This window comes from Citrobacter sp. 506, from assembly GCF_050434985.1.
GTDB lineage: Bacteria > Pseudomonadota > Gammaproteobacteria > Enterobacterales > Enterobacteriaceae > Citrobacter > Citrobacter braakii.
On record NZ_JBNDJN010000003.1, the window covers coordinates 170796 to 228466 of the forward strand.

Annotated in this window: 56 protein-coding genes, 1 tRNA gene and 1 pseudogene (2 of these 58 cut by a window edge); 35 read left to right on the forward strand and 23 right to left on the reverse strand. The window is 50.3% G+C overall.

The features are described 5' to 3' along the window. A protein-coding gene (locus ABIE10_RS13785) for a hypothetical protein (protein WP_047358550.1) crosses the window boundary here: on the forward strand, positions 1–734 show its 3' portion. 97 nt of this gene lie to the left of the window's left edge; only the last 734 of its 831 coding nucleotides appear in the window; its start codon lies beyond the left edge, outside the window; its stop codon occupies positions 732–734. A 26-nt stretch (positions 735–760) separates the two neighbouring features. On the opposite strand, the gene ABIE10_RS13790 is transcribed toward ABIE10_RS13785, so the two are convergent. Then, the gene (locus ABIE10_RS13790; RefSeq protein ID WP_016155577.1) at positions 761–1264 is read right to left on the reverse strand and encodes a GNAT family N-acetyltransferase; all 504 of its coding nucleotides are present in this window, start codon (positions 1262–1264) and stop codon (positions 761–763) included. Positions 1265–1457: 193 nt separating this feature from the next. On the opposite strand from ABIE10_RS13790, the gene ABIE10_RS13795 reads away from it, so the two are divergent. Then, positions 1458–2648 carry a YjgN family protein gene (locus tag ABIE10_RS13795; RefSeq protein ID WP_429156059.1) on the forward strand — a complete coding sequence of 397 codons (1191 nt, stop codon included), beginning with the start codon at positions 1458–1460 and terminating at the stop codon, positions 2646–2648. A 56-nt stretch (positions 2649–2704) separates the two neighbouring features. Here the strand turns inward: ABIE10_RS13795 and ABIE10_RS13800 are convergent, their stop codons facing one another. The 3 genes from ABIE10_RS13800 to pepA all read right to left on the reverse strand — a co-directional run bounded on the left by ABIE10_RS13800 (position 2705) and on the right by pepA (position 7625). Beyond that, a complete protein-coding gene (locus tag ABIE10_RS13800; protein ID WP_075849118.1) occupies positions 2705–5560 on the reverse strand; it encodes a valine--tRNA ligase in 2856 nt (951 codons plus the stop codon). Then, a complete protein-coding gene (gene holC, locus ABIE10_RS13805; RefSeq protein WP_016151505.1) occupies positions 5560–6003 on the reverse strand; it encodes a DNA polymerase III subunit chi in 444 nt (147 codons plus the stop codon). Before holC ends, ABIE10_RS13800 begins: the two co-directional genes overlap by 1 nt. A gap of 110 nt (positions 6004–6113) precedes the next feature. After that, a complete protein-coding gene (pepA, locus tag ABIE10_RS13810; RefSeq protein ID WP_003025870.1) occupies positions 6114–7625 on the reverse strand; it encodes a leucyl aminopeptidase in 1512 nt (503 codons plus the stop codon). 153 nt (positions 7626–7778) lie between these two features. Between pepA and ABIE10_RS13815 the strand changes: the two genes are divergently transcribed. From ABIE10_RS13815 to lptG, 3 genes are all read left to right on the forward strand, one after another. Beyond that, positions 7779–7829 (forward strand): hypothetical protein, encoded by a 51-nt coding sequence (locus tag ABIE10_RS13815; protein WP_212723231.1) that lies wholly within the window; start codon positions 7779–7781, stop codon positions 7827–7829. Positions 7830–7891: 62 nt separating this feature from the next. After that, on the forward strand, positions 7892–8992 hold the full coding sequence (gene lptF / locus ABIE10_RS13820) for an LPS export ABC transporter permease LptF (RefSeq protein ID WP_016151506.1): 1101 nt from the start codon (positions 7892–7894) through the stop codon (positions 8990–8992). Continuing rightward, positions 8992–10074 (forward strand): LPS export ABC transporter permease LptG, encoded by a 1083-nt coding sequence (lptG, locus tag ABIE10_RS13825; RefSeq protein ID WP_008786067.1) that lies wholly within the window; start codon positions 8992–8994, stop codon positions 10072–10074. The genes lptF and lptG overlap by 1 nt, the downstream gene beginning before the upstream one ends. A 39-nt stretch (positions 10075–10113) precedes the next feature. Here lptG and ABIE10_RS13830 read toward each other — a convergent pair whose 3' ends face one another. The 5 genes from ABIE10_RS13830 to idnD form a co-directional block, all read right to left on the reverse strand. Then, positions 10114–11616 carry a helicase HerA-like C-terminal domain-containing protein gene (locus ABIE10_RS13830; protein WP_029139751.1) on the reverse strand — a complete coding sequence of 501 codons (1503 nt, stop codon included), beginning with the start codon at positions 11614–11616 and terminating at the stop codon, positions 10114–10116. 79 nt (positions 11617–11695) lie between these two features. Beyond that, positions 11696–12694, reverse strand: a complete 999-nt coding sequence (idnR, locus tag ABIE10_RS13835; protein WP_049283012.1) for a DNA-binding transcriptional regulator IdnR — start codon at positions 12692–12694, stop codon at positions 11696–11698. A 52-nt stretch (positions 12695–12746) separates the two neighbouring features. After that, entirely contained in the window at positions 12747–14066 is a 1320-nt protein-coding gene (idnT, locus tag ABIE10_RS13840; protein WP_016155581.1) for a gnt-II system L-idonate transporter, read from the reverse strand. 187 nt (positions 14067–14253) lie between these two features. Further along, positions 14254–15018, reverse strand: a complete 765-nt coding sequence (gene idnO, locus ABIE10_RS13845; protein WP_016151510.1) for a gluconate 5-dehydrogenase — start codon at positions 15016–15018, stop codon at positions 14254–14256. Positions 15019–15029: 11 nt separating this feature from the next. Continuing rightward, positions 15030–16073, reverse strand: coding sequence for an L-idonate 5-dehydrogenase (gene idnD / locus ABIE10_RS13850; RefSeq protein ID WP_016155582.1), 1044 nt, complete (start codon positions 16071–16073; stop codon positions 15030–15032). A gap of 217 nt (positions 16074–16290) precedes the next feature. On the opposite strand from idnD, the gene idnK reads away from it, so the two are divergent. Then, positions 16291–16812 carry a gluconokinase gene (idnK, locus tag ABIE10_RS13855; protein WP_047358547.1) on the forward strand — a complete coding sequence of 174 codons (522 nt, stop codon included), beginning with the start codon at positions 16291–16293 and terminating at the stop codon, positions 16810–16812. 30 nt (positions 16813–16842) lie between these two features. Here idnK and ahr read toward each other — a convergent pair whose 3' ends face one another. Then, positions 16843–17862 (reverse strand): NADPH-dependent aldehyde reductase Ahr, encoded by a 1020-nt coding sequence (gene ahr, locus ABIE10_RS13860; RefSeq protein ID WP_429156065.1) that lies wholly within the window; start codon positions 17860–17862, stop codon positions 16843–16845. A gap of 219 nt (positions 17863–18081) precedes the next feature. Here ahr and ABIE10_RS13865 point away from each other — a divergent pair. The 9 genes from ABIE10_RS13865 (at position 18082) to ABIE10_RS13905 (ending at position 29655) form a co-directional block, all read left to right on the forward strand. Further along, a tRNA-Leu gene (locus tag ABIE10_RS13865) sits at positions 18082–18166 on the forward strand. A gap of 198 nt (positions 18167–18364) precedes the next feature. After that, positions 18365–19639 carry a tyrosine-type recombinase/integrase gene (locus ABIE10_RS13870; protein ID WP_185922531.1) on the forward strand — a complete coding sequence of 425 codons (1275 nt, stop codon included), beginning with the start codon at positions 18365–18367 and terminating at the stop codon, positions 19637–19639. 351 nt (positions 19640–19990) lie between these two features. Further along, positions 19991–20230, forward strand: coding sequence for an HTH-like domain-containing protein (locus ABIE10_RS13875; protein ID WP_168404052.1), 240 nt, complete (start codon positions 19991–19993; stop codon positions 20228–20230). 39 nt (positions 20231–20269) lie between these two features. Continuing rightward, on the forward strand, positions 20270–22717 hold the full coding sequence (locus ABIE10_RS13880; RefSeq protein WP_185922532.1) for a type I restriction-modification system subunit M: 2448 nt from the start codon (positions 20270–20272) through the stop codon (positions 22715–22717). Then, positions 22717–24090 (forward strand): restriction endonuclease subunit S, encoded by a 1374-nt coding sequence (locus tag ABIE10_RS13885; protein WP_223283569.1) that lies wholly within the window; start codon positions 22717–22719, stop codon positions 24088–24090. The genes ABIE10_RS13880 and ABIE10_RS13885 overlap by 1 nt, the downstream gene beginning before the upstream one ends. Before the next feature lie 12 nt (positions 24091–24102). After that, positions 24103–24759 (forward strand): type II toxin-antitoxin system toxin DNA ADP-ribosyl transferase DarT, encoded by a 657-nt coding sequence (darT, locus tag ABIE10_RS13890; protein ID WP_185922533.1) that lies wholly within the window; start codon positions 24103–24105, stop codon positions 24757–24759. Beyond that, positions 24756–25823, forward strand: coding sequence for a type II toxin-antitoxin system antitoxin DNA ADP-ribosyl glycohydrolase DarG (darG, locus tag ABIE10_RS13895; protein WP_185922534.1), 1068 nt, complete (start codon positions 24756–24758; stop codon positions 25821–25823). Before darT ends, darG begins: the two co-directional genes overlap by 4 nt. Before the next feature lie 20 nt (positions 25824–25843). Next, the gene (locus ABIE10_RS13900; protein ID WP_185922535.1) at positions 25844–28939 is read left to right on the forward strand and encodes a type I restriction endonuclease subunit R; all 3096 of its coding nucleotides are present in this window, start codon (positions 25844–25846) and stop codon (positions 28937–28939) included. Continuing rightward, positions 28939–29655, forward strand: coding sequence for a M48 family metallopeptidase (locus tag ABIE10_RS13905; RefSeq protein WP_185922536.1), 717 nt, complete (start codon positions 28939–28941; stop codon positions 29653–29655). The genes ABIE10_RS13900 and ABIE10_RS13905 overlap by 1 nt, the downstream gene beginning before the upstream one ends. A 418-nt stretch (positions 29656–30073) precedes the next feature. On the opposite strand, the gene ABIE10_RS13910 is transcribed toward ABIE10_RS13905, so the two are convergent. The 6 genes and pseudogenes from ABIE10_RS13910 to ABIE10_RS13935 form a co-directional block, all read right to left on the reverse strand. After that, positions 30074–30325 (reverse strand): zinc ribbon domain-containing protein, encoded by a 252-nt coding sequence (locus ABIE10_RS13910; RefSeq protein WP_185922537.1) that lies wholly within the window; start codon positions 30323–30325, stop codon positions 30074–30076. 126 nt (positions 30326–30451) lie between these two features. Next, the gene (locus tag ABIE10_RS13915) at positions 30452–31198 is read right to left on the reverse strand and encodes an SAM-dependent methyltransferase (protein ID WP_185922538.1); all 747 of its coding nucleotides are present in this window, start codon (positions 31196–31198) and stop codon (positions 30452–30454) included. A 55-nt stretch (positions 31199–31253) separates the two neighbouring features. Further along, positions 31254–31801, reverse strand: a pseudogene (locus ABIE10_RS13920) (GNAT family N-acetyltransferase). 11 nt (positions 31802–31812) lie between these two features. Further along, positions 31813–32070 (reverse strand): YjhX family toxin, encoded by a 258-nt coding sequence (locus ABIE10_RS13925; RefSeq protein ID WP_185922542.1) that lies wholly within the window; start codon positions 32068–32070, stop codon positions 31813–31815. Between the two features lie 339 nt (positions 32071–32409). Continuing rightward, a complete protein-coding gene (locus ABIE10_RS13930; RefSeq protein ID WP_072413939.1) occupies positions 32410–32886 on the reverse strand; it encodes a GNAT family N-acetyltransferase in 477 nt (158 codons plus the stop codon). Positions 32887–33030: 144 nt separating this feature from the next. Next, a complete protein-coding gene (locus ABIE10_RS13935; protein ID WP_185922543.1) occupies positions 33031–33423 on the reverse strand; it encodes a VOC family protein in 393 nt (130 codons plus the stop codon). A 568-nt stretch (positions 33424–33991) separates the two neighbouring features. Here ABIE10_RS13935 and ABIE10_RS13940 point away from each other — a divergent pair. Continuing rightward, positions 33992–34600 carry a DUF1062 domain-containing protein gene (locus ABIE10_RS13940; protein WP_060175524.1) on the forward strand — a complete coding sequence of 203 codons (609 nt, stop codon included), beginning with the start codon at positions 33992–33994 and terminating at the stop codon, positions 34598–34600. 218 nt (positions 34601–34818) lie between these two features. Here the strand turns inward: ABIE10_RS13940 and ABIE10_RS13945 are convergent, their stop codons facing one another. Next, the gene (locus ABIE10_RS13945) at positions 34819–35028 is read right to left on the reverse strand and encodes a helix-turn-helix transcriptional regulator (RefSeq protein WP_169330505.1); all 210 of its coding nucleotides are present in this window, start codon (positions 35026–35028) and stop codon (positions 34819–34821) included. A gap of 107 nt (positions 35029–35135) precedes the next feature. Next, positions 35136–35714, reverse strand: coding sequence for a YagK/YfjJ domain-containing protein (locus tag ABIE10_RS13950; protein ID WP_185922545.1), 579 nt, complete (start codon positions 35712–35714; stop codon positions 35136–35138). Between the two features lie 415 nt (positions 35715–36129). Here ABIE10_RS13950 and ABIE10_RS13955 point away from each other — a divergent pair, with 415 nt between their 5' ends. Together ABIE10_RS13955 and ABIE10_RS13960 are read left to right on the forward strand one after the other, a co-directional pair. Continuing rightward, positions 36130–37047, forward strand: a complete 918-nt coding sequence (locus ABIE10_RS13955) for a hypothetical protein (RefSeq protein WP_060175526.1) — start codon at positions 36130–36132, stop codon at positions 37045–37047. A gap of 238 nt (positions 37048–37285) precedes the next feature. Then, entirely contained in the window at positions 37286–38446 is a 1161-nt protein-coding gene (locus ABIE10_RS13960; protein ID WP_429156070.1) for an IS30 family transposase, read from the forward strand. Between the two features lie 57 nt (positions 38447–38503). Here the strand turns inward: ABIE10_RS13960 and ABIE10_RS13965 are convergent, their stop codons facing one another. Continuing rightward, positions 38504–39331: an aminoglycoside phosphotransferase family protein gene (locus tag ABIE10_RS13965; RefSeq protein ID WP_059305036.1), complete on the reverse strand. Its 828-nt coding sequence runs from the start codon at positions 39329–39331 to the stop codon at positions 38504–38506. A 331-nt stretch (positions 39332–39662) separates the two neighbouring features. Here ABIE10_RS13965 and ABIE10_RS13970 point away from each other — a divergent pair, with 331 nt between their 5' ends. Continuing rightward, positions 39663–40583 carry an SMEK domain-containing protein gene (locus tag ABIE10_RS13970; protein WP_429156073.1) on the forward strand — a complete coding sequence of 307 codons (921 nt, stop codon included), beginning with the start codon at positions 39663–39665 and terminating at the stop codon, positions 40581–40583. A 292-nt stretch (positions 40584–40875) separates the two neighbouring features. On the opposite strand, the gene ABIE10_RS13975 is transcribed toward ABIE10_RS13970, so the two are convergent. Then, positions 40876–41994 (reverse strand): hypothetical protein, encoded by a 1119-nt coding sequence (locus tag ABIE10_RS13975; RefSeq protein ID WP_429156075.1) that lies wholly within the window; start codon positions 41992–41994, stop codon positions 40876–40878. Positions 41995–42357: 363 nt separating this feature from the next. On the opposite strand from ABIE10_RS13975, the gene ABIE10_RS13980 reads away from it, so the two are divergent. From ABIE10_RS13980 to ABIE10_RS14025, 10 genes are all read left to right on the forward strand, one after another. Then, the gene (locus ABIE10_RS13980; protein ID WP_185922548.1) at positions 42358–43233 is read left to right on the forward strand and encodes a GTPase family protein; all 876 of its coding nucleotides are present in this window, start codon (positions 42358–42360) and stop codon (positions 43231–43233) included. Between the two features lie 243 nt (positions 43234–43476). Continuing rightward, positions 43477–44193 carry a helix-turn-helix transcriptional regulator gene (locus ABIE10_RS13985; protein ID WP_012543038.1) on the forward strand — a complete coding sequence of 239 codons (717 nt, stop codon included), beginning with the start codon at positions 43477–43479 and terminating at the stop codon, positions 44191–44193. A 35-nt stretch (positions 44194–44228) separates the two neighbouring features. Further along, complete coding sequence (locus ABIE10_RS13990; RefSeq protein WP_060175534.1) at positions 44229–44681, forward strand: hypothetical protein; 453 nt, start codon at positions 44229–44231, stop codon at positions 44679–44681. A gap of 71 nt (positions 44682–44752) precedes the next feature. Then, complete coding sequence (locus ABIE10_RS13995) at positions 44753–45226, forward strand: hypothetical protein (RefSeq protein ID WP_060175535.1); 474 nt, start codon at positions 44753–44755, stop codon at positions 45224–45226. Between the two features lie 119 nt (positions 45227–45345). Next, complete coding sequence (locus ABIE10_RS14000; protein WP_197799527.1) at positions 45346–46167, forward strand: DUF932 domain-containing protein; 822 nt, start codon at positions 45346–45348, stop codon at positions 46165–46167. A gap of 30 nt (positions 46168–46197) precedes the next feature. Next, on the forward strand, positions 46198–46638 hold the full coding sequence (locus ABIE10_RS14005) for an antirestriction protein (RefSeq protein ID WP_060175537.1): 441 nt from the start codon (positions 46198–46200) through the stop codon (positions 46636–46638). A gap of 12 nt (positions 46639–46650) precedes the next feature. Next, the gene (gene radC, locus ABIE10_RS14010; RefSeq protein WP_017880113.1) at positions 46651–47193 is read left to right on the forward strand and encodes a RadC family protein; all 543 of its coding nucleotides are present in this window, start codon (positions 46651–46653) and stop codon (positions 47191–47193) included. Positions 47194–47203: 10 nt separating this feature from the next. Next, complete coding sequence (locus ABIE10_RS14015) at positions 47204–47545, forward strand: type IV toxin-antitoxin system YeeU family antitoxin (protein WP_060175538.1); 342 nt, start codon at positions 47204–47206, stop codon at positions 47543–47545. Between the two features lie 20 nt (positions 47546–47565). Continuing rightward, on the forward strand, positions 47566–47907 hold the full coding sequence (locus tag ABIE10_RS14020; RefSeq protein WP_185922550.1) for a TA system toxin CbtA family protein: 342 nt from the start codon (positions 47566–47568) through the stop codon (positions 47905–47907). Between the two features lie 264 nt (positions 47908–48171). Continuing rightward, positions 48172–49179 (forward strand): restriction endonuclease, encoded by a 1008-nt coding sequence (locus tag ABIE10_RS14025; protein WP_001757896.1) that lies wholly within the window; start codon positions 48172–48174, stop codon positions 49177–49179. Between the two features lie 180 nt (positions 49180–49359). Here the strand turns inward: ABIE10_RS14025 and ABIE10_RS14030 are convergent, their stop codons facing one another. Continuing rightward, positions 49360–50232: a phosphorothioated DNA-binding restriction endonuclease gene (locus ABIE10_RS14030; RefSeq protein ID WP_200049735.1), complete on the reverse strand. Its 873-nt coding sequence runs from the start codon at positions 50230–50232 to the stop codon at positions 49360–49362. A 258-nt stretch (positions 50233–50490) separates the two neighbouring features. Here ABIE10_RS14030 and ABIE10_RS14035 point away from each other — a divergent pair, with 258 nt between their 5' ends. From ABIE10_RS14035 to ABIE10_RS14045, 3 genes are read left to right on the forward strand one after another with little or no spacing between them, the layout of a single operon-like run. Beyond that, on the forward strand, positions 50491–50940 hold the full coding sequence (locus ABIE10_RS14035) for an STM2901 family protein (protein WP_003830103.1): 450 nt from the start codon (positions 50491–50493) through the stop codon (positions 50938–50940). Beyond that, positions 50934–51260, forward strand: coding sequence for a DUF1493 family protein (locus ABIE10_RS14040; protein WP_016155588.1), 327 nt, complete (start codon positions 50934–50936; stop codon positions 51258–51260). Before ABIE10_RS14035 ends, ABIE10_RS14040 begins: the two co-directional genes overlap by 7 nt. A gap of 18 nt (positions 51261–51278) precedes the next feature. Beyond that, positions 51279–51764: an Hcp family type VI secretion system effector gene (locus tag ABIE10_RS14045; protein ID WP_003830101.1), complete on the forward strand. Its 486-nt coding sequence runs from the start codon at positions 51279–51281 to the stop codon at positions 51762–51764. A gap of 57 nt (positions 51765–51821) precedes the next feature. On the opposite strand, the gene symE is transcribed toward ABIE10_RS14045, so the two are convergent. Then, positions 51822–52184 carry an endoribonuclease SymE gene (gene symE, locus ABIE10_RS14050; RefSeq protein WP_101700333.1) on the reverse strand — a complete coding sequence of 121 codons (363 nt, stop codon included), beginning with the start codon at positions 52182–52184 and terminating at the stop codon, positions 51822–51824. A gap of 777 nt (positions 52185–52961) precedes the next feature. Here symE and ABIE10_RS14055 point away from each other — a divergent pair. From ABIE10_RS14055 to pdxY, 3 genes are all read left to right on the forward strand, one after another. Next, on the forward strand, positions 52962–54332 hold the full coding sequence (locus tag ABIE10_RS14055; RefSeq protein ID WP_016155590.1) for a tyrosine phenol-lyase: 1371 nt from the start codon (positions 52962–52964) through the stop codon (positions 54330–54332). A gap of 188 nt (positions 54333–54520) precedes the next feature. Further along, positions 54521–55786: an aromatic amino acid transporter gene (locus ABIE10_RS14060; protein WP_016151548.1), complete on the forward strand. Its 1266-nt coding sequence runs from the start codon at positions 54521–54523 to the stop codon at positions 55784–55786. Positions 55787–55797: 11 nt separating this feature from the next. Next, on the forward strand, positions 55798–56655 hold the full coding sequence (gene pdxY, locus ABIE10_RS14065) for a pyridoxal kinase PdxY (protein WP_200049733.1): 858 nt from the start codon (positions 55798–55800) through the stop codon (positions 56653–56655). Between the two features lie 471 nt (positions 56656–57126). Here the strand turns inward: pdxY and ABIE10_RS14070 are convergent, their stop codons facing one another. Beyond that, positions 57127–57671 carry the 3' end of an L-lactate permease gene (locus ABIE10_RS14070; RefSeq protein ID WP_016151550.1) on the reverse strand. 1009 nt of this gene lie beyond the right edge of the window, so 545 of the gene's 1554 nt are visible here — the last part of the coding sequence; the start codon falls outside the window, past its right edge; it ends in the stop codon at positions 57127–57129.

The following is a 57671-nucleotide window of genomic DNA, read 5'->3' on the forward strand; positions in this document are numbered from 1 at the left end:
CCGGCGCGGTGGTTTTTGTGGTGGCGATTGTCGCGTGGAATCTGTTTGATGTGCACTACCTGATCCCGCGCGAAAGCCCTGATTATGGGCTGTCGGACGCGCAGAAATTTGAAAATGCGATGCTGGCAATGCCTGTTTATCAGGTACTTAAAGAGCAGGAACCCGCGTTATGGCAGAACATCCTCAACCAGGCAACGCAACTGAAAGAAGCTGGGAAAAGCGAACAACAGATTATCGACGCTATTCAGCCGCAAATCCTGCAGGTACAGATGGCGCGTTTGCAGCAGGCACCCGATGCCAACGTGATTGAGTATATGAAAATTAACCTAGAGCAGATTGCGGCGGTGGCAAAAGTGGGCGATGACGAGTGTTTTCGCTTTCTGTTCCCGGCGGTGAAAGGCGGGATTAACCCGGTGCGTATTATTCCGCGGGAGCTGATGAATCGTCGTATGGCTAGCGACATGAGTATGATGCACGCGGCTTATGGCCCGAACAAACATACGGTTACGGCGCAAGAGAAACAGCTGGCGCTTCAGGATCTGCAATCCATCGGCCCGGGATTGGTACAGCGCTTTGGACCGGATATCCAGATTATGGCTGATCCGAGTAAAGGTGTGGGCAAAGAGAAAGTCGCTTGTGAAATGGTGCAGGATTTATGGTCACAGGTGCTGACGCTGCCAACCGCTCGCGCGGCTGGCGTCATTCGGCTGATGCTCTCCGCCGAAATGCAGTAACACAACCATTGCCCCTCCGGCTGAAGTCAGAGGGGTTTTAACATCCGCACTTCGCAATCTACGTGCCCGGTGCAGCCCAGCGCTTCGCTGATATGCTCAAACCCTAAATGTTCATACAGGCGGATTGCCTCGGTCAGAAACGCCGTGGTCTCCAGATAGCACTGTTTGAAACCCTGTTCACGGGCATGTTCGAGGGCCATCAGCGCCAGCTTTTTCGCCAGCCCCTGACCGCGTGCGCTCGACAGGAAGTACATCTTTTGCAGTTCGCAAATGTCCGGTTCGCTACATCCTAACGGCGCAACGCCGCCGCCGCCCACGACTTCACCGTTTTGCTCAACCACCCAGTAGGCCGCGCCCGGCTGGCTGTAAACCTGGAATAGTTCATCCAGATTAGGGTCGGCAACGGTATAGCCTTTATCGGCAGTAAGCCCGTATTCAGCGGAAACTTTGCGGATCACCGCAGCGATAGCGGCATTATCTGCTGCGGTGATTCGGCGCAGCGTAAGCGTGGAGGGTAGCACAACATTCATAATATGGCTCAATTCTAAAAATACACTTATATATTTATTTAATACCACTCTCTTCTGTCGGGTGCAAGACGTTCCTGAATCAGAAAAAATTAAAATACATTGGCTAATTAAAAATAGTATTGTAAACGAACCAGTAAATAAACACTGGTTTTTATTTTTTATCTTAATGGAATTTATATTAGGGATATTGTTCATGAATGATTTTGTTGGTGGTCGGGGAAATCAACGGCACACATTTATTTTTATCGGTAAGGGATGGCAGTACTTTATTATATGCCTTGTCAATTTTTTGCTGTGTTGTATTACTCTGGGTATTTATACGCCGTGGGCGATAGTGAAATGTCGGCGTTATATTTACGAGAATATGACTCTCAATGGCCAACCCTTTACCTATAAGGCGACAGGTGGCGCGATATTCGTAAGCTTCTTGTCGATTATGGTGGTTTATGGTGCCAGCATGAGTTCTATTGCTAACGGCAGCCCTCTCGTTGGTTTTACTTTGATTGGTTTACTGGTAGCTGTCCTTCCATTAATGACCATAAAAAGCCTGCAGTATCAGGCGATGATGACGTCGCTTAACGGTGTGCGTTTTGGTTTTGACTGCTCACAATTACAGGCGTGGCTTTTTTTACTGGTTGTGCCAGTGGTGCTTGCTGTGGTGAACTGGGGAGTGATTTATCTTCTGATCCTTGCCACCGACTGGGTTGAGGGCAGTACTGGAATGTTTATCAGAATAGCATTTATCGCGTTGGTGGGAATTGTGGGCATGGGTATCACCTACGGTATTACCTATGCAAAATGGATGCAGTTAGTGGGTAATGGCGGTAATTTTGGTATTCACCGCTTTACTATTAACGTCAATATGAAAGCAAGCATAGTGGGGTGTATTAAAGCCGTGCTGGTACTGCTGCCATTTGTTGTTGTGATTCTCTGGCTAATTGCCCCTATTTTTCTGCAAATGGTGATGTTGGCTGTGTTAGGCGTGGCCGACGACGAATTTATCCTGGAGAATCAGAGCAGAATAATGGCGAGCTATTTTCTCTATTTCGCCGGAATTATTGTGGTTGGAAGCTATTTATACACCACGCTACGTAATCTGTTCATGAATAACCTGGCTCTGGCCGAGGGCAAAATCCGCTTTCATTCTTCCGTCACTGCACATGGCCTGATCTGGCGTTTTGTACTGGTGTTGTTTATTTCAGGCATCACGTTTGGGCTAGCTTATCCGTGGATGAAAATGTGGCTGGTCAGTTGGCTGGCCAGTAACTCCCATGTACAAGGGGATTTGGATGCGCTGGAACTGACTGACCATACAGAGGCGTTGGAAACAGGTCCGGCGATGTGGGTATCACGTGGTGTGATGACTTACTTCCCGTTCATCTGATACAACAAGGCCGGAGCATGCTCCGGCCTTTAATACGTGTATAACGTCAACAGCTATTACAGCGCGGCGATGACCGCCTGCTGTTCTATCAGCTTCGCTTTCGCTTCCGCATAACCATCCAGCTTCTCACGCTCTTTGGCGATAACTGCTTCCGGTGCGCGAGCAACGAAACCTTCGTTAGAAAGTTTGCCTTCGATACGGGCAATCTCACCTTCGATTTTCGCCACTTCTTTCGCCAGACGCGCCAGCTCATCTTCTTTATTGATGAGGCCAGCCATCGGGATCAGCAGCTCGGCGCCGTCGATGATTTTGGTCACGGAGACTGGACCTTTGTCATCGGCTGGCAGTACGGTGATGCTTTCCAGACGCGCCAGGTTCAGCAGGAAGCTGCGGTTATCGTTCACACGGCGCATCGCATCAGCGCTGCAACCGCGCAGCAACAGTTCGAGCGGTTTACCTGGGGCGATGTTCATTTCCGCACGGATGTTACGTACGGCAACGATCGCCTGCTTCAGCCATTCGGTATCAGCCAGTGCGGCTTCATCAACCTGTGCGGCGTTATATTCCGGGAACGGTTGCAGCATGATGGTGTCGGCGGTAATACCGGAAATCACCTTCACGCGCTGCCAGATGGTCTCGGTGATGAACGGGATGATCGGATGCGCCAGGCGCAGCAGACCTTCCAGAACGGTGACCAGCGTATTGCGGGTACCGCGCAGTTCAGACTCGGAACCGCCGTTCATGACCGGCTTGGTCAGCTCCAGATACCAGTCGCAGAACTGGTTCCAGGTGAATTCGTACAGAATGCCCGCGGCGATGTCGAAGCGGAAGTTATCCAGCGCTTCGCGGTACGCTTTGATGGTCTGGTTGAATTCAGCAAGGATCCAGCGATCCGCCAGCGACAGGGTCATTTCGCCGCCGTTGAAGCCGCAATCCTGGTCTTCGGTGTTCATCAGCACGAAGCGGCTGGCGTTCCACAGCTTGTTACAGAAGTTACGATAACCTTCCAGACGCTTCATATCCCAGTTGATGTCGCGACCGGTAGAGGCCAGCGCCGCCAGAGTGAAGCGCAGTGCGTCGGTGCCGTGCGGCTCGATGCCGTCCGGGAACTGCTTCTCGGTACGCTTGGCAATCTTCTCGGCCAGCTGCGGCTGCATCATGTTGCCGGTACGTTTCTCCAGCAGTTCTGCCAGGGAGATACCGTCGACCATATCCAGCGGGTCAATGACGTTGCCCTTGGATTTGGACATCTTCTGGCCTTCGTCGTCGCGGATCAGACCGGTCATGTAGACGGTCTTAAACGGCACCTGCGGCTTGCCGTTTTCATCTTTGATGAAGTGCATGGTCATCATGATCATGCGGGCAATCCAGAAGAAGATGATGTCGAAACCGGAAACCATCACGCTGGTTGGGTGGAACTGACGCAGCGCGTCGGTGTTTTCCGGCCAGCCCAAGGTAGAGAAGGTCCACAGTGCGGAGGAGAACCAGGTATCGAGAACGTCTTCGTCCTGGCGAAGCTGAATGTCGGCACCGAGGTTGTTTTCCTGACGCACTTCGTCTTCGGTACGGCCAACGTAGACGTTGCCGTCGTTGTCATACCATGCCGGGATACGGTGACCCCACCACAGCTGACGGGAAATACACCAGTCCTGAATATCGCGCATCCAGGAGAAGTACATGTTTTCGTACTGCTTCGGTACGAACTGAATGTCGCCGTTCTCAACCGCTTCAACCGCCGGTTTCGCCAGCACGTCGGCACGGACGTACCACTGGTCGGTCAGCATTGGTTCAATAACCACGCCGCCACGGTCGCCGTAAGGTACGGTCAGGTCGTGCGGTTTAATTTCTTCCAGCAGGCCCAGCGCATCAACGGCGGCAACCACCGCTTTACGCGCGGCAAAGCGCTCCAGCTTCTGGAACTCAGCCGGGATTTCATTGGAATAAACGTCGGACTCTTCGCCTTTGGTGTCGTACACTTCCGCGGTTTCACGGATGTCGCCGTCAAAGGTCAGAATATTGATCATCGGCAGGCCGTGACGTTTTCCGACTTCGTAGTCGTTAAAGTCGTGCGCCGGGGTGATCTTCACGCAGCCGGTGCCTTTTTCCATATCAGCGTGTTCATCGCCGACGATGGGAATGCGGCGGTTAACCAGCGGCAGAACAACAAATTTGCCAATCAGATCTTTATAACGCGGATCTTCCGGGTTGACGGCCACGCCGGTATCGCCCAGTACGGTTTCCGGACGGGTGGTGGCGACGACCAGGTAATCTTTACCATCAGCGGTTTTCGCGCCGTCAGCCAGCGGATAGCGGATGTGCCACATTGAGCCTTTCGACTCGCGGTTTTCCACTTCCAGGTCGGAAATCGCGGTGCGCAGTTTCGGGTCCCAGTTCACCAGGCGCTTGCCACGGTAAATCAGGTCTTCTTTGTACAGGCGAACGAAGACTTCTTTCACGGCATTGGAAAGACCTTCGTCCATAGTGAAGCGCTCGCGCTCCCAGTCAACGGAGTTGCCGAGACGGCGCATCTGGCGGGTGATGGTGCCGCCGGATTCCGCTTTCCACTGCCAGATTTTGTCGATAAACGCTTCGCGACCGTAGTCGTGGCGGGTTTTACCTTCTTCAGCGGCAATCTTACGCTCAACCACCATCTGGGTTGCGATACCCGCGTGATCGGTACCGGCCTGCCACAGGGTGTTTTTACCCTGCATGCGCTGGTAGCGGATCATGGTATCCATGATGGTTTGCTGGAAAGCATGACCCATATGCAAACTGCCGGTGACGTTCGGCGGCGGGATCATGATGCAGAAGGACTCTTTGCTTTCATCGCCGTTAGGTTTGAAATAGCCCTGCTTTTCCCAGTGCTCGTAAAGCGGCTGTTCGATATCTTGTGGGTTGTATGTCTTTTCCATTATTTCCAGGTTGCCGTATTCAGGTTAAAACCAGCCACGCGGTAAGCTTTGTAGCGATCGCGTGCCGATTGTTTCAAAGAATCTTCGTAAGGGACGAAGTCTATCACTTCTGTGAAAGCGGTGGCAAAATCTGCAAAGCCAACGCGCAAACTGATAAGCAGGTCGCGCGGGCTGCTGTTGCGTTTCTCCGGCCAGGCAATTTCTACCGGTGCGCCGCCTCTGGGGCCTTCACCTGCCAGATTATGCGGAACAAAGCTTTCTGCCGGTCTTGCCCACAGGGCTTCATCCAGTCGAAGAGCCTGCTTTTCGTTTTCGCAGGCGATCAGCACGCGCTTGCCAGCACGCCAACGTTCTGCGGCAATTTCACACACCAACTGCTCGACGGCGCTTAAGCCATCGTGTTGCGTGTCATTGTCCAGAAGATAGAAAGTTGCGTTTCTCATATATGGGGCTTCTTCTGGTGAATTTAAATGCGTTGCCATGATGCACAACCGTAGGCCGGATGGCGTTGCGCTTATCCGGCCTACGGGTCTTATTGCTTGTGCTTACCGCCTTACTCTTCGCCGTTAAAACCGGCGCGATTGAGCAGGAACTGCGACAGCAGCGCCACCGGACGACCGGTTGCGCCTTTGGCTTTCCCTGAGCGCCATGCGGTACCGGCGATATCGAGGTGCGCCCAGTTGTACTTACGGGTAAAGCGTGACAGGAAGCAGCCCGCGGTAATGGCGCCGCCAGGACGTCCGCCGATGTTCGCCATATCCGCAAAGTTGGACTCTAGCTGCTCCTGGTATTCATCACCCAGCGGTAAACGCCACGCGCGGTCGCCAGCCTGTTCGGACGCACCGATCAGCTCATGCGCCAGCGGGTTGTGGTTCGACATCAGGCCGGTGATGTGATGGCCCAGCGCAATCACGCACGCGCCGGTCAGGGTTGCGACGTCAATCACCGCTTCTGGCTCAAAGCGCTCGACGTAGGTTAATACGTCGCACAGGACCAGACGGCCTTCGGCATCGGTATTGAGTACTTCAACGGTCTGACCAGACATGGTGGTCAGCACGTCGCCTGGACGATACGCACGGCCACCCGGCATGTTTTCGCAGCCTGCCAGCACGCCGACGACGTTGATTGGCAGTTGAAGCTCGGCCACCATGCGCATCACGCCATATACCGCTGCCGCGCCGCACATGTCGTATTTCATCTCATCCATGCCTTCGGCTGGTTTGATGGAGATACCGCCAGAGTCAAAGGTTAACCCTTTACCGACCAGCACGATCGGACGTGCGTCTTCGGACGGATTGCCTTTGTACTCGATGACCGACATCAGCGACTCATTCTGCGAGCCGTGACCGACGGCCAGATAAGAGTGCATGCCCAGCTCTTTCATCTGCTGCTCGCCGATCACGCGGGTTACAACATTTTTGCTGTAGCTGTCTGCCAGCTGGCGCGCCTGAGAGGCGAGGTAGGCGGCGTTACAGATGTTCGGCGGCATGTTGCCGAGATCTTTTGCTGCTTTAATGCCGGCGGCGATCGCCAGACCGTGCTGGATCGCACGCTCACCGCTGGTCAGTTCCCGGCGGGTCGGTACGTTGAAGACCATTTTACGCAGCGGACGACGCGGCTCGCTTTTGTTGGTCTTCAGTTGATCAAAGCTGTACAGCGTTTCCTGTGCCGTCTCAACGGCCTGACGCACTTTCCAGTAGTTATTGCGCCCTTTGACGTGCAGCTCAGTCAGGAAGCAGACGGCTTCCATTGAGCCAGTATCATTCAGCGTATTGATGGTTTTCTGAATGACCTGCTTGTACTGGCGCTCATCAAGCTCGCGCTCTTTGCCACAACCAATGAGGAGAATTCGCTCAGACAGAACGTTAGGAACATGGTGCAGCAACAGGGTTTGACCTGGTTTGCCTTCCAGTTCGCCACGACGCAGCAGTGCGCTGATGTACCCGTCGCTGATCTTGTCGAGCTGCTCTGCAATCGGAGAGAGACGGCGTGGTTCAAAGACACCCACGACGATGCACGCACTCCGCTGTTTCTCCGGGCTACCGCTTTTTACACTGAACTCCATGCACTACGCTCCTGAATCTTAAAGACAACGGCGGTGGCTACGGATAGAATTGCAAGCTTTCGTAACTCATACCCGCTGTTGCGGTGACTTCGTGTTAATCTTAACGTTATTACGGCATTGGCACGTCAGAACAATTTCTGAGAGGTGGATCCGTTGAGTATAATGATCTTAGCGACGATTTCGACGACTCAAGAGAATAAATGACGTTTAAGCCATGAAACAAGCTAAATTCCGGCAAAAGACGGGTTTTTACGGGCGTATTTAAAGTGATAATCATAAGATATCTGGTTCGGGAAACGCTCAAAAGCCAACTTGCGATCCTATTCATCCTGCTTTTGATCTTCTTTTGTCAAAAGTTAGTCAGGATCCTTGGTGCGGCGGTTGACGGTGATATCCCGGCGAATCTGGTGCTCTCGCTGCTGGGGCTGGGCGTGCCAGAAATGGCGCAACTTATCTTGCCATTAAGCCTGTTCCTCGGGCTGCTGATGACGCTGGGCAAACTGTATACCGAAAGTGAAATTACGGTCATGCACGCCTGCGGGCTGAGCAAGGCTGTCTTAGTAAAAGCGGCGATGGTGCTGGCGCTGTTTACCAGTATTATTGCGGCGGTCAACGTGATGTGGGCCGGACCGTGGTCCTCCAGACATCAGGACGAAGTCCTGGCGGAGGCGAAAGCGAACCCCGGTATGGCGGCGCTTGCTCAGGGGCAATTCCAGCAGGCGACTAACGGCGGCTCGGTGCTGTTTATCGAAAGCGTTGACGGCAGTAACTTCAACGATGTGTTCCTCGCGCAAATCCGCCCGAAAGGTAACGCCCGTCCTTCGGTGGTGGTAGCGGACTCCGGTCATCTTACCCAATTGCGCGATGGCTCTCAGGTCGTGACGCTGAACCAGGGTACGCGTTTTGAAGGGACCGCGCTGCTGCGCGATTTCCGCATTACCGACTTCCAGAATTATCAGGCGATTATCGGTCATCAGGCCGTGGCGCTGGATCCAAACGATACCGACCAGATGACCATGCGTACGCTATGGACGACCGACACCGATCGCGCCCGTGCGGAGCTGACCTGGCGTATCACGTTAGTATTCACCGTATTTATGATGGCGCTGATGGTTGTACCGCTGAGCGTGGTTAACCCGCGTCAGGGTCGCGTACTGTCCATGCTGCCAGCAATGCTGCTTTATTTGCTGTTCTTCCTGGTTCAGACATCGCTGAAGTCGAATGGCGGCAAAGGCAAGCTGGATCCGGTGTTCTGGATGTGGACGGTTAACCTGGCGTATCTGGCGCTGGCGATTGTGCTTAACCTCTGGGATACGGTGCCGATGCGCCGCTTACGTGCCCGTTTTATGCGTAAAGGAGCGGTATAATGCAGCCTTTTGGTGTACTTGACCGCTATATCGGTAAAACCATTTTCACCACCATCATGATGACGTTGTTCATGCTGGTGTCGCTCTCCGGGATCATCAAGTTTGTCGACCAGCTGAAAAAAGCCGGGCAGGGGAGCTACGATGCGATGGGCGCCGGGCTGTATACCCTGCTCAGCGCGCCGAAAGATATCCAGATCTTCTTCCCGATGGCGGCGCTGCTGGGTGCTTTGCTCGGGCTGGGCATGCTGGCGCAGCGCAGTGAACTGGTGGTCATGCAGGCTTCTGGCTTTACCCGTATGCAGGTGGCGTTGTCGGTGATGAAAACCGCAATTCCGCTGGTGCTGCTGACGATGGCCATAGGCGAATGGGTGGCGCCGCAGGGCGAACAAATGGCGCGTAACTACCGTGCGCAGCAGATGTACGGCGGCTCGCTGCTCTCTACCCAGCAAGGTTTGTGGGCGAAAGATGGCGACAGCTTTGTCTACATCGAGCGGGTGAAAGGTGACGCCGAGTTAGGCGGAATTAGCATCTACTCCTTTAACGACAAGCGCCGTTTGCAGTCCGTCCGCTATGCCGCAAGCGCGACGTTTGACCCGGAGCAGAAGGTCTGGCGTTTGTCGCAGGTGGATGAATCCAACCTGACCGATCCGAAGCAAATCACCGGCTCGCAGACGGTGAGCGGCACCTGGAAAACCAACCTTACACCCGACAAGCTCGGCGTCGTGGCGTTGGATCCTGATGCGCTCTCGATTAGTGGTCTGCATAACTACGTGAAGTACCTGAAGTCGAGCGGCCAGGACGCCGGACGCTACCAGCTCAACATGTGGAGCAAAGTCTTCCAGCCGCTGTCTGTGGCGGTAATGATGCTGATGGCGCTGTCGTTTATCTTTGGTCCGCTGCGTAGCGTCCCGATGGGCGTGCGTGTGGTGACAGGGATTAGCTTCGGCTTTGTGTTCTATGTGCTGGACCAAATCTTTGGCCCGCTGACGCTGGTGTACGGCATTCCGCCGATTATCGGCGCGTTGCTGCCAAGCGCCAGCTTCTTCCTGATAAGCCTGTGGCTGATGCTGCGTAAGTCCTGATATTCGCCCCTCCCGCTGTGCGGGAGGGGCGCCTTCCTGCTAGCGTTTTCTCCCGCCCATCAAACTCCCCAACATGCCGCGGATTATCTGATTGGTGACCTGCCGCGCTGCGCTTTTCGCCACGCTCTGTACCACGCCATCGCGCTTGCCGCCGCGCGGTCCGGTGCTGCCAAACAGAATATCCTTCAATCCACCGAGAATACCGCCGTCCACATCGATCGCTTTACCGTTGGCGGGAGGTGTATTTTGCTGCTCGGTGCTGGCCTGCACGCCTTGCTGTAAACGCTCATAGGCGGACTCGCGGTCGACCTGTTCTTCATATTTACCGTACAGCGAGGAGTGATTAATCAGCCCGTTACGCTCGTCATCCGTCACCGGTCCCATCCGCGAGCACGGCGCAATCACCATCGCCCGTTCAACCACCGACGGGCTGCCTTTGGCGTCCAGAAACGACACCAGCGCCTCGCCGGTTCCCAGTTCCTGAATGGCTTTTTCGGTATCAAATGCCGGGTTGGCGCGCATGGTTTGTGCCGCGGTTTTCACCGCTTTCTGATCCTTCGGTGTGAACGCGCGCAGGGCGTGCTGCACGCGGTTCCCCAACTGACCGAGCACGTTGTCTGGAATATCTGACGGGTTTTGCGAGACGAACCACACGCCGACCCCTTTCGAGCGGATCAGGCGGATCACCTGTTCGATTTTATCCAGCAGCACCTGCGGAGCGTCGTTGAACAGCAGGTGAGCTTCATCGAAGAAGAACACCAGTTTTGGCTTCTCCAGATCGCCTGCTTCCGGCAGCTGTTCGTACAGTTCGGAGAGCATCCACAGCAGGCTGGCGGCGTACAGTTTGGGCATCTGGTAGAGCTTCTCTGCGCTGAGGATGTTGATCATCCCTTTGCCGCTGGCGTCAGTTCGCATCCAGTCTTTGATGTCCAGCATCGGTTCGCCAAAGAAGTGCGCCGCCCCCTGTTGCTCCAGCGACAGCAGTCCACGCTGAATTGCCCCGACCGAGGCGCTGCTGATATTGCCATATTGATTCTGGAAGGATTTGGCGTTATCGCCGATGTACTGGGTAATGGCTCGCAGGTCTTTGAAATCGAGCAGCAGCAGGCCCTGGTCATCGGCAATGCGGAAGATAATATCCAGCACGCCGGACTGCACGTCGTTGAGGTTCAACAAACGGGCCAGCAGCAACGGGCCGAGGTCAGATACTGTGGCCCGCACGGGGTGACCTTTTTCGCCGAAGATATCCCACACCGTGACCGGATTAGCATGCGGTTGCCAGTCGGTAATGCCGATATTTTTCAGGCGGGCGAGCAGCTTTTCAGAGGCCTGCCCTTCCTCGGCCACGCCGGTTAAGTCGCCTTTCACATCGGCCATAAATACCGGTACGCCAATTTCAGACAGCGATTCGGCCAGCTTCTGTAGCGTGACGGTTTTACCGGTCCCGGTCGCGCCGGTAATCAGTCCGTGACGGTTGGCCATGCCTGGCAGTAAAAACAGTTCGGTGTCCGGCGTGCGGGCAATTAGCAGGGGTGTGCTCATTGAGATTTCCTCCATTTATCTTGCCTGGAGTATAGGCAATGTCCATCAAAGAGAGTATGCGATGGCCGGAGAAAATGACTTAAAGCGTATTGCCGTGATAAATCTGGTACCCCAAATCCACGGTGTTGTGGTTATGGTCGTTGTTCTTGATTTTGCTCAGCAACATCTGCGCTGCCATGCGGCCAATGTCAAAACGCGGGGTGATCACGCTGGCGAGGCTTGGGATCATCTGCCTGCCCATTTCCAGCCCGTGGAAACCGGCAATCGAGATCTGTTCCGGAACGGCCAGATCGCGCTCGCGGCACAGCAGCAGCGCGCCCATCGCAATATCGTCGTTGGTGCAAAAAACGCCGTCTAAATCCGGATGCGCGGCGAGCGCGTCCCGCATCATCTGGGTGCCGAGATGGATGGACGAAATAGAACGCGGATTGACGCGCAGCGGCGCCAGACCCCGGCGCGTCATGGCATCGCAATAGCCGCGATAGCGCTGTTCATCGCGGACGTCGTCTTTCGAACCGAGATAGAGGATTTTGTGCCGCTGGCGTTTATCCAGCATGGTGCTGACCATATCAAACGCCGCCTGACGGTTATCGAAGCCTACTTCCATGTCCAGACGATCGCCCTGAATATCCATCAGCTCCACCACCGGAATGTTGGCTGAACGCAGAAACTTCACCGTGCGCAGGGTGTGATATTTCTCGGACAGGATAATGCCGTCGATATTGTATGACAGCAGATTGATTACCGACTCTTCCTCGGATTCCCGGTCGTAATTGTAGTTGGCGATCAGCGTCTGATAGTTATGGTCCGAGGTGACCGACTCAATGCCGGCCAGAATGTCTGCGAACAGCTGGTTTTGAAACGAGGGGATCAGCACGCCAAGCGTATAGCTTTGCGCATTCAGCAGCATCGCGGGCGCGCGGTTGGGGATGTAATTAATCTCCTCCATAATCTGCGCGATGCGTTCACCGGTTTCCTTTGCGACCTTTTTTGGCGAGCGAATGTAGCGGCTCACCGTCATTTTGGTCACGCCCGCCAGCGTGGCGATGTCTTGCAAAGAAATTCTGTGGTTCCTCATTTTCTCTCCAGTGCCGGGGAGCGCGGATCTGTGCTCCCCGGTGATGACCGTCTTAATGCAGAATGGCGTTCAGCGCCAGAACCCCCAGCAGCCCCATAATGGAAATCAGCGTCTCCATTACCGTCCAGGTACGCAACGTTTCCCCGACGCTGAGATTAAAATAGCCTTTAAACAGCCAAAATCCCGGATCGTTAACGTGGGAGGCAATCACGCTGCCCGCGCCGGTAGCCAGTACCATCAGCGCCGGGTCGGCGTGAGTGACGTTAATAATCGGCAGTACCACGCCTGCGGTGGTGATCGCCGCCACGGTGGCTGAACCGAGCGCAATACGCAGCAAGGCGGCGACCGTCCAGCACATCAGCAACGGAGAAAGCGACGTGCCGGTCATCAGGTGCGAGATATATTGCCCCACGCCGCTGTCGACCAGAACCTGCTTAAACGCGCCGCCCCCGGCGATGATAAACACAATCATCGCAATCGCACCGATAGAGTCGCCAATGATATCCATAATTTGCTCGATCGTACGTCCGTTACGTCGGCCAAGGGTAAAAATGGCGAGCACGATAGCGATAAACAACGCGACCGCAGGGTTACCGATAAATTCAAAGAACACCCGTACGCTGTTGGTTTTCGGCAGCGTGATTTCGCACACTGCGGCGACCGCCATCAGTATGACCGGGATTACCGCGGCAAAGATACTGTTCCAGAACGACGGCATCTCTTCTTCGGTGAACAGATGCGGGTTGAATAACCCTTCCGGCGGCGCTTTCTCAAAGCGGGTCAGCAGCTTAGAAAACAGCGGCCCGGCAACAATCACCGTCGGGATAGTAATAATAAAGCCGTACAGCAGGGTGGTGCCGAGATTAGCCTCGAAAATGGTGGCAATCGCGGTCGGCCCCGGATGCGGCGGCAGAAAACAGTGGGTCACGGACAGCGCAGCTACCATCGGGACGCCAACATACAGCAGCGGCAGGCCGGAAGAGGCCACCACCGTAAACACCAGCGGCAGCAGCAGAACAAAGCCGACTTCGAAAAACATCGCCAGACCCACCACCAGACCGGTGATCACCAGCGCCCACTGCACGCGTTTTTTACCAAACGTGCCAATCAGCGTGGTGGCGATGCGCTGAGCCGCGCCGGTATCGGAAATCAGCTTACCGAGCATTGCACCGAAGCCAAGGATCATCGCCAGACCGCCGAGCGTCCCACCGATCCCATTTTGTATTGAATGCAAAACGGCCTGGGCATCCATCCCTTCGGCAAAACCGACGACCGCCGCCACCAGGACCAGAGCAATAAAGCCGTTAACTTTAAAACCAATCATCAGGACCAGGAGCAGCGCGACGCCTGCCGCAATTATTATTAATGGCATAATCGTTTCTCTTATATCCCCGTCATACTGCAAGTTGCAGGTGTGTTGGCTACGCTCACTCACCCGAATCACTTACTCAAGTAAGCTCATCGGGTTCATTCACTTGCCGCCGTCCTGCAACTCGAATTATTTAGGGGTGGCCAAAAATGCAGCGCCTGGGCGCTGCGTGATGTTGCGTTGTGTTGTATCAGACGGCGACCAGCATGCCGCCATCGACAAACAACAGGTGCCCGTTAACAAAATCGGATGCTTTGGAAGAGAGGAAGACCGCCGCGCCAATCAGCTCCTGCGGATCGCCCCAGCGCGCGGCTGGCGTACGTTTGCACAGCCAGGCGGTGAAGGCTTCATCCTCGACCAGCGCTTTGGTCATCTCGGTTTTGAAGTAGCCCGGTGCGATACCGTTGACCTGGATATTGTGGCGCGCCAGCTCAACGCACATACCGCGGGTGAGCATTTTCACCGCGCCTTTCGAGGCGGCATACGGCGTAATGGTGTCGCGGCCCAGTTCGCTTTGCATGGAGCAGATGTTGATGACTTTCCCGGCCTGACGTTCCACCATCCGACGCGTTACTGCCTGCGAGACCAGGAACACCGCCGTCTGGTTAACGGCAATCACATCGTTCCAGTCCTGCTCCGGGAACTCGGTAAACGGATGGCGGCGCTGAATACCGGCGTTATTCACCAGCACATCGATTGGGCCAATGTCTTTTTCGATATGGTCGATGGCGGCATCAATGTCCTGTTTCTGCGTAACATTGAAGGGCGCGGCAACGGCGCGGATCCCTTCCTGTTGCAGTTTGGCGACGGCAGCCTCCGCGCGCTCCGGCGTAATATCATTGACGATAATCTGCGCGCCATATTTACCCAGCCCGGTCGCCAGTAAATAACCAATACCCTGGGCCGAACCGGTGATCAGAATATTTTTGCCATCCAGCGAAAAAAGATCGTTCATTATGTTCTTCCTTATTTTGTTTCAGCAAAAACGAGCTGGACTTTCGCTGCCTGGGTTTTATCTCCGGCAAAGATCAGCGCCTGTTCAAGCTCGGTAAACGGATATTCGGCGCTGAGTAATGGCAGCGGATCGATAACGTTATTCGCCAGCCACGACACCGCAGTGTTGAACTCGGTGGTAAAGCGGAACGAGCCTTTGAGCGCGATCTCTTTGCCGATCAGCATCATCATCGGGAAGTCCGGCACCGCGCCGCCCATGCCGACCTGCACCATCACGCCTTTCGCGCGGGTGACCTCCAGGCAGGTGGTGATTGAGGACGGATGACCAGAGACTTCGAAGCTGACGTCGAAGTAGCCTTTTTCTTTTTTCCACTCATCGAGCGAGTCCTGCTGCGGGTTAATCAGCGTGTCAGCACCCATCTGCTGGGCCAGCGACAGCGAGCGCGGGCTGATATCAGCACAGACAATTTCTGCTGCGCCGAGCGTTTTCACCGCGCTGACGATCAGGCAGCCGATAGGCCCCACGCCGGAGATAAACACGCGCTTGCCCTGCAGGTCTCCTGCTTCATGCGCGGCGTGGATCGCGACTGCCAGCGGTTCGGCAAAGGCCATGACTTTTTCATCGGCGTGCTGGGGGTAGGGGATGCACTGCGCGGTATCGACGGTTTTAAATCGGGTAAAGCCGCCGTCAACGTGGGGAAAATACATGGCGCTGCCAAAAAAGCGCATTTCCGTGCACTGGTTTTCTTCGTGCTGCAGACAGTATTTACAGTGGCCACAGGGCTTCGACGGATTAATAGCCACCGACTGACCTTCATGTAATTCTTTTGAGTCGCTGTGCACCACTTTACCAATAACTTCATGGCCTAAAATCATCGGTGCTTTAACGGTAAAATTACCGACTTTTCCTTCCTGATAATAATGTAAGTCGGAACCACAAATTCCGCCGCGGGTAATTTGTACCAGCGTTCCTTTATTATTCCATTCAATATTTTGGTCGGTAATGGCAACAGTTTTCTTACCCGCGACAACGCAGGATTGGGTTTTGACTTGCATAAATGCCTCACTGGTCAGGTAGTAACCTCGGCAGCATTTAAACGGTTTTGATTGTTATTATTTGTGATAAAGATCACGCTGGAAAATTGTTACACTACAATGTTACGCATAACGTGATGCGCCTTGTAAATCTGCTCAGCCACGCCAAAAAAAGGTGAATTCTGCAATGTGGAAGGCGTAGTATCGCGCCATGGAATATGAATCTGGAGTTTTTTCAATGGCCGGGGAAAGTTATATTTTGATGGGCGTTTCGGGTAGCGGTAAATCTTTAATTGGCAGCAAAATTGCTGCAGTATTATCGGCCAAATTCATTGATGGTGACGATCTCCATCCGGCCAAAAATATTGATAAAATGTCTGAAGGTATTCCATTAACCGATGAAGACCGATTACCGTGGTTAGCGCGATTAAATGACGCTTCATACAGTTTATATAAAAAGAATGAGACCGGGTTTATTGTCTGCTCGTCATTAAAAAAACAGTATCGCGATATATTGCGGCAGGGCAGTCCGAATGTGCATTTTTTGTGGCTGGACGGCGATTACGAGACCATTCTGGCGCGCATGCAGCGTCGGGCAGGGCATTTTATGCCGGTGGGATTACTAAAAAGCCAGTTCGATGCGCTGGAGTGCCCGCAGGAGGACGAACGTGATATTGCCCGCATCGACGTGAACCATGACATTGAGCATGTGACGGAACAGTGCCGCCAGGCGGTGCTCGCGTTTCGTAACGGGCAATAAGCCCAGCCCCTTGCGGGACTGAGCCTTGCATCAGAAGTCGGCTTTCAGCACCACGCGGTAGCGGGCTTTGCCGTCACGCACGTGCTGGATAGCGTCGTTAATTTGCGACATCGGGTACAGTTCGGTGGTGGGCGACACCTTGCTGCGTCCGGCAAACTTCATCAGCTTGCGCAGTTCGAACGGCGTACCGGTTGCCGAACCGGAGATGCTGCGATCGCCGGAAATTAAGGTGAACGCTGGCACCGGCAGCGGCTTCAGCACCGCGCCGACGGTATGGAAGTTACCGCCGTAGGCCAGTGCTTCAAAATAAGGCTGCCAGTCGAGATCGACGTTAACCGTGTTAATAATGAGATCGAACTGGCCCGCCAGCGCTTTTAGTGCATCCGGATCGCGGCTGTTAACCACCTTATCCGCTCCCATCGCCAGCACTTCCTGCTCTTTCGCCGGATTGGAGCTGAACGCGGTCACTTCGCACCCCATCGCGTGTAACAGCTTAATGGCGATATGCCCCAGGCCGCCGATGCCGATCACCCCAACGTGGCTGGTGGCGGTGATATGGTGCATCAGCAGCGGTTTGAACACCGTGATACCACCGCACAGCAAGGGACCCGCCGCCGCCAGATCGATGCTTTCCGGCAGCGGGATCACCCACTGCCAGTCGGCCCGCAGCTTCTCGGCAAAGCCACCGCGATTGAGAATAGTGGGAACGGAACCTTCCAGACAGTTAATCTGATTGCCGCTGATACAGGCGTCGCAATGCCCGCAGCTGCGCGCCGTCCAGCCAATGCCGACTCGCTGACCAACCTTCAGACCTTTATCTTGCGCCGCGCTACCAAGCGCTGCCACGCGACCAATCACCTCATGCCCGGCCACCAGCGGATACTGAGAGAACCCCCATTCGTTGTCGATCATCGACAAATCGGAATGGCAGATACCGCAGTAATCGACCTGGACTTCGACATCTTCCGGCTTAAGCTCGCCCGCATCATATTCATAGAGTTCGAGTTCGCTGCCCGCCGCTTTTGCGGCGTAGCTTTTTATCATCGACATCGTGTTTCCCTCAGTGTGGTGTTGAACTGGAAGTGTAGAGCATGGGGAAACGGGACGCTTCGCAGAAGGGGGATTAATAAGGGGGCAAACTGTGACGATGGTTGCAGGTGAGAAAGGGAATGCTGAAATTTTCAACACTTAGCGAGTCAGGCACACGCTGGTGCTTGCATGGTGGCGCATGACAGGTATAATCCACAACGTTTTCCGCATCCCTTCCGTGCCGGAGTGGCGAAATCGGTAGACGCAGTTGATTCAAAATCAACCGTAGAAATACGTGCCGGTTCGAGTCCGGCCTTCGGCACCATCGGAACATCAATAGACGTCAACGGACGTCTTTTTTTGTGCCTGAAATCCAGTATCCACAAGGCTTCCCTCGCTTTTTCACTCAACCTAAGTCAACCTGATTCAATCTACATCAACTTACTGATGCGGGTACAACTGCGGGTATATCGCGGTTCGATAATGTTTGTACCCACACAGAACCCTTGAAAGGATACTCATCATGGCTCTGAGTGATGTGAAGGTTCGTTCGGCTAAGCCTGAAGCAAAAGCCTATAAGCTGACTGATGGCGAAGGCATGGTTTTGCTGGTTCACCCGAACGGTTCCAAATATTGGCGTCTACGTTATCGTTTTGGCGGTAAAGAGAAGATGCTAGCGTTGGGGAAATACCCCGAAGTATCGCTGGCGGATGCCAGGGCACGCCGGGATGAAGCCCGTAAGCTATTAGCTCATGGCGTCGATCCCAGTGAGAACAAGAAAGCCGTTAAGGTAGAGCAGGAGCAAGAGGCAATAACGTTTGAAGTGGTTGCCAGAGACTGGCATGCCAGCAATCAGAAGTGGTCTGCATCGCACAGTACCCGTGTTTTGAAAAGCCTTGAAGATAATCTCTTTGCTGCTATTGGTAAGCGGAACATTGCGGAGCTGAAGACACGAGATTTGCTTGTACCCATTAAGGCGGTGGAATCATCCGGACGACTCGAAGTTGCCGCCCGTTTACAACAGCGTACTACCGCGATTATGCGCTTTGCTGTGCAGAGCGGCTTAATCGACTATAACCCCGCGCAAGAGATTGCCGGTGCGGTTGCTACGGCAAAAAGACAGCATCGTGCGGCTCTGGAGCTTAACCGCATACCTGAATTACTTCATCGCATTGATCACTATTCTGGAAGACCATTAACCCGACTTGCTGTCGAACTTACCTTGTTAGTTTTTATCCGCTCAAGCGAGCTGCGTTTTGCCCGCTGGTCAGAAGTCGATTTTGAAACGGCCATGTGGACGATTCCCGGTGAGCGTGAACCATTGGAAGGTGTAAAGCATTCTCAACGTGGTTCAAAGATGCGGACGCCCCATCTTGTTCCCTTATCGCGTCAGGCCTTAGCTATTCTGGAAAAGATCAAAAGTATGAATGGGAATCGAGAGCTGATTTTCGTAGGCGATCACGATCTCCGTAAGCCGATGAGTGAGAATACGGTGAACAAAGCTCTTCGAGTGATGGGCTATGACACAAAAACGGAAGTCTGTGGGCATGGCTTCAGGACCATGGCGTGTAGTTCACTGATAGAATCGGGCTTGTGGTCTAGGGATGCGGTAGAGCGGCAGATGAGCCATCAGGAGCGTAGCTCTGTTCGGGCGGCTTACATCCATAAGGCGGAGCATCTGGGAGAGAGGAGGCTGATGCTGCAGTGGTGGGCTGATTATCTTGATGCGAATCGAGAAAAAATCTTTTCTCCTTTTGATTATGCAAAAATCAATAACCCATTAAGCCAGAATAAGTAACTGTGCAAGAAAGCTGCTAGCAATAGTTGGCGCGAGTAGAACTAATCGGCTTTGAGGCTACAGTCACGCCTTGTGATACCTGACCCAGCTATCTAGTAATGATCGCTGAGTCAGGTATAAAAAATGTAAATGTATGATAGTCACAAATAAGCGATATCTTTAGGAAACTAACCCAGAAATCTAATTTCGTAGACGCTGATGAGAAAATCTAGATGGCTGATTTGCTCAAAGATATTTTCTTTGTTCGAAAACTGTGCAATCAGAACCGCTGAATGTCTTACTCATTGAACCCAACGTCAATTTTAGCTAATTTAGCTAAATTATCTAGCATGTCCACGGATGCCAGCCTTTATGAATGAAAACGAAATATACCATCGTATCCAGCAAGCGCTATCCGAAGCACCGCGTAATCAGTACACCGTTGAGCTGCATCTGCAAATGATCAAATATGCCGACGAACTGGAACACATTACGGCAAAAGCCTTTTGCGAAGGCACCGGTCTGAGCCAGAGTCTCGGCACCGAATTCAGCAAAATGCGTAACTTAACTCGTCGGCTGAAAGCCGCCGGACTGAACACCGATCTGCTGTAACCCGCTTACGGTACGTCATCGCACGAAACGAGATATTTAATGGCTATCAAGAAAACCGAACTCTACTCCTCCCTGTGGGCAAGCTGCGACGAACTGCGCGGCGGGATGGACGCCAGCCAGTACAAGGACTATGTGCTGACCCTACTGTTTATGAAGTATGTGTCCGACAAATATAAGGGCGATCCCGACGGCATTATCCTTATCCCAAAAGGGGCCAGCTTTGACGATATGATCGCGCTGAAGAACGATAAAGAAATCGGCGATAAAATTAACAAAATTATCCAAGCGCTGGCTGAAGAAAACGGTTTGAAAGGTGTAATCGATGCCGATTTTAACGATGAGGATAAACTCGGTAAAGGCAAAGAGATGGTTGATCGTCTGACGAAGCTAGTCGGCATCTTCGAAGGGCTGGATCTGTCCGGCAACCGGGCCGAAGGCGACGATCTGCTGGGCGATGCCTATGAGTACCTGATGCGCCACTTCGCCACCGAATCCGGCAAAAGTAAGGGGCAGTTTTACACACCAGCGGAGGTGTCGCGCGTTCTGGCGAAAGTGATCGGTATTACGCCCGATACGCCGCAGGATGCGACGGTGTACGACCCGACCTGTGGTTCTGGCTCGCTGCTGCTGAAAGTCAGCGATGAAGCCCGGCGCGGGCTGTCGATCTATGGGCAGGAGATGGACAACGCCACCAGCGCGCTGGCGCGGATGAACATGATCCTGCATAACAATGCCACTGCCGCAACCACTATTTGGCAGGGCAATACCCTGAGCGATCCGCAGTGGAAAGAGGCCAACGGCAAACTGAAAACCTTCGATTTCGCCGTGGCGAACCCGCCGTTTTCCAATAAAAACTGGACCAGCGGACTGGATCCGAAGAAAGATCCATTTGAGCGCTTCGTCTGGGGCGTCCCGCCGGAGAAGAATGGCGATTACGCCTTTTTGCTACATATTATCAAGAGCCTGAAAAGCACCGGCAAAGGGGCTGTGATCCTGCCACACGGTGTGCTGTTCCGCGGCAACGCTGAGGCGAATATTCGCGAAAACCTGATAAAACAGGGCTATATCAAGGGCATTATCGGCTTACCGGCCAACCTGTTTTACGGCACCGGCATCCCGGCGTGCATTATCGTGATTGATAAGGAACACGCCCACAGCCGCAAAGGCATTTTTATGATCGACGCCAGCCGGGGCTTTATCAAGGACGGCAACAAGAACCGCCTGCGCAGCCGGGATATTCACCGCATCGTGGACGTGTTTAACCACCAGCGCACGGTGTCCGGCTACAGCCGGATGGTGCCGTTAAGTGAAATTGCCAGCGAACAAAATAATTACAACCTGAATATCCCCCGCTATATCGACGGTGGCGAACCGGAAGATCTACACGATCTGACCGCCCACTTACAGGGCGGTATTCCGGCCCGCGATGTTGATGCCCTACAGGACTACTGGCGAGTCTTCCCTGCCCTGCGCGACGTACTTTTTACCGACGCTCGCCCCGGCTACTGTCGGGCGCAGGTAGAAGCCCAGCAGGTTAAACCGACCATTCTGGCGCATCAGGAATTTAAGGATTTTGCCACCCGCAGTCTGCTGCCGTTTAAGGCGTGGGAGAAAGAGGCGGCACTGAATGAGATCGGTAAGGGCGATAAACCTAAGGCGCTGATCCACGATATCGGCGAGATGCTGCTGGCGCAGTATGCCAACAGCGAGTTACTGAATAAATACAGCGTATACCAGATCCTCATGGACTACTGGGCCGACACCCTGCAGGACGATGTGTACGTGATCATGCAAGAGGGCTGGAAAGCCGCCGCGCAAATTCGCGAACTCCAGCCGGTAAAAGGCAAAGACGGAAAAAACGTCTGGAAAGAAGCGCACGATTTTGAGTTTGACAAGCGGCGCTACAAGGCCGACGTGCTGCCCCGTTCACTAGTGGAAATTCGCTGTTTCCCGCAACTACTGGACGCCCTAAACCGCGCACAGGAACATAGTGAAGAAGCGAGCCGTCAGTTAGCCGAGTATATCGAGGAGCAGGCAGGAGAAGACGATCTGCTGGCCGAGGCGAAGAACGATAAGGACAAGGTGACGCAAAAGCTGGTCAATGCTCGCCTGACTCAATTGAAGAAAACCACCGCCGACCCGGATGAGCTGGCGGCACTGACCCGCTGTCTGGCGCTGATTAAAGCAGAGGCGAATGCGAAAAAAGCGCTGAAATCTGCACAGGAAGCGCTGGATCGCGCGGTGTTTAAACATTATCCCTCATTAGATGAAGCGGCGATCAAAGTGCTGGTGGTGCAGGACAAGTGGCTGGCGACGTTGCAGGCCGGGATTAAAGCTGAGATTGAGCGTATCACCCAGCAACTGGCGGAGCGTGTGAAGGAACTGGAAGAGCGCTATGCCGAGCCGTTACCGGCGCTTGAAGCGTCCGTTGAAGCGTTGAGCGAGAAGGTGGCCGGGCATTTGCGGGCGATGGGGCTGGTGTGGTGATGGTGGATTTAATGGTGAGTGAGCAACAGTCGGATGCGGCGGAGAAAGGCGTGCCTGCGGGGTTTAAATTGACTGAGGTGGGGATTATTCCTGAGGATTGGGAGTGCAAATATCTCGGAGAACTTGGCGATATTGTTCGGGGAGGCTCTCCTCGCCCTGCAGGTGATCCTAAATATTTTGAGGGTGATTTTATCCCTTGGCTGACGGTTGCTTCATTGACGACAATCCCGGATGCCCAACAGATCGTTATGGCAACATCCTCGATGTTAACCGAATTAGGTTCTAAGCATAGCCGGACCTTAGAAAAAGGCACTCTTATTATTTCTAATAGTGGTGCAACACTTGGTGTTGCAAAACTTTTAGGAATAAAATGCTGTGCAAATGATGGTGTTGCTGCAATTATTAACCAACGAATCGGAAATAAATCATTTTTGATTCATTACATTAATACAATAACAAAAAGCCTTCATGACAAGATCGCAACGGGTAACGGACAGCCTAATCTAAATACTGATCTGATTAGACTTATTTCTGTACCTTTTCCAAACGAGCAAGAACAGGAAAAAATAGCAGATACGTTGTCTGATTGTGACAATTTTATTCTTAAACTAGAGCAACTAATCGCTAAGAAACAGGCCATCAAAACAGCCACCATGCAGCAACTGCTGACAGGTAAAACCCGTTTGCCGCAGTTTGTGTTGTGGGAAGATGGGGTTGCTAAGGGATACAAAAAGAGTGAATTGGGGGATATTCCTGAGGATTGGGATATTTCGACCTACGGTAAGGTTTTTTCATTTTTATCTACATCGACAAATGCAAGAAGCGATCTTTCTGATACTGGAGAGTACGGATATATTCATTATGGTGACATCCACACGAAGTGGAACAACAATTTGAATTTAGAGAATAGCTCCGTTCCCAGAATATCAAGCGACTTGGTATCTTCTTCGTTTATCGAAGAAGGTGATCTTATCATGGCTGATGCCTCAGAAGACTATGTTGGTATAGGAAAAAGCATTGAAATTCAAGGTGTAAGGGATAATATAATCGTTGCGGGATTACATACCTATTTGTTACGTGATGTGAACAATATATTTGTAGACGGTTTCCGAGGCTACCTACATTGTATTCGAGCCGTTAAAGCTAATATTGACCGACTGGCTACGGGTATGAAAGTCTTTGGGGTATCGAAGAATAACCTGAAAACAATCCCTATTCCTGTTCCTCCAAAAGAAGAGCAAACCGCCATCGCCGCCATACTCTCCGATATGGACAAGGAGATTCAGACCCTGCAAAAGCGTCTGGACAAAACTCGCCAGCTTAAACAGGGGATGATGCAGGAACTGTTAACCGGGAAAACTCGCTTAATATAGAAGGGAAAGCACATGGCTTATGACTACAGCGCTAATCTCAACCCGGAAAAAGCCCTGATCTGGCGTATTGTCCATCGGGACAATATCCCGTGGATACTGGACAACGGTTTGCACTGTGGCAACAGCCTGGTACAGGCTGCAAACTGGATCAATATAGGCAACCCAGAGCTTATCGACAAACGCGCCGGGCATCTGGTGCCTGCCGGGACGGGCGGGACGTTGCATGACTATGTGCCGTTTTACTTTACCCCCTTCTCACCAATGCTGATGAATATCCACAGCGGGCGCGGCGGCATTACGCAGCGCCCCAACGAAGAAATCATTATTCTGGTCAGCAGCCTGCGACACGTGGCGACGCAAAACGTCCCCTTCGTGTTTACCGACAGCCACGCCTACTATAACTGGACCAACTACTACACCCGTCTGGACGACCTGAATCAGATCGACTGGCCGATATTACAGGCGCGGGATTTCCGGCGCGATCCGGACGATCCGGCCAAATTTGAACGCTATCAGGCCGAGGCGTTAATCTGGCAGCACTGCCCAATCACACTGCTGGGCGGGATGATTTGTTACAACGATGGCGTCAGGTTACAATTAGAGCAGTGGCTGTCGCAACGCAATCTGTCAATGCCCGTTCACGCACGGGCCGGGTGGTATTTCTCATGATGACATATACACAAGGCAATTTACTGGACGCGCCCGTGGAAGCACTGGTGAATACGGTTAATACCGTCGGTGTCATGGGTAAAGGCATCGCGCTGATGTTCAAAGAGCGCTTCCCCGACAATATGAAAGCCTATGCCCTCGCCTGCAAGCAAAAGCAGGTTATGACCGGCAAGATGTTTATTACCGAAACCGGCGAACTGATGGGGCCACGTTGGATTGTCAACTTCCCCACCAAGCAGCACTGGCGCGCCGACTCCCGCATGGAGTGGATTGAAGACGGCTTGCAGGACCTACGCCGCTTTTTGATCGAAGAGAAAGTGCAGTCCATCGCCATTCCCCCGCTGGGCGCGGGCAACGGCGGATTGAACTGGCCGGACGTCCGGGTACGGATTGAATCTGCGCTGGGTGACCTTCAGGACACGGAAATCCTGATTTATGAGCCCACCGAAAAATACCAGAACGTCGCTAAGAGCACCGGCGTAAAAAAGCTCACGCCCGCCAGAGCGATGATTGCTGAACTGGTGCGCCGCTACTGGGTACTGGGGATGGAGTGCAGCCTGCTGGAAATCCAGAAGCTGGCATGGCTGTTGCAACGCGCCATTCAACAGCACCAGCAGGAAGATGTGCTAAAACTGCGGTTTGAGGCGCACTATTACGGCCCCTATGCCCCCAATCTGAACCATCTGCTTAACGCGCTGGACGGCACTTACCTGAAAGCCGAGAAACGCATCCCGGACAGCCAGCCGCTGGACGTGATCTGGTTTAACGATCGGGAAAAAGAACACATCAACCTCTGGCTGAATAACGAGGCCAAAGCGTGGCTACCGGCGCTTGAGCAGGTCAGCCAGTTGATTGACGGCTTTGAATCGCCGTTTGGTCTGGAGCTGCTGGCGACGGTTGACTGGCTGCTGACTCGAGGAGAATGCCAGCCCACGCTGGATTCAGTGAAAGAGGGCCTGCACCAGTGGCCTGCCGGTGAACGCTGGGCCAGCCGTAAGATAAAGCTCTTTGACGACAAGAATCTGCAATTTGCCATAAACCGCGTGATGGAGTTCCATTGCTGAACATTTAGGGAGAGCGCCCTTTGAGCACTATCGGCCAGCGCGAACGCGCCACACAGCAGCGTTTGATACAGTTTTTTGTTAAGGATTTAGGATACCGCTATCTGGGGCGGAGCGCAGGATATGCCGGTGACAGCAATATCGACACGGACATACTGAGTGCATGGCTGAAACGACGCGGCGTCAGCGATACCCTGATCACCCGCGTGCTTCGACAACTGGATTCCGCCGCCGCGCTGGGCGAAGGCAAGAAGCTGTATTACGCCAATAAAGAGGTCTATCGCCTGCTGCGTTACGGCGTAAAGGAAAAGGAAGGCGCGGGCGAGCAGAATCAGACCGTGTGGCTGATTGACTGGGGAAATCCCGAAGCCAATGATTTCGCCATCGCCGACGAGGTGACAGTCAAAGGTGAATACAGCAAGCGCCCGGATCTGGTGCTGTACGTTAACGGCATCGCGCTGGGCGTGATTGAGCTTAAACGCTCGTCTGTCCACGTTAGCGAAGGCATCCGGCAGAATCTCGATAATCAAAAGAAAACCTTTATCCGCAATTTCTTTACCACCATGCAACTGGTGATGGCAGGTAACGATACGCAGGGACTGCGCTACGGCACCATCGAAACGCCGGAAAAATATTATCTGGAGTGGAAAGAAGAAAATACCGGCGCATACACGCATAAACTCGACTTTCATTTAAGCCGCCTTTGCAGCAAATCAAGGCTGCTGGATATCGTCCATAACTACATGGCCTTTGACGCTGGAGTGAAAAAACTCTGTCGCCATAATCAGTTCTTTGGCGTCGAGGCAGCTAAACAGCATATTGCCCGTCGTGAAGGCGGGATTATCTGGCACACGCAGGGATCGGGTAAAAGCCTGACGATGGTCTGGCTGGCGAAGTGGATCCGTGAAAACGTACCCAATTCACGCGTGCTGATTGTGACCGACCGAACCGAGCTGGATGAACAGATCGAAAGCGTGTTTATGGGCGTGGATGAAGAGATTTATCGCACCTCCAGCGGCAACGACCTTATCGCGACGCTCAATCATCCTAACCCGTGGCTCATCTGCTCGCTGGTGCATAAGTTTGGTCGTCGTAGTGAAGCAGAAGACACCGCTGCAACCGACGACTTCATCACCGAGTTACAGCAATCCCTGACAAAAACGTTCCGCGCCAAAGGCGATCTGTTCGTCTTCGTCGATGAGTGCCACCGTACGCAGTCCGGCAAATTGCATAACGCGATGACCGCTATTCTGCCGGAAGCCCTGTTTATCGGTTTTACCGGCACGCCGCTGATGAAGAAAGATAAAAAGAAATCGGTGGAAGTGTTCGGCCCTTATATCCATACCTATAAGTTTGATGAAGCAGTAGCAGACGGCGTGGTGCTGGATCTGCGCTATGAGGCCCGCGATATTGACCAGTATCTGACGTCTGAGAAAAAGGTCGATGACTGGTTTGAAGCCAAAACGCGCGGCCTGTCAAATTTAGCCAAAACCCAGCTTAAGCAGAAATGGGGCTCAATGCAGAAACTGCTGTCCAGCAAGTCACGGCTGGAGCAGATCGTTAACGATATTCTGCTGGATATGGATACCCGTCCGCGCCTGATGGACGGACGTGGTAACGCCATGTTGGTATGCAGCAGCGTGTATCAGGCCTGTAAGGTTTACGAGATGTTCAGCCAGACCGATCTGGCGGGAAAAGTGGCGATTGTGACCAGCTTCCGTCCCGACGCGGCCAGTATCAAAGGTGAAGAAACCGGCGCGGGCCTGACCGAGAAACTGTTTAAATTCTCAACCTACCGCAAAATGCTGGCAGACTATTTTGAGCAAAGCGAAGAGAAGGTTGCCGGACGTATCGCCGAGTTCGAACGGGATGTTAAGCAGCGCTTTATTAATGAGCCGGGGCAAATGCGTCTGCTTATCGTGGTGGATAAGCTGCTGACCGGCTTTGACGCGCCGTCTGCTACCTATCTCTATATCGATAAAACCATGACAGACCATACGCTGTTTCAGGCGATTTGTCGGGTAAACCGGCTGGATGGGGAAGATAAAGAGTACGGCTATATTATCGATTATAAGGATCTGTTCCGTTCTCTGGATAAAGCGATAACCGATTACACAACGGGCGCGTTTGACGATTACGATCGGGATGATGTTGATGGCCTGCTGAAAAATCGTCTGGAGCAGGCAAAGCTGGATCTTGACAGCGCGCTGGAGGTGGTTCGCAGCCTGTGCGAACCCGTCAGGGCACCGCGCGATTTGCCGGACTATCAGCACTATTTCTGCGGTCAGTCGGGGGAAAACCAGACGATATTAGGCGAGAAAGAGGCGCTACGCCTATCATTCTACCAGAATGTCGCCCGCCTGCTGCGCGCTTACGCCAGCCTGGCAAATGAAATGCAGGAAGCGGGTTATACCGATGAGGAAGTGGAAAGCATACGCGACGAAGTCGCTAAATTCGAGAGACTGCGCTACGACATTAAACTGACCAGCGGCGATCTGCTGGACATGAAGCGCTTTGAACCCGCCATGCGCCACCTGCTGGATATGTACGTTCGCGCCGACGGTAGCGAAGTACTTATGGATTTCGAAGAGTTAAGCCTGATTGAGCTGATTGTTGAAAAAGGAGCAGCTGCAACCGCTGCTCTGCCGGACGAGATCCGCAACAATCAGGATGCGATGGCGGAAACCATCGAAAACAACGTGCGAAAAACTATCGTGGATGAAAACCCGGTTAACCCGAAATACTACGGGCGCATGTCGCTGTTGCTGGATGAGCTAATTACCCTACGCCGCCAGAATGCGCTTGATTATCAGCAGTATCTGGAACGTATCCGGGATTTGAGCAAGCAGGTCATACGTCCAGAACAAACCAACGGAGCATCCTATCCTGAAACAATGGATACGCAGGCAAAGCGCGCGTTTTATGATAACTTCGGTCATGACGAGGTGCTGGCAACCCTTATTGATACGACAATCCGCTATACCAAAAAAGCGGAGTGGATTGGCGATCGTTTTAAGGAACGAGAACTTGCCCGTGCACTGCGCGAAGAAACCGCCAGTTATAACGTCAATATTGATGACGTTCTTGAGCTTGCCCGCAAGCAAAAGGAATACCACTGATGCCGGTCATGCAGATAGGCACGCTGCGCTTACAGATCAATCGTAAAGCGATTAAGAACTTGCATATCAGCGTCCTGCCGCCTGACGGCAAAGTCCGCGTTTCAGCCCCGGAACACATGACAGAAACTGCGATACGAATGGCGGTCGCTTCCCGCTTTCGCTGGATCCGAAAACAACAGCAGGATTTCGCCAGACAGCCACGCCAGTCCGAGCGGGAGATGGTCAGCGGAGAATGCCACTATCTTTGGGGTCGTAAATATCGCTTGTTTGTGATCGAGCGTCAGGGACGTCATGAGGTGAAAATTGCGGGAAATAATAAACTCCAGCTTTATGTTCAGCCGGGAACCAGCAATGAAAATAAGGAGCTGGTATTAACCGATTTTTATCGGCATGAGCTGAAACGGCAGGTCGCTAAATTACTACCTGAATGGCAGGACAGAACCGGTGTTTCCCCGACGTTCTGGGGCATAAAAAAGATGAAAACCTTTTGGGGCACCTGTAATACCACCACAAAGCGAGTCTGGCTCAATCTGGAACTGGTTAAGAAACCACCTGAGTGTCTGGAGTATATTCTGGTGCATGAACTGGTTCATCTACTGGAGCGTCATCACAACGAGCGTTTCCGTATACATATGGACCGCTTGATCCCTAACTGGCGCGAGCGGCGAGATTTGCTCAATAAGATGCCACTGGCGTTTGAGACGTGGGACTATTAGTCGTTTCCTATTTTGCGATAGATGTAAACTTAAAGACTTATGAAGTTGTATATCTCAAGATTGGGGGGGATGCTTTCGTCAGCGATTAGGGGGTAACCGTATCAATTGGGCGGTCTTATAAACGAAAGCCAGCTTGTTGCCATCGGTGTCCCTGTAGGGCGTCCATCAAACTATTTGTGGTCGTGCCATCCTATTTATCAAAAGGTCTGCAGACCCTCAGTGCCGTCGTGTTATTACCGTTGAAAACGCCCAGCTACGCGACGTATTCATTCCTGCCACAATGGGTATAGCTCTGCATCTCCATGAACGGATAGTCGAATGTGAGGGCATGTGGCAGGTAGTTTGTTTTAAGCATAATGTAAGAAAACACAGGCCCTCCTTAATGGATTCAGGGGTGAGTGTAGATAATCAGCTCAAATCATTCATCCGCTTTATGAGCCCAGGCGGGCATTGCCGTCAGATAACGTTTTGCACGCTTCTGTGCTTCTTCCGGGCCGACTTTTTGCCAGGAATCAAGGAAGCTGGCTAAGCCTGATACCGCTTCTTCCCAGGGTTTAAGATTGCCGTTGCTGTCGCAGCAGTACGCACAATATTGATCGCTGGCACTGTCCGCATCGGGTGCCGACATCGGCATTCCGCAAGCCTGGCAGAACTGCTCATGTTGTGACATATGATGCTCCTTATGGTGATATCCTGATTAATAAACATACTGAATATGTATTGTGCAGGTGATGCATCAGATCAAAGCAAAGGCGAAGCCCCGGTATCTCCGGTCAGAAATACCGGGAACCTGTTGTTACCTGGCGATGAGCGCGAACACGCCCCAGCCAAAGTATTCCCGCGCGTACGTTACGTGGCGTTTCGGCGAGATTTTTAGCTCGGCCCTGACTTCGGCGGCGAAGTCGTCGTCAGGATTGGCTTCCAGCCAGCGGCGCATGGTCAGCCATTTCGCGGCCTCATACCGGTCCCAGCCTTCCTGGTCCGCCAGTACCATTTCCACCACGTCGTAGCCGAGGTCGTCAAACGCGCTGACAAGCCCTGGAAGTGTAAGAAAATCGCTTGTCGAGCTGACGCCACAGGCCAGGGCTATCTCGTCCGTTGCCGGTACCTGACGCCAGTAGGGTTCGCCGATAAGCATGATCCCGCCCGGTTTCAGGCTTTGCGCCAGCAGTTCAACCGTCCCGGCAAACCCACCGGCAATCCATGTCGCGCCAACGCAGGCGGCCACATCGCATTTCTCTTCTGCCACATATCCGGCGGCGTCGTTATGAATGAAATGAACCCGGCTGCTGACGTCGAGTTCTTCTGCGCGGCGTCTGGCCTGCTCGCTGAACAACTGGCTCATGTCGATACCGACCCCGGTAATGGCGTGATCGCGGGCCCAGGTACAGAGCATTTCCCCCGAGCCGCTGCCGAGGTCAAGAATGCGGGTACCCGGCTTCATGCGCAGCACGCGACCCAGCGTGGCGTACTTCTCTTCGGTGAACGGGTTGTGGATGCGGTGTTCGCTTTCACTGATGGTAAAAATACGTGGGATATCCATTATTTAATTCCTGTTATTGGGTTAAGCACCAAAAAGGGCACAACAAGATTGTTATTCACGCCAGTGCTCCGGTTTCATCAGGGCCTGCGCGCACTGGATGTGGCCGGTCACGTTCATGGGCTGAGCGGTGAGTGATTGCATCATCCAGCAGGCTTTGTGCTCCTCCGGGATGGGATAAGGTGCCGGATAGCCTTTGTCTCCGGCACAGGGCTCAAATCCATGTCTGGGGTAATAGGTGGCGTGGCCGAGAACAAATACCGTCTGGCAGCCCATCAACCTCAGGTGCTCAATGCCAGTGCTTATCAACCGTCCTCCCACGCCCATTCCCTGGTATTCCGGTATGACCGCCAGGGGAGCGAGGATATGCATCAGAGGTGAATCCATTTCTCCTTTGAAGGTCGCCCGGGTAAATAAAATATGCCCGACGGCTTTACCTTTATGTCGGGCCAGCAGCGATAACGCAGGGTGCTCGCTTTTATCTTCAAGTAAAGACGCCACTAAATCGGCTTCTTTGCTGAAGCCAAATGCGCGGGTTTCGACTTCCCGGATATCACTGGCATCACTTTCGTCTGTGATATGAAAAGTGAAGTGGTGTGCTGTCATAGAAACTCTCCTTAGCGATTATCGAGCTGTGCGCGAACATTATTGAGCCCGGTGGTGTTGATGCGATAGGGCTGGCCGTTAACGGACTTGATAAGTTTTTTGGTTTTGAGTTTTTTGAAGGTGACGAGGGTGCAGTCGGTGAGCAACAGCCCTTCGCGGGTGTAGCATTCAACGGCGGTGACGCGGCCAGACGTATCACGAACGTACGCAATACGGCCACCTTTGGCGAGAACGTGTAAGGTACGTTGTTCCTGACGGGATAAATTCATACTGGAAAACCTGTTTAATCATCATGTGCAAAACGTGCAAACACATAGCGGTGTCCGCATTCGATTTCGGCGCATTGATAATCAGTCCGGCCTGAAAAGGTCGGTAAGCTGATTATCGGATGATTACATTCTCCAGCATCAAAGCCTCGGGTAGAGTTGAAAGGTATTTACGGAGCGAATAATAACACGTAGTTTTAGCAGGGATATGTTTCAGTAGAAAAAGTGTGATGTACTTCGGAAATCGAACGCCAGCTCATTTACTGAAAAAAGGCAGGTGCACTGACGAATGCAGGTTTTAGTACCCCTTATATGGCCTCATTGGCTTTTCCCCTCCGGAGGTTATTCTCCTTTTGTTAAATCCAGAACATAAATATGCTCACCCTCTTCGATGCCTGAAAAGTTGAAGCCAATCCTGATAAGTAATTTTATTGAAAGGGTATTTTCCGGATTCACACCGGCTTTGATGAGTGAAAAACCGTTCTCTTTTATCCAGTCGATCGTGGCGGTAATTGCTTCAATTGCATATCCCTGGCGAGCATAAGCGGGACTGATGGTATAGCCGAGCCAAAACACATCGCATTGCTGACGTAAATAAATATCACCAATCAAAACCTGCGTCAGCTTGTTGACAATGGCCAATTGAATACCGCGAGCAGGTGTAAGAACTCCCAGCAACTCTGCTTCATAGTCCTCTTTTGTTAGCCCCTTAAATCCCTGATATTTCATCCACTCAGCATCATTACGATACACCATAAAACTTTCAATTTCGTGTGACTGAAATGGTCGAATGATGCATCTTGACGATATTATTTGCATAAGGCTTCCTGTTTAGTGATTCTCCTGCCCCAGTCTCTGCGACTACAAGAGTTACCGCCTGACGCTATGCCCGACGGCTACTCTCTGACTATGTCCGGTGCGTCGCCGCTTTCATACACAACACGAAAACTGTCAGTTTGATGTTCAACCCTCATCGGCATAGAACACAAACGCCAGCTTATTCCCGTCCGGATCGCGTACATAGGCACTATGGAATCCCTGTCCGTATTGTGGCCTGTGCCCCGGTGTACCTTCATCCCTGGCGCCCAGACTGATAGCAAGTTCGTACAACTGCTGGATGTGTTCAAACGAGTGGGTATTCAGTGCGACCATCGTGCCATTACCAACGCTCGCTGGTTGCTGGTTAAAGGGCCTGCCGACGCACAATCCGATGGTATGGTTATTGCAGAACGTCCCCCAGGATGCGCCTTCTTCATTACGGCCTGCCTTTGGATGTCCAAGCAATTCCATCAGCGGATCGTAGAATCTTATGGCGCGCTCTAGATCGTTAGTACCCAGCATCACGTAAGAAAACATAAACCCTCCTTAATCTCTTTTGCATTATTGCTCCTGGCAGCCTACCGGTGATACTGACAGCCCCTGGTGCTGCTTGCCCAGTTTAAGCAGACCGGAAACCAATAGATGACGGCTATACCGGCTAGCAGTGCCGCGTAGTGGAAGGTCATCCTGCCGCCAGCAGAAAGTAAATCCATCGAGTTGCATCACCGGAAAGAGTAAATGCGCTCTAAGCAAGAATACAGGCGGATATCGGCATCTCATAGGCCTGACAAAACTGTTCGTGCTATGTCATAACACGCACCTTCTGTCGTTTAATTGTCTACTAAATATACAGATTTGCTGCGCGGCGTTTAGCGGGTCAGATCAAGAGATGCTGCTGATAACATTATGAATATTGACTCAACTCATATGTCCAATGAATGCCGCTTTGATAGTCTTACTGTATCTCTTTGGTCGTTGACAGGATTGTAACGTTGGAAATCTTTTTTTAACCCGCTGAAAAATAACTCTTAAATATTTTTCATACAAAAAATTCATGGTCCGTTCAGTACGGATCCGATTTTGTATTGGTTAAAAAAGGTACGTTATGAAAGTTACATGGACTGTCACGCCTGTGGGGTATCAGCGCATTGCGAAACGATGCCCTTCTTGCAAGATTAAACGGGACTTCACGGCGTCAGGTGCATTTCGGGTTAATTCTCAAAAGAAGCTTCTGGATGTATGGAGTATCTATAAATGCACGCACTGCGATTACACCTGGAATATCTCCCTGTTTTCTCGTCTGCACGTTAGAAAAATTGACCGCCAGCTTTATCATCGGCTAATGACAAACGATGCCGCCACGGTACAGCACTTTGCAAGTGATATCGCGACGCTGAAGCGGAACAACGCAGAGCTATCGGGTCGGCTTGGCTTTACCGTTCAGGAGCGCTGGCAGTTAAGCATCACCGCCCACCAGCGGGTTCGCGTTAGTGTCAGGATCTCCCGTTCATTTCAGGTAAGTCTGCTGTCGATTTTGAAGCAACAGCTCATGCTGAGTGCAGGTGAAATTCTGAAAGGGGTTGAGGCAGGGCAGATCAGCGGCGTTACGATGAAGATGCTTAAATCGAGAAAGCTGAAGGCAGCGGAATATGAATTCCAGCTGTCTGCGGAAACGTTATATGCCAGGCGCAGGATTGTTCTGACGCATCGTTAAAAACATGAAGCTCCCCTGAGGTAATAAACGCCCGTGTGGTAGCGGTTCAACATAATGCCAAATAGGCCGGGGATAGGGGAGCTTCAGTTTTTCAGCTTCAGAATGGAGAACTTTAGTGAATGGGGTGATAAACGATATCGCTTGAATTGAGCCGAGTCTGAATGGTGCTTTAAGGATTGGGGTATCGGCAAAGGCGTAGCTTAATTGAATGGGTTGTATCATTGGCCGCGCGAATCCGTAATGCGCTGCTGTAACCATAATTCGACTTCGCTTTGCTTCCAGCGGGAACTGCGGCCCAGCTTAATTGGTCTCGGAAACAGGCCATCTTTTATCAGCTTGTAAAACCATTTATCTGTCAGCCCCGTTAGCTTCGTGATGAACCGCATATCCACCAGTTGATCATCGAGCAAAGAAATTTGTTCTGTCATGATGCTGTCTTCCATTGTGGGTTTATCCTGAGCTGGTGGGTGATTGCTCGTTACCACCAGCCCTTCCACATCAATGGATTGATACGTAAAAAAGTGCAGAACGTGAGTTATAGCGTGCGAGGACGCCCCAGTCCGCTGGGTGGCGGTACCTCACTGGCTCCGTAGTGATAGTGACCGTGCTTTTGTTCTTCTTTGGCAAGGTAGCTGATGATGTAGCGCAGGTTATCGATGGCTTCGGTATCATCGTAGTTCACTGGCCTATCAATACTGACTTCATAAGCGGGCTTGTATTCGCAGCGGTTGTAATAGCCTTCTCGTTGCGTGATTTCCCGCCATATTGTTCCGACTCTCTCAGCTATTGGGTAGGTAGCCTGATTAAGGTGCCTGTCGAGATAGAACACGATATGGGCATGGCACCCGTGGTCTACAGAGTTCTCGAGCACCCAGAAATACCCAGCCAGATTTGTGTGCTGCAGGGTGCGTTCAACCAGCATGCGCACCTCTCGCTCTGTTTCGTTCCATGAATGACGTTTAAAGCGCTCTGTACCTTTTTGATAGAACAGGTCGAGTCTGAGTGCCTGTATTCGGGAGTATCGGTTCAGTAGCTGATTCAGGTGGTCATTGAGTAGAGACAGTAGAAACCAGTTCATCGTATATTTGGGGTTAAAGGGGTAAGGTGTGTGCATTGATTTATCCTTTGTCTGGAGGAGTACAAAGGATTGGGATGAGATGTAATTTTTAAGAGAAGCGGGGATACGGCAGATACAGGGAGCCGTGTATCCAGGGGAATACAGGCAGGGTTGCTTGTTGGGGGAAGGAGCTATGGACAGGGTGGTATAGAAACAGGGAGTTCCCCTTAATTATACTAAAAACCCAAATGTTCATATCTGCTGGTGAACGATTCTAATGAGGTGAACAGAGGAGGATCCTAGAGTAAAAATCACAGGAATAACGCAGTAAAACATCAGAGTATTATCACAATAAAATCAGTAAGATATCAGTTAAAAATCAGTCATCCTTCAGGTCTGTGACCCGACTCCACCAACCAAAAAGGTACTCATGCTAATCTGTTTTTGGGAGTCAGAAACAGAGGGAAAGGCGATGTTGCATTACGATATGATCCGCAGCGAGATAATGTACCTAAAAGCGCTGGATAGTTTTTTCAATACAGATCACTCGTTACTGTGCAGTACTTATAATACGCCGGATGATTTTCGACGCTTGATCTCTCAGATACTTGAACGACATTTTCTTGGCGATCAGGACAGAATCAAAGCTGCGCGGAAAATACTTAAAGAATGGGCCGACCTGCAACTGATTGATAAAGATTATTTTGATTGTTTCAAAGGTTCAACAAGAGCATCGTGGTTTGCTCACCATTATATTTTTGAATACCCAGTAAAATCTGCAGGGTTGACACTTGGTGGATTGGGGAATGACGTCGGTTGTGCAGGTGGTTTTAATTCTCTTTTAATGGACGACAATATCTTCACAAATCTTGATTTCTCTAATTTGAATATTGATTTGGACGATATTGATTGGGATCTGATAACTAATCCACAGGCTACCGCTTCGAAAAAACCGAAACGTGTTTTCTCCCGATTTTATCTGAACGCGGGAGCAAGTACCTATCTGTACAACCCCACTCCGGTAACTGAGCGTGAACTGATCAACGGTATAATGAGGTACATTGATGAAGCTCCATGCTCCCTTGGAGATAAGATCTCTTATTTCAAAAAGCTGCATGATCGGTGGCTTGAGCAATACGATTTTTTTCTGACAGACTTTGACTGGATGTCCCGCGATGATGAAACTCAGTTAGTATATCTCTGGGACTATCTCAAAGGAAAAAAACGAATAGCAGGCTATCTTCGCCCATATAACACGTCTATGCGTTATGACATGATTATTGCGGCTATAGATGTGTGGAATGTCCAGCCTGAAGAGAAGCTGGAGTTTATTGAGAAGATGAAACATGCATGGCAGGCATCAAAATCTTATCGGCGATCCGCTAAATAGCTTTATGATCTCAGTGGTTTGTTCGTCTGATTTCTCTGTATTGTTATGTATCTGAATCGACCAAGGTTCTATAGCTACCTTTCTCTTGTCCCGTTATGTACAGAGCACATAGTCGAGGTATGGAAATTAGAACGTTTACTTCTGGCTCGAAGCATACAAGCTAGCTCTGAAGGTCCGCTATGAGCTGTGAGTTCAATGGGTCGATGCAACGCTATCCTCAATCAAGGGGGACGTTGTCATGAAACGAAGAACTCGGATTAACTACACGCCAGAGCAGAAGGCAATTATCTGGGACAGATATAAGCAAGGTGATTCCCTGCATGATATCGCCAGAATGTTCGACAGATATCATTCTTCCATTATGCCCACTATCCACCAGACAGGTGGCTACCGTCCTCCTGTGCGAAAACGGCACCGATTAGCGCTTTCGCTTGATGAAAGAGAGGAGATATCCAGAGGGCTGGTAGCAAAACTCAGTATCAGGGATATCGCCGCCAAATTATCAAGAGCGCCCTCAACGATTAGCCGCGAGGTCAGGAGGCACGGTGGTGCAAAACAATACCGTGCAGCAAAAGCCGATACTGCTGCATGGGAAAATGCGCGGAGACCAAAACCTTGCAAGCTAATTGAAAGCCCCGCATTGTGTAAAATCATTGCAGAGAAGATGCATCAGGACTGGTCGCCGGAACAGATCGCCGGTTGGCTGAAACGCTGTTATCCGGATAATCAGGAAATGCATGTGTCACACGAAACGATTTATAAAACGCTTTTTATACAAACCCGGGGGGCATTAAAAAAAGAGCTGCAGCAATGCCTCAGAAGCGGAAGAGCGGTTCGTAGATCCAGAACGTCATCGCTTAAAGGGAAAGGGTTAGGATCAATCCCGGATGCGATACCAATAAGCGAAAGGCCACCTGAAGTTGCAGACAGAGCCATACCAGGTCACTGGGAAGGCGACCTGATTCAGGGCTCGAAAAACTCCTATATCGTCACTCTCGTAGAACGTCATTCCCGTTTTGTTATGCTGGCGAAGATCAGAGACAACAAGACCATAACGGTTATCTCTGCACTCATCAGACAAGCCCGGGAATTACCTGTTGAGCTTTATAAAACACTAACATGGGATCGGGGGGCTGAAATGACCAGCCACACCCGATTTACTGTAGCGACAGACATTCAGATTTATTTCTGTGATCCTCAATCTCCCTGGCAACGCGGCTCAAATGAAAATACAAACAGATTACTCAGGCAGTATTTTCCAAAAGGAACTGACTTATCGGTTCACAGCCAACAAAGACTAAACAGTGTTGCCAGACAGCTCAACGAGAGGCCGAGAAAAACGCTAAACTATGAATCACCCGCAGAGCGATTCAATCAGTGTGTTGCATCCATCGGTTGAACTCACAACGAGAAGCGGACGTACAGGAAATCACTACACCCATTGTCGATATCCCACTCACTGTTCCAATTCAGTCATCGCCAACTCGGCAACTTTTATAGTTGTTGAAACCGTATCGTTACTTGAGAGGGACCAGGCGGTTGAAAGACCACACCATGCAATTATCCATTTGAGCATGCGTTCTCTGTCCAGATCAGCCATCCTGGTGACGATACTTAGACGCTGTTTAAATGTCTCCGGTACAGTCGCAACAGGAGGTACTGGATTACCAAGATCCGGATTAGTAAAAATATTAGCAAAGTCGAACCCGCGTTCACCTATTAGCCCTTTAGGATCAATGGCAAGCCAGCCAGATGTTTCAAAATCAAGCACATTTTCGTGATGTAAGTCACCATGCAATACAACCACATCTCGTGGAGAAGAAAGCAATTCTTCTGAAATTTCTGCGCAACGTGTCAGGATACCACCATACTTCAAGGCTGCTGGTTTTAGAGGATTAAACCATTCATGTAATGGCGTAAGCTGGGGCAACGGTGTTTTTACGAATGTATGAAGTCGGTTCGCAGTAATACACAAAATACGGCAAGCTGCATCATCCTTATCTCCACGGGACATTGCTGATAAAGACGCGGAACCAGTTGCTCTTGAGAGAAGAATTGCTTCATTTTCATGTGCAATCACTTGTGCCGCACCATTCCCTTCCCACCATGCCATTAGTGCATTACCGGCTTGTTCATCAGTATCATCCGTAACTTTTAACATAGCTTTAATACCATGTGCTGCTGTTTTGACCGGATATAACTGGGATGTATGAGTTATAAATGGAGTGCCATCAGGAATAAGGTTCCATCGATTTAGCCAGGGTTTTAACTTGAACGTATCCATAAAGTCTTCTTTAACATCCTTACAATTAAAGTGGGAAACTGGCATGCATTCAGGCATTTTAACCCATAGATGAAGCGCTTTCCTGCATGCTGTTTTCTAGTAAGGCAACTTCCGCTCATGGCACGAAGCGAACGAGCTTAAGGTCCGCTGTGAGCGAGAGGCGGACGTTATGAGACGTGTATAACATGTAGTATAAATACAAGATTCGATTATTTGCTTTCTTAACTTAAAATAAGTACAGAAAATACTTGCTTACGTAAGTTCTTTTAAGTTATATCTGCTCATTATTATTTAATAATAGGTCATTAATGCAAATAAATAAGGTGATTGTATGTTACATAAGAAAACAACACAAGAAAATGTAGCTTTTGGACTTGCTGTACTTAACTACTATCTTCGTTTCAATTCTAAAGCAAATTTACAGGACGCTAATGTAAGTTCAGAGGAATTGATAAGTAATTTAGTAAATATTCTGAATGGTCATAATTTTATCTGCACATCGGAAATTTCAGCAAATTATCCAGGAATAGATGCTATAGATAAAATAAATAGACTAGGACTCCAGATAACACATACAAAAACCAATTCAAAAATTAATAAAACAATAGATAAAATTCGCGACAACAAAGTTAACAATGACATTGGTGTACTATATTTCTTCATTACATCAAGAAGACAGAAGAAATACACGATCACAGCACAATGCCCAAATCTAAACGTCACAGTAAATAACATACTAGACTTTGATTCCCTGGCTGAACTGCTTTCGCAAAATCAGAATAAACTGGCTCAAGCAGAAGCAGAACTTATTAAAGCAATGCCTCGTCTCTACCAAGATGGAAAAGCACGATATGAGGTTATGTTTAATAGTATTCTTGTGGCTAGGAAGGAATTAGATAGAAGAGTATTCACTGCTGACAAAATTTTAGAAGAACCTGAAGAAATGCTTTCATCCCTTAGGGAAGTCAGAATCGTTATACAAAAAACAGGCATAATGAATGAAGCTAATTCTGTTGTATCTTCTTCATTTAAAAAAATAATCAACATTATAAATGACGCAGAGAGTCAAATTGCAAAAAAATACACGAGTGGATATAAAAAATATAGGGCCGGGATTTTTCCCTCGTGGGATTATCCTGATAAAGGAGATTGTTTGAACATTTTAATGGGAATAAGAAAAGACGTTTTAGACCAAATAGATAATGTTGACATTGAGATCAATAAACTGAAAGGGTTTCTTGGGATACAGTAACATTTAAATTTAACAATGCTTTATTAGCAATCTATTAATATGTAATAAGGTACAATTGGCGGGCAAGACAAATGTCCGCTTTTAGCACGAAGGTGGCAAGCTAACAGATGCCTAAGTCCACGGACGACGTAAAGCGGACATGTCGTCCGTAAAAAAACATTACCAAGATCTAAAATTTATAATGCAAGCTTTTTTTATCTAGCACTTTAAATTGCATTCAATTGAATGCAATTTTTCTAGAAAAAATTATCGATAATCTTCATCAAAATGAATTTTGACTTAATAAAAATTTTTATAGATTAACGCCCGCCGTTGATAAAATCGATGCCCTCTGTTTATCTTCACATTTATAACAAGCAAAATATTTAATTCTTTCCATATCTCCAGTAACATACGCGTCACAATGTGGACAGTTTATTGCAGACCATCCACGATCAAAACATGAAACGCAACTCCACTGTCCTTCAATGTAAAAAACAGAATCAGGGGTATGTTGACATTGATGACATCCAGCAATGACATCTCCACCAGGTTCCCACCAATCATCACCTGTTTTATACTTTGCTTTACACATTCTAATTAATAAATTTGTGTCTATTTTGTGGTTACATGTCGGACATTTATTAACATCATGGCTAAAAAACTCAAAAGGATTACCACATTGAGGACAATCTAGTGTATCCCGAACCTTTTCCAAAGCTACACCTTGTGATTCGCATACCAAGCATTCATAATCATCTCCCCACTTATGATTTTGATTAACTATGCCTGCAGGTAGATTACATTGATTGCAATTTACAACCTTTATTCCTTTTTTTCTATTTATTTCAATTTGTTGAGAGAGTTCAGTAAATCGTGCATTTAGAAACTCTTTCTGAGTGAGCATTCTTCTATGAATACGTTCTATGCTTTTCTGATGATCTATAAAAATGTCTTTCCAATCTACCGATAAGAGGTGATATAAATAATGCCAAGAAGACCATTGCTGCGCTACAACACCAGCTTTATTTGCTTTCTGATTTGAATATTCTGTATGTGCGAAATGAACAATTTGATTTCTGTGCTCACCCAACGCTTTGAAATTATCTATAATTTTATCATTAAGATTTATACCGAGAATAGTTCTTAGTCGCTTAACTGCTGCATCAAGGTAAACCGATTTAAAGTCACCCACACTAAAATTTTGACTATGTGCATTCCCTGGATCTTCTAATATAAGAGTCCAATGCTCTCGCATCAATCTTGCTTTTAAAAAAAGTTCAATAGCAGTATAAAAATCAATAATTGAGTTTTTAGGTCTTTTATCCAAATTATCAATTGATGCATCTAAAAAATCAATAGCATTAATTACTAATGATTTAAATAGCTCCTCATTTGACTGAGGTTTTTGTATAACAAATTTTCGAGCCATGCTTTATCCTCAAATTTAAATTTTTCTATCTAACACTACTCTAACGTTAAGTAACTGTGGTTATTATTTATCATGTAACGAAAAATATTTCAAACATCATATTGAAGATACATTAGAACAGAGCTTTACGTATTTAAACTTCTAATAGCAAATTATTCTATGAATCTATACTTTACAACTTTTTTATAACGCTGCCATGTCCGCTCTTGGCACTAAGCGGACATCGTTTAGTTCTAGACTGCACAAAGTCCTTTACGTGCTAATCTAAAATTCCAAATAATTTCAGATAGATATTATCTCCGTGAATCCCTGCCTTCCTGACTGGAAAGCGGGGTTTTTTATTTTTCACGCTGAGACTACTGTATGAATAAACCTGACGGCCTTCAGGCCTTTGAACAACCGCTCGCGTCGCTTCCGCGCACGCTTCGCCAGCTTATTCTTGAACGTATCCAGAACCTGACTCACTACGAGCCGGTGATTGGCATCATGGGCAAAAGTGGTGCTGGTAAATCCTCTCTCTGCAACGAACTTTTCCGGGGCGAGGTGTCTCCGGTGAGTGACGTGAACGCCTGTACTCGCGACGTACTGCGCTTCCGGCTGCGCAGCGGTCGTCACAGTCTGGTGATTGTCGATTTACCGGGGGTAGGTGAAAACGGGTGGCGGGATCACGAATACCGTGCCCTGTACCGTCGTATGCTGCCGGAGCTGGACCTGGTGCTGTGGGTCATTAAGGCCGATGATCGGGCACTAACTGTGGACGAGCAGTTCTGGCACGGTGTGATGCAACCTTACAGGCAAAAGGTACTGTTTGTGATTAACCAGGCCGACAAAATCGAACCCTGTCATGAATGGGATACCCTCACCAGCAAGCTTTCACCGCACCAACTGGAAAATCTTAAAGCGAAGCAGGCAGCGATTATGGCGATGTTTAAACTGCATCATCCGGTCTGTGTGGTGTCCGCCCGCACTGGATGGGGCATTGAGGAGATGGTGGCAGCCATGATGCGCTGTCTGCCTGACCGCGCCACCAGCCCGGTGGTGACACAACTGCAAGGGAGACTCTGCACAGAGCCGGTAAAGTCGCAGGCCCGTGACAGTTTCGGTGACGCTGTGGGCCGGGTTTTTGATACGGTTGAGTCATCGTCATTCCTGCCTGCGCCACTGAAAACGGTGATTCGTACCGTGCGTGATGCGGTGGTGTCGGTCGCACGGGCCGTCTGGGACTGGATATTCTTCTGATATCGCAATTTTCTCTGCGAATGATGAACTGGTTGTTAATGATTTGTTGATTGTGGACACGTCCTTTCCACTGCGTTTTATCATCAATTAAATCAGGGGAAGCATCATTGTCTGTCAGACGAGCGCCCACAAGGCTGGACTGCTCATAAAAAATAGTTCCGATGTTGTCCATACCCTGTCCACTCCTTCCTTTAAAGTAATCAGTATTAATTCAGAGAGTTAACTTCTCAGGAGAAATCTTTCATGACGCTTCAGGAGCGGCGACATGACCGGCTTGCTGTCAGGTTGTCGTTGATTATTAGCCGCCTGGTGTCCGGTGAAACTCTGTTTATTCGCAAACTGGCAACTGAATTCGGGGTGTCAGAGCGCACGCTGCGTCGTGACTTTCGGGAACGTCTGATGTATCTCGACCTGGATTATTACCAGGGGCAGTGCAGTCTGCGCTCGGATATTCACAGTACGCGGCAGGAAATAGATATTCTGACCTTTGCTCACCGCACGGGGCTGGCCGGGGTTTTCCCTGGCTTTGACCGGCGACTGATCAGCAGCCTGCTGGACTGTGATGATCGACCCTGTCTGGTATGGCATCAGGACAGACCTCATCCCCCGGCAGGAAAGCTCTGCTTCTACAGGCTGGTCAGAGCTATTTCGGGATGTCAGCGCATCACCGTTCTGACTGAAGGGGAGCGTCATGAGGCCATCGCACCTTACCGGCTAATCGCTCTTGACGGTTACTGGTATCTTGTCGCTGAACATAACAGGCAATTACGAGTCTTCCGGCTGGATGAGATTCATCTGGTAAGGCCATCGCGGGAAACATTTATTCGCAGTGAGCTTCTCTATCAGCTGTCGGAGGACAAACATTTTATCTCTGCCTTACCTCATTTCCGTTTTATTCAGCAGTCGCTGAATTCATTTTCTCCATCAGAAAGTCGGGGGCAATCCGGACAAACTGATTAGAGATGGTCTCCACAATTGAATGTAAGGTTAATCTAATGAAAAAATTGAAATTATTGTCTTTACTGCCAGTCATGTTTTTTCCCTTACTTATCGCAGGTAATGCTCACGCAGCACGTCCTTATAGCGGGTTCCTGCCTGCGGTAGTGAATAATAAAAGTGGAAATATATTCTGGTGTGATGCCCACCGACAGGTCAGAAAACTGTGTACAGCGACGGAAGTGGATTCAATGGGATGGTTTATTGTTGTTCGCTCGAAACCTTCCAGAGATTGTCCGGGGGGAATATGGGGGTGGATCACTCCCAGTAAAGACGATGTGGCAACAGGGTATACCATTACGCCAGGTAAAGAATTCAATCTCACCATGAAGGATATGTGCAGTCCCGATATGAAAGTAACGTTCCGCCCGAATAAAAAGGACCCTCGTTATGACGATCTTGTCGGGATTTATGCTGGAAAAGAAGCGTTTCGCTACAAACAAATAAAATAATCCAACTTTTTTTTCATTACTTTATTGTTTTAAACAACAAAAGCTTTATTACATGATTTGAGGACAACATTATGCGACTGCCTTACGTAATATTTACATTAGCTATGCTGGCTTCTGTATCAACAGCACAGGCTATTCCCAATATGTGGACGAGTGGTTTTGGGATGGGCGTGACCGAATATATCATTACCAGCCCGGAGAAGGTGGTGTTTAATCTGAACTGTACTGGCAATCCGGATGCGCAGAATATTCTGCAACACGGTGTTGATCTCACTCTGCCTGATGGAACATCAGTAAGTTCTCATGACGACGGGACGGAAATAACGGTCGTCATTGATAACAGTCAGTTCTCATTACCTTCATCCCTCGGCTGGAGGAATGGCGATAATGCCTGGGTGTCATTTATTGACGCACTGGGGCAGGCAGCAAATTTCGATGTTTATGTCAGCGATAAAAAAGTAGGCACTTTCAGTCCGGGTCTGAAGAATACGCAAAAAGAGCTGTCTGACCTCAGTGAGTGCCGGACCACACACTACAGCGATTAGTTACTTACATTTCAGTCCTCTCCACCTCGCAACACACCAGCACCAGATAGCAACAGGCCATGCTCCTTCGGGAACATGGCCTTTTTGTTTTTATTTCATTATCAGATAAGGAGTTAGCTATGCGATTAGCCAGCCGCTTTGGTCGTATAAACCAGATACGCCGTGACCGGCCTCTGACCCACGAAGAGCTGATGAGTCATGTCCCCAGTGTGTTCGGGAGTGACAAGCATGAATCTCGTTCAGACAGGTACACCTACATCCCGACCATTACCATCCTCAAAAGCCTGCAGCGCGAAGGTTTTGAGCCGTTCTTTGCATGCCAGACAAAGGTTCGCGACCAGAGCAAGCGGGAACACACCAAACACATGCTTCGCCTGCGTCGTGCCGGTCAACTGACCGGACATCAGGTGCCGGAAATCATTTTGCTCAACAGCCATGACGGCTCATCAAGCTACCAGATGTTGCCGGGGCTATTTCGAGGCGTCTGTACCAACGGTCTGGTCTGCGGACAGTCATTTGGCGAAGTGCGGGTACCACATAAAGGGAATGTTGTTGAGAAGGTGATTGAAGGGGCTTACGAAGTGCTCGGTGTGTTTGACCGGGTGGAGGAGAAGCGCGATGCAATGCAGTCACTGGCACTGCCGGAACCAGCCCGGAACGCCCTGGCGAATGCCGCGCTGAAGTATCGCTTTGGTGAAGACCACCAGCCGGTCACGGTATCGCAGTTGCTGACCCCACGTCGCCGGGAGGACTACAGCGATGACCTGTGGACCGTATACCAGCGCGTGCAGGAGAACCTGATGAAAGGAGGTCTGTCAGGGCGAACCGCTCAGGGGAAAAGCAGCCGCACCCGTGCTGTTATCGGCATTGACGGCGATGTGAAACTCAATCGCGCCCTGTGGGTTATGGCAGAAAACATGCTCGAATTTTTCGGGCGTTAAACAACCGTTCCGGCATAAGGAGATAGTTTAATGGATACCCACAACCCTGAGTTTGCTGAGCAGGCAGCAATTACTGCCTCGGTAGTCGCTGACGAGTTACGTATCGGCTTCTGGCCAAAGCGCTTTGGATCTATCCCACAATGGATAACCCTTGAGCCCCAAATATTTGGCTGGATGGATCGTCTGTGCGCTGATTACAGCGGCGGCGTCTGGAGCTTTTACACACTCAGCAACGGCGGCGCATTTATGGCTCCGGAGCCCGACGGTGAGAAGTGGACGTTGTTCAACCCGATGAATGGAAACGATGCGGAGATGAGCGGAGAGGCTGCCGGTATAGCGGCCTGCCTGATGGCATACAGCCACCACGCTTGTCGCACCGAATGTGACGCGATGACTGAGCACTATTATCGCTTACGTGACTACGCGCTAAACCATCCGGAATGCAGCGCCATTATGCATCTAATCGACTGAGTAATACCTGACATGAATATCGCATTATCCCCGGTATCATCACAGCCTGAACTTTTTCCGCTGGCGGTTATGGCTCAACATGATTACCTGCTTACCGCGACATCCGGATTAACACCCTATGCTCAACGGACCATCCGACGCGCTACCAATCTGCTGGATAAATATCTGCGCCAGCCCGGTATATCCTTTACCTCAAGTACTGCTGCCCGTGACTGGCTTCGGTTACAGCTGGCAGGACAAGAACGAGAAGTGTTTATGGTGCTCTATCTCGATAACCAGCATCGTTTACTGGAGAGTGAAACGCTATTTGCCGGTTCGATTAACCATGTGCAGGTCCATCCCCGTGAGGTAGTGAAATCAGCGCTTCGTTTCAATGCTGCGGCCGTTGTGTTGGCGCATAACCATCCATCCGGTGATCCGGAGCCCAGCCAATGTGACCGCAACATTACGGGCAGGCTTAAAGAAGCGCTGGCACTGGTTGATGTGAACACACTCGATCATCTGGTTATCGGTTCAGATGGAATTGTGTCGTTTGCAGAGCGAGGCTGGATATGAGGGCACTTCAATGAAATCTACTGACTCAGAGAACGATTCATTTCTCAAGTGGGGTCTGAATCGTAATTTGACACCTTGCTTTGGCGCTCGTCTGGTACAGGAGGGAAACCGGCTGCACTATCTGGCTGACCGGGCCAGTATCACCGGTAAGTTCAGCGAAGCAGAATGTCTTAAGCTAGATGTGGCATTCCCGCATTTTATCAGCCAGATGGAATCGATGCTGACTACTGGTGAAATGAATCCTCGCCATGCCCACTGTGTCACCCTGTACCACAATGGTTTCACCTGCGAAGCCGATACCCTTGGCAGTTGCGGCTACGTATACATCGCCGTTTACTCCACCCATCGTTAACTACTTTCACAAGAGCAAATATGAAAACTCTACCTGCAACAAATCCGCAGGCGGCGAAGCTATGTCTGTCGCCCGTGGCTGTCTGGCAAATGCTGCTTGCACGCCTGCTGGAACAACATTATGGCCTGACACTCAATGACACGCCATTCAGTGATGAAACGGTAATTCAGGAACATATCGATGCCGGTATATCTTTGGCCGATGCCGTTAATTTTCTGGTGGAAAAGTACGGGCTGGTTCGTATTGATCGTAGGGGATTCAGCTGGCAAGAACAGTCCCCATATCTGCGGGCAGTCGATATTCTGCGGGCGCGGCAGGCAACTGGTTTATTGAAAAGAAATCGTATTAGCGCGGCACGGTGAACATTGGGAATAGCCTTCCTGATTCACACTGCAGCTTTCCTTACTTATTTAATTTACTCATTTCAAAAAGCACCTGCCGATGCTGGTTGGTGCTTTTACTTATATGGACGAAATATCATGCAAATAGAAGCTGTAATTTTAATTGGGCACATCATCGCAAAACACAATCCGGGAATGCTGGGCCGTCGTTGTTGATGGTTTTGACGCATACTACGAACAAGCTTATGATCCAGCATAATTTCTTTTCCTCATGAAGGGACGGGTATGGGCAACAGAATGTGGATGATCCGCGGTGACGGCGGCAAGCTCTATGACGATTTTCGCGATAAGCAAATTGTAGGCATCGGTTGGTCTCAGCTGGCTCCATTAGTCAAACCCGGCCTGTCTCGAGCCCAGTTACTCGCCTTATACCAGGAGGCTGATCCCTTAACAAAGCTCGGAACAGCCCGTTCTGGCGCATCGCAGGTCTGGCGTTTTGTGAATGAGATCCAAAAGGGTGATTGGGTTATTACCTATTCGCCAGCCAACCGTACTTATTTGCTAGGCAAAGTTACTTCAGACTTCCAGTATCATCCTGAATGGGTGGAAGAGGGGATGGGTATCGCTCGGCAGGTTAAATGGAATACTCAAGAAATCGACCGCGATAGACTGTCTGTTGCTACCAAAAACACATTGGGTTCTACGCTGACGGTTTTCCAGCTTCCAGAATATGCGCTAGAAGAGCTTTTACAGGATAAGAAACCCACTATAGATGTGATTACTCAGAATCCAGTTGCGATGGATGAAGATGAGGTTGTTTCTGATCCGCTTCGCGATATGGAAATGCTGGCGTTTGAGGGTATCAAAGATCGTATCAACTCTCTTGACTGGGATGAGATGCAAAATCTTGTTGCCGGAGTTTTACGCAGTATGGGCTATAAAACGCAGGTCTCACCTGCGGGAGCCGATCGGGGTAAAGACATCATTGCTTCACCCGATGGATTCGGTTTTGAAAATCCACGAATTATCGTTGAGGTAAAACATCGTAGGGAGCAAATGGGGAGTCAGCAGATTCGCAGCTTTATCGGCGGTCGCCATAAAGACGATCGCGGGCTTTATGTCAGTACGGGGGGCTTTACGAAAGATGCTCGCTATGAAGCCGACCGCTCGACGATACCTCTGACGCTCTGGACGCTTGATGATCTCGTCCGTGCGCTTATTGAGAACTACGAGCAAGTCGATATCGAGACCAAACTTTTGGTGCCTCTGAAGAAAACTTTCCTGCCTGCCTGAATCTTGCTTTGATAGCCATATCGGTGTTCTACTGATATGGCTTTATACCCACTCGCAATGTCTATTTTTTGTACGGTTTTTAACTTGTGGGTACAAGTGCGGGTATAACTATTTATTCCTGTTTATAAAAAACATTGATATCAGTCTATTAGGTGTGAAATTCGAGTCCGGCCTTCGCACTCACCCTCTAAACACCTCCTTCCTGTGCCACTCTACAAACCCTTCTTTTGGATAATTCTCGCGCATCATAGGCAGCGCTATCGATTTACCGTCGAAATCCCAGAACAGTCTGCCCACCATGCCGCTGCCATTAACTGCGGGTGATACCTGAACCCGCATACTCTCATCCAGCCCAATCGAACCTTTATCAAAGGCTTTATGGTGGATTGCACACAGCGCCAGTCCGTTTGAAATCTCGCACGGGCCACCATGCTGTTTCCATTTGATATGGGCCGCTTCAAGCGCAACTGAAGTGCTGTCGTGGCGCATATTGAAGCCACAAATGGCGCATTCATAGTTATAAGCACGCAGAACCTGCTGGCGGAACAACGGGTCCCGCTGTTTGCGGATTTGCAGGATATCAAACCCCAGTTCATCCGCGATTTCTTCCTGAATGCTTTCGGTGAAGTGCGCCTCGAGGATTTGCTGTGCCAGGGCGTTAATGAGGTTCTTGCTCTTTTTCAGTAGAGCAAAATGTTGTTCATCAAAGCCTCCGGCAACGTTATGCGTCACCAGTTCTCCGGCAGGGGGCTGTTTACTGCTGCCGGATGTTGAGCACTGCTCGGCGTTTTGTAGCTCCCAGAACCCATCGCCCTGTAAACGCCAGAAGGGCATATCCGGGCGGTACTGCGCGCGCTGTGGTCCAAATCGTTCCAGCAGGCTATGCAATGGGTCGCGAACTTCCGAACCGTAGTCAAACAGGCGACCGTGACCCTGCTGATAACCCGCCAGCACATGTAGCAGCAGCAAAGGTTTGTGCGGCGCACGCTGCTCGCCTTTACGCCAGATGGTGATGTCGGCAATTGCCTGTTGCAGGGTTTTACTGGAAGTCATTGATTTCATTATCAGGTAAATAATTGCGATGATGCTCGCAAAATATCACCTGATCAAGCAAAGACGGGTTGATGCGCTATCGACGTCACTTATTGGTATCAATTTGATAAAGCACTATGCGTGGCATGTTGTCTGACATCAACGACATCACTTTTATGTTTTCTGAAAAACACATACGCCACGGCAGTTACCGTTCCCCCACCAGGGTACGCAGGAGTACGATAAGCCTGCAAATTATTGCATATCGAAGGATCTCTGATGGACACAGTAGAGGAACTCAACGGAACATACTTTTATAAAGGGGTCTGTAACATTTCTGCAGGTGAGCTATTTTTCTGGATTTTTCTCGACAAAATTGATGAACAATTTGGGGGAATTAAAGATGTGGTAACAATGTCATGTATCATTCTTGGGTTACCATTGCTGAAAACACGGGGTAAACCATATGGGGCAACACAAGGCACATCAATTGCCTCCAAATATTCTCGTGAGTTTCTTAACGTAACATTGTCCGTCAGGCTTCCTACCATCACCAATGCCAGTATCAAATATTTAAAACCAATGATGACTAACAATCTGGGGGCATTCGTTGGACGAACAATTCCTGTGATTGGTTGGGCATTACTCGCAAGTGATGTCGCCCAAATTGTCTATAAAACGGTGAATACCTACAACACCATTGCCAGAGAGGAAGATCGCGTATGGTGACGGATAATGAGGTATTAGAATTTTTTCGGGGAGAGTTATCTCTCGCGGTAACGTTTACTTTCAAACCTATCCCGATTGAACTTGATACGCCGCTGCAAGGCTACGCTGAATGGGATGAATTACCGTATGCCATTGATGATTTTGGAGAGAAATATAACGTTGATGTTTCAGTAATTGATTTCGAGGCCTATTACCCGTGGGAAAGAGAATCGGTCTATAGAAAATGGTTTACCAAAGAACCCATCAAGCAAGTGTCAAAACCGCTTACTGTGCGTATGTTCGCAGAATCAGCCAGAGCAGGTCGCTGGTTATATGATTGATTACAAGGAGTGTTGAAAATGGCTGTACCCGTTCATTTATTTTTAAAAGATGATGGTGGCGCGATGATTCGTGGAGGCTCGGATGTCCGGGGACGTGAAGGCAGTATTGAGCTACGTGGTCTAACACATAACCTTAGCATTCCAACCGATGGTGCCACTGGAAAGCTAACCGGTACACGCCAACATGGCCCATTTCTCTTTGACAAAGAGATCGATTCCTCCAGCCCATACCTCTACAAAGCGGTTGCGACAGGTCAGACACTTCAAAGTGCGGAACTAAAGTTCTATCACATAAACGACGCAGGCCAGGAAGTGGAATACTTTAATACCCTGCTTGAAGGTGTAAAAGTTGTATCAGTGACACCAATCGTGCATGACACACGTACGGTAACGGGAACCGGACATTTGGAAAGCGTACAGCTGCGCTATGAAAAAATCACCTGGTGTATTGTAGATGGCAATATTCAATATACCGACGCCTGGAACGAACGTACTACGGCATAACAAAGATGACGCAATACATCCTAATAAAGGCGCCCACAGGCGCCTTTAGCAAGACCGTTACCCCTTCGCCGTTTTCCCCGCAATCACCCCGATAAACTCCAGCACCTGCTTTTGCTTACGCGCGGAGAGCTTTTCCACGGCGCGCAGGGATTTCATCAGTTCTGACTCTTCGGGTTCGGGCGTGCGGGCGGTTAACACAATGCAGCCTTGCATGACGCGCACATCGACGCGGGTGCCGGTGTCGAATCCGGCGGCTTTAAGCCACTGGCCCTTCATCACGATGGACGGAAACTGGACATACTTCACCGGCAAACGGCTGTAATCAGGATAACCGCTCGCATAACCCACCTTCAGGCAACGGTTATCTGCGACGTACACTTCTGGATCAAATGAAACTGCAATACAATGCGTATCAGTCATGGTGACTATTCTCCGATAATAGTTACTGCGATTAGCGATGCGGAGGTGTTGGCGCACCTTCGCATCGCGCTAATAAAACCCCTGTAAATTACCCCAGTAATTGGCGGGAAGTCCAGATGTAAATAAGATGAAATAAGCGCGATTAGCACGCTTTCGGAATAAATAGAAATCCTCTCTATCCCAATAAACATAGTATTATTCACCGTATAAATTCATTCATATCCCATCCTCCTGATACCTGCCATTTCCAGAAAATAACGCCCATCTGTATCAGACAAAAATGTGATCTAACTCACTGAATCAAATAGCAAACTCTGAAACAACACCGTTTTGTACACTTTGCTTTACACTTTTAGTGATGTGAATCACAAATATAAACCCGTGAAGTGATCCGACTCTCACAAAATGGGGTGTACTCATTCAGCAATACAGAATGAGCACAGCCTGGAAAGTTAAGTTTTCAGTATTTCCCCTCTCCACGGGGGCACCATCGCAAATGGCAAATCAACACGCAAAAAAAAACTTGTTGAATATGAACGGGTAAAAAAATGACGTGTGATTTGCATCACCTACATTTACAGCTTTTTAAATTATTGCCAGTGATTAATGTTGACCAGGCTATTTCCATAATCAATTAAATCTTGCATAGTGCCTCCACATTATTTCTCCCCCTGACTCAGGAGGCGAATAGTTATATTTCATCAGACTTTATTGATGAACCAGGTATGCTTTACTTCACATTAATACGTACATGACCACTGTTACTGGAGAAACAAAATGAATTATCCGGCAGAACCCTTCCGTATTAAAAGCGTTGAAACTGTATCTATGATCCCGCGTGATGAACGCCTTAAGAAAATGCAAGAAGCGGGATACAATACTTTCCTGTTAAATTCGAAAGATATTTATATTGACCTGCTGACAGACAGTGGCACCAACGCAATGAGCGACAAGCAGTGGGCCGGAATGATGATGGGTGATGAAGCCTACGCGGGCAGCGAAAACTTCTATCATCTGGAAAGAACCGTGCAGGAACTGTTTGGCTTTAAACATATTGTTCCTACTCACCAGGGGCGCGGCGCAGAAAACCTGTTATCGCAGCTGGCAATTAAACCGGGGCAATATGTTGCCGGGAATATGTATTTCACTACTACCCGTTATCACCAGGAAAAAAATGGTGCGGTGTTTGTCGATATCGTTCGTGACGAAGCGCACGATGCCGGTCTGAATATTGCTTTTAAAGGTGATATCGATCTTAAAAAATTACAAAAACTGATTGATGAAAAAGGCGCCGAGAATATTGCCTATATTTGCCTGGCAGTCACGGTTAACCTCGCAGGCGGGCAGCCGGTCTCCATGGCTAACATGCGCGCGGTGCGTGAACTGACTGCAGCACATGGCATTAAAGTGTTCTACGACGCTACCCGCTGCGTAGAAAACGCCTACTTTATCAAAGAGCAAGAGCAGGGCTTTGAGAACAAGAGCATCGCCGAGATCGTGCATGAGATGTTCAGCTACGCCGACGGTTGCACCATGAGTGGTAAAAAAGACTGTCTGGTGAACATCGGCGGCTTCCTGTGCATGAACGATGACGAAATGTTCTCTTCTGCCAAAGAGTTAGTCGTTGTCTACGAAGGCATGCCATCTTACGGCGGCCTGGCCGGACGCGACATGGAAGCTATGGCGATTGGTCTGCGAGAAGCCATGCAGTATGAGTACATCGAGCACCGCGTGAAGCAGGTTCGCTATCTGGGCGATAAACTGAAAGCCGCTGGTGTACCGATTGTTGAACCGGTGGGCGGTCACGCGGTATTCCTTGATGCGCGTCGCTTCTGTGAGCATCTGACGCAGGACGAGTTCCCGGCACAAAGCCTGGCTGCCAGTATCTATGTGGAAACCGGCGTACGTAGTATGGAGCGCGGAATTATCTCTGCGGGCCGTAATAACGTGACCGGTGAACACCACAGGCCGAAACTGGAAACCGTGCGTCTGACTATTCCACGCCGCGTTTATACTTACGCGCATATGGATGTAGTGGCTGACGGTATTATTAAACTTTACCAGCACAAAGAAGATATTCGCGGGCTGAAGTTTATTTACGAGCCGAAGCAGCTCCGTTTCTTTACTGCACGCTTTGACTATATCTAAATAATAATTATGGCCCCATCTCAGGATGGGGCTTTTTTGTATTTCTTTTCCATGAACAGGAAGCCTTTGCGGTGCCCGTTACCGTGACATAACTACAAAAGTAAACCCTGACTCCGACATTTTTATTATCCGCATGATGTACAAATGACAGCTGTAATTATAACGAATAGTCTACAGGAACATTTATCATGGATATTAATGCCATTGAGCGACAGAGTAGTACCCCCGGACTGATTAGCGGAACCATGTTGGTTATCGCGACCGTAGTGGGTGGAGGGATGTTTTCCCTGCCGATTGCGATGGCTGGCGTATGGTTCCCCGGTGCGTCAGTTATTCTTCTGTTTATCGCCATCATGATGTTATTAACCGGTCTGATGCTGGTCGAAGTTAACCTGCATTATGGCGCCGGTGCCAGTTTTAATACCTTTACCCAGGATTTATTAGGCCGAAAGTGGAATATTGTGGTCGGTATCGCTTTCGGTTTTGTGCTGTATATTCTGACCTATGCCTATATCTCTGGTTCGTCGGCGGTGATGGCGCAAACCGTGTTCAAATACAGCGGCGTGCGCTTTCCGGCGAATATCTCGGTGGTGATCGTCAGTATGCTGGTCGGGGCGATTGCCTGGTACAGCTCCTTGTTGGTTGGACGTATTACTACCGTGTTGATTATCGGTAAGTTTATCGCGTTCTTTGCCACCTTCTCTGGCCTGGTGGGTCATATCGAAGTGGCGAAACTCGTCGACAGCGTGGCGGTGGCGCTGCCCAATTCGCAGTACCTGCCGTATATCCTGATGACGCTGCCGTTCTGTATTATCTCGTTTGGTTTTCACGGTAACGTGCCGAGCCTGGTGAAGCTGTATGGCACGAGCGGGATCTCGAATATTACGCGTTCGATTATCATCGGCACGCTGTTTGCCCTGCTGCTGTATATCTTCTGGCTGGGCGTCACGATGGGCAACATCAGCCGTTCCTCATTCCCACCGATTATCGCCAAAGGCGGCAATATCGACGTGTTTGTCGAGGCTATCAGCGGGCTGTTCACCAGCCGTTATATGGATCTGATCCTGACCTTCTTCGGCAACTTCGCGGTTGCCAGTTCCCTGCTGGCGGCGACGCTTGGCCTGTTCGATTACATCGCCGACCTGTTTCACTTCCCGGATGACGGCATGGGTCGCCTGAAAACTGCGCTGGTGACCTACTTCCCGCCAGCCGCCGTGTGCTTCTTCTTCCCGAACGGGTTTGTCCACGCGATTGGTTACGCCGGTCTGGCCTTTACCATCTGGAGCGTGATCCTGCCGCCGTTCCTGGTGAAAGCGGCGCGGAAACGTTTTCCGACCGCCAGCTATACCGCGCCGTGTAATAACACCGTGCTCAATCTGGTCATTGTCTGTGGGGCGGTTGTCTATCTGACGGTTGTTCTGGACGTATTTGGTCTGCTGCCAACGTTTCGCTAGACGGAGTCAAAATGAAAAACGTGTTGTCTGTTCAGTCGTCAGTCGTTTATGGCTATGCCGGAAATAAAGCTGCCGTGTTGCCGATGCAGCTCTCGGGGATCGATGTCTGGCCGTTTTACACCGTACAGTTTTCCAACCACACCCAGTACGGGATGTGGCAGGGCATGGCGATGCCGCACGGCGAGCTGAGCGCCATCATCAGCGGGTTGGATGACCTGCAAAAACTGGCGCAATGCGATGCCGTGTTGTCCGGGTATCTCGGGGACAAACGCCATTGCGAAGAGGTGAAGCTCGCGGTCACCACCATTCGCCAGCGTAATCCCCAGGCGCTCTATTTTTGCGATCCGGTAATGGGCGACCCGCAAAAAGGCTGCATCGTCGCGCAGGGCGTGGAGTCCTTTTTTGTCGATGACGCCATTCAACTGGCGGATGTGATGGGGCCGAATCTCTATGAGCTGGGCGTGCTGACGGGCAGACAACTACGTAGTTTTGACGAGGTGGTGGCAGCGGCGCAGCAGTTGGTGGCGTGGGGCGTGAAGAAGGTGCTGGTGAAACATCTCGGCGACTGCTCGCGCGAAAAACAGGCGTTTGAAATGCTGCTGGTGACGGCGGAACAGACGTTACACATCGCCCGGCCGCTGTATACCTTTGCCAAAATGCCGGTGGGCGTTGGGGATCTGATTTGCAGCGTGATGCTGGCTTCACTGCTCAACGGTTATGAGGACAAGCAGGCGCTGGAGCGGACCACCAGTGTCGTCGACGCGGTGATGCGGCTGACGAAAGAGCACGACTCGTATGAACTGCGGCTGATAGACGCGCGTCACCAGATAATGGAGCCGCAAATTCGCTATCAGGCAACGGTGCTGTAGCGCCGTAAGGAGGCTCTATGTTTCTGACACTGCTACGATTTCAGCATCCGCTGATCTACCGTTTTGCATGGCTTCGTCTGTGGGTCAGGGTGTTAAGAGCGTGCGGGCTGCGTAAGTGAAAGGGGAGAACATTTTTCTCTGCTGCCGGATGCGGCGCTTGCGCCTTATCCGGCCTACAAATGAGCGTGAAACGTAGACCCGATAAGCGAAGCGCCATCAGGCATTAGCGCCAGGCATTACACGCGGAAGTAGCGTGGTGGGATCAACGCGGAAAAGGCGTCGAACTTCTTCACCATCTTTTTCCAGAACAACATAACAACAATCCTCGATTTGAAACATCGGCGCTATTTTAGTCAGCGCCGACAAATCGTAAAGCCAGTCGCTTCGTTTCGATCCTGAAGCGGTGTAAACCTTTTTGGTCACCGCGTCGTCAAATACGGTTGCCGTGAATTTGACGGGGTTGACAATGGATTACGCCATAAACCAGTAATAAAAGAGACCGACTTTCAGGCCGAGGATCACAATATAGGCGCAGCAGTATTTCATGGTGCCAGACATTATCTGGTTGGCCTGTCCGTCCATTTTGGTGGCTGAAACCGCAATGGCGATACTCTGCGGCGAAATCATTTTCCCCCCCGTTGCACCAGAAGTATTCGCCGCCGCGAGCCAGTTGGGATCGATATGCAGTTTACTGGCGGCAATGGTTTGCAGTTTGCCGAACAAAATATTCGAGTTGGTATCGCTGCCGGTAACAAACGTGCCCAGCGCGCCAATCACTGGGGCGAGGAAGACGTAGGAACTGCCGGTCAGATCGACAATCGACTGGGCCAGCGTGGAGATAATCCCGCTGAGATCCATCACCGTGGCCAGCGCGACAATCGCCATAATCGCCACAATGGAATTTTTAAGCTGGAAAATGGTTTTGATAAACACTTCCAGCATCCCGCGTGCGGACGCTCCCTGAATAAAACCGCCGATAAGGGTCGCAAAGATGATCAGCATCCCCGGCGTGGTCA

Bases quoted from the DNA above. Each gene is read 5' to 3' on its own strand.
- ABIE10_RS13790 (WP_016155577.1), bottom strand. From the start codon at position 1,264: ATGAATGTTGTGCTACCCTCCACGCTTACGCTGCGCCGAATCACCGCA.
- ABIE10_RS13795 (WP_429156059.1), top strand. From the start codon at position 1,458: ATGAATGATTTTGTTGGTGGTCGGGGAAATCAACGGCACACATTTATT.
- ABIE10_RS13800 (WP_075849118.1), bottom strand. From the start codon at position 5,560: ATGGAAAAGACATACAACCCACAAGATATCGAACAGCCGCTTTACGAG.
- holC (WP_016151505.1), bottom strand. From the start codon at position 6,003: ATGAGAAACGCAACTTTCTATCTTCTGGACAATGACACGCAACACGAT.
- pepA (WP_003025870.1), bottom strand. From the start codon at position 7,625: ATGGAGTTCAGTGTAAAAAGCGGTAGCCCGGAGAAACAGCGGAGTGCG.
- lptG (WP_008786067.1), top strand. From the start codon at position 8,992: ATGCAGCCTTTTGGTGTACTTGACCGCTATATCGGTAAAACCATTTTC.
- ABIE10_RS13830 (WP_029139751.1), bottom strand. From the start codon at position 11,616: ATGAGCACACCCCTGCTAATTGCCCGCACGCCGGACACCGAACTGTTT.
- idnR (WP_049283012.1), bottom strand. From the start codon at position 12,694: ATGAGGAACCACAGAATTTCTTTGCAAGACATCGCCACGCTGGCGGGC.
- idnT (WP_016155581.1), bottom strand. From the start codon at position 14,066: ATGCCATTAATAATAATTGCGGCAGGCGTCGCGCTGCTCCTGGTCCTG.
- idnO (WP_016151510.1), bottom strand. From the start codon at position 15,018: ATGAACGATCTTTTTTCGCTGGATGGCAAAAATATTCTGATCACCGGT.
- idnD (WP_016155582.1), bottom strand. From the start codon at position 16,073: ATGCAAGTCAAAACCCAATCCTGCGTTGTCGCGGGTAAGAAAACTGTT.
- idnK (WP_047358547.1), top strand. From the start codon at position 16,291: ATGGCCGGGGAAAGTTATATTTTGATGGGCGTTTCGGGTAGCGGTAAA.
- ahr (WP_429156065.1), bottom strand. From the start codon at position 17,862: ATGTCGATGATAAAAAGCTACGCCGCAAAAGCGGCGGGCAGCGAACTC.
- ABIE10_RS13870 (WP_185922531.1), top strand. From the start codon at position 18,365: ATGGCTCTGAGTGATGTGAAGGTTCGTTCGGCTAAGCCTGAAGCAAAA.
- ABIE10_RS13875 (WP_168404052.1), top strand. From the start codon at position 19,991: ATGAATGAAAACGAAATATACCATCGTATCCAGCAAGCGCTATCCGAA.
- ABIE10_RS13880 (WP_185922532.1), top strand. From the start codon at position 20,270: ATGGCTATCAAGAAAACCGAACTCTACTCCTCCCTGTGGGCAAGCTGC.
- ABIE10_RS13885 (WP_223283569.1), top strand. From the start codon at position 22,717: ATGGTGGATTTAATGGTGAGTGAGCAACAGTCGGATGCGGCGGAGAAA.
- darT (WP_185922533.1), top strand. From the start codon at position 24,103: ATGGCTTATGACTACAGCGCTAATCTCAACCCGGAAAAAGCCCTGATC.
- darG (WP_185922534.1), top strand. From the start codon at position 24,756: ATGATGACATATACACAAGGCAATTTACTGGACGCGCCCGTGGAAGCA.
- ABIE10_RS13905 (WP_185922536.1), top strand. From the start codon at position 28,939: ATGCCGGTCATGCAGATAGGCACGCTGCGCTTACAGATCAATCGTAAA.
- ABIE10_RS13910 (WP_185922537.1), bottom strand. From the start codon at position 30,325: ATGTCACAACATGAGCAGTTCTGCCAGGCTTGCGGAATGCCGATGTCG.
- ABIE10_RS13915 (WP_185922538.1), bottom strand. From the start codon at position 31,198: ATGGATATCCCACGTATTTTTACCATCAGTGAAAGCGAACACCGCATC.
- ABIE10_RS13925 (WP_185922542.1), bottom strand. From the start codon at position 32,070: ATGAATTTATCCCGTCAGGAACAACGTACCTTACACGTTCTCGCCAAA.
- ABIE10_RS13930 (WP_072413939.1), bottom strand. From the start codon at position 32,886: ATGCAAATAATATCGTCAAGATGCATCATTCGACCATTTCAGTCACAC.
- ABIE10_RS13935 (WP_185922543.1), bottom strand. From the start codon at position 33,423: ATGTTTTCTTACGTGATGCTGGGTACTAACGATCTAGAGCGCGCCATA.
- ABIE10_RS13940 (WP_060175524.1), top strand. From the start codon at position 33,992: ATGAAAGTTACATGGACTGTCACGCCTGTGGGGTATCAGCGCATTGCG.
- ABIE10_RS13945 (WP_169330505.1), bottom strand. From the start codon at position 35,028: ATGACAGAACAAATTTCTTTGCTCGATGATCAACTGGTGGATATGCGG.
- ABIE10_RS13950 (WP_185922545.1), bottom strand. From the start codon at position 35,714: ATGCACACACCTTACCCCTTTAACCCCAAATATACGATGAACTGGTTT.
- ABIE10_RS13955 (WP_060175526.1), top strand. From the start codon at position 36,130: ATGTTGCATTACGATATGATCCGCAGCGAGATAATGTACCTAAAAGCG.
- ABIE10_RS13960 (WP_429156070.1), top strand. From the start codon at position 37,286: ATGAAACGAAGAACTCGGATTAACTACACGCCAGAGCAGAAGGCAATT.
- ABIE10_RS13965 (WP_059305036.1), bottom strand. From the start codon at position 39,331: ATGGATACGTTCAAGTTAAAACCCTGGCTAAATCGATGGAACCTTATT.
- ABIE10_RS13970 (WP_429156073.1), top strand. From the start codon at position 39,663: ATGTTACATAAGAAAACAACACAAGAAAATGTAGCTTTTGGACTTGCT.
- ABIE10_RS13975 (WP_429156075.1), bottom strand. From the start codon at position 41,994: ATGGCTCGAAAATTTGTTATACAAAAACCTCAGTCAAATGAGGAGCTA.
- ABIE10_RS13980 (WP_185922548.1), top strand. From the start codon at position 42,358: ATGAATAAACCTGACGGCCTTCAGGCCTTTGAACAACCGCTCGCGTCG.
- ABIE10_RS13985 (WP_012543038.1), top strand. From the start codon at position 43,477: ATGACGCTTCAGGAGCGGCGACATGACCGGCTTGCTGTCAGGTTGTCG.
- ABIE10_RS13990 (WP_060175534.1), top strand. From the start codon at position 44,229: ATGAAAAAATTGAAATTATTGTCTTTACTGCCAGTCATGTTTTTTCCC.
- ABIE10_RS13995 (WP_060175535.1), top strand. From the start codon at position 44,753: ATGCGACTGCCTTACGTAATATTTACATTAGCTATGCTGGCTTCTGTA.
- ABIE10_RS14000 (WP_197799527.1), top strand. From the start codon at position 45,346: ATGCGATTAGCCAGCCGCTTTGGTCGTATAAACCAGATACGCCGTGAC.
- ABIE10_RS14005 (WP_060175537.1), top strand. From the start codon at position 46,198: ATGGATACCCACAACCCTGAGTTTGCTGAGCAGGCAGCAATTACTGCC.
- radC (WP_017880113.1), top strand. From the start codon at position 46,651: ATGAATATCGCATTATCCCCGGTATCATCACAGCCTGAACTTTTTCCG.
- ABIE10_RS14015 (WP_060175538.1), top strand. From the start codon at position 47,204: ATGAAATCTACTGACTCAGAGAACGATTCATTTCTCAAGTGGGGTCTG.
- ABIE10_RS14020 (WP_185922550.1), top strand. From the start codon at position 47,566: ATGAAAACTCTACCTGCAACAAATCCGCAGGCGGCGAAGCTATGTCTG.
- ABIE10_RS14025 (WP_001757896.1), top strand. From the start codon at position 48,172: ATGGGCAACAGAATGTGGATGATCCGCGGTGACGGCGGCAAGCTCTAT.
- ABIE10_RS14030 (WP_200049735.1), bottom strand. From the start codon at position 50,232: ATGACTTCCAGTAAAACCCTGCAACAGGCAATTGCCGACATCACCATC.
- ABIE10_RS14035 (WP_003830103.1), top strand. From the start codon at position 50,491: ATGGACACAGTAGAGGAACTCAACGGAACATACTTTTATAAAGGGGTC.
- ABIE10_RS14040 (WP_016155588.1), top strand. From the start codon at position 50,934: ATGGTGACGGATAATGAGGTATTAGAATTTTTTCGGGGAGAGTTATCT.
- ABIE10_RS14045 (WP_003830101.1), top strand. From the start codon at position 51,279: ATGGCTGTACCCGTTCATTTATTTTTAAAAGATGATGGTGGCGCGATG.
- symE (WP_101700333.1), bottom strand. From the start codon at position 52,184: ATGACTGATACGCATTGTATTGCAGTTTCATTTGATCCAGAAGTGTAC.
- ABIE10_RS14055 (WP_016155590.1), top strand. From the start codon at position 52,962: ATGAATTATCCGGCAGAACCCTTCCGTATTAAAAGCGTTGAAACTGTA.
- ABIE10_RS14060 (WP_016151548.1), top strand. From the start codon at position 54,521: ATGGATATTAATGCCATTGAGCGACAGAGTAGTACCCCCGGACTGATT.
- pdxY (WP_200049733.1), top strand. From the start codon at position 55,798: ATGAAAAACGTGTTGTCTGTTCAGTCGTCAGTCGTTTATGGCTATGCC.